Annotated in this window: 42 protein-coding genes and 5 tRNA genes (1 of these 47 cut by a window edge); 24 read left to right on the top strand and 23 right to left on the bottom strand. The window is 44.7% G+C overall.

What is annotated here, in order from left to right; genetic code table 11:
- Positions 1–163: 163 nt before the first annotated feature.
- The gene (locus FNC98_RS11485; protein WP_143581367.1) at positions 164–1,513 is read right to left on the bottom strand and encodes a glycosyltransferase; all 1,350 of its coding nucleotides are present in this window, start codon (positions 1,511–1,513) and stop codon (positions 164–166) included.
- A 306-nt stretch (positions 1,514–1,819) separates the two neighbouring features.
- On the bottom strand, positions 1,820–2,278 hold the full coding sequence (locus FNC98_RS11480) for an Hsp20 family protein (RefSeq protein ID WP_143581366.1): 459 nt from the start codon (positions 2,276–2,278) through the stop codon (positions 1,820–1,822).
- 185 nt (positions 2,279–2,463) lie between these two features.
- On the opposite strand from FNC98_RS11480, the gene FNC98_RS11475 reads away from it, so the two are divergent.
- Positions 2,464–3,066, top strand: a complete 603-nt coding sequence (locus FNC98_RS11475; RefSeq protein WP_143581365.1) for a DUF924 family protein — start codon at positions 2,464–2,466, stop codon at positions 3,064–3,066.
- 247 nt (positions 3,067–3,313) lie between these two features.
- Here FNC98_RS11475 and tpx read toward each other — a convergent pair whose 3' ends face one another.
- The 8 genes from tpx to FNC98_RS11435 all read right to left on the bottom strand — a co-directional run bounded on the left by tpx (position 3,314) and on the right by FNC98_RS11435 (position 12,231).
- Positions 3,314–3,916, bottom strand: a complete 603-nt coding sequence (gene tpx / locus FNC98_RS11470) for a thiol peroxidase (protein WP_143581364.1) — start codon at positions 3,914–3,916, stop codon at positions 3,314–3,316.
- A 68-nt stretch (positions 3,917–3,984) separates the two neighbouring features.
- Complete coding sequence (locus tag FNC98_RS11465; protein ID WP_143581363.1) at positions 3,985–5,643, bottom strand: amidohydrolase; 1,659 nt, start codon at positions 5,641–5,643, stop codon at positions 3,985–3,987.
- A gap of 150 nt (positions 5,644–5,793) precedes the next feature.
- Complete coding sequence (lnt, locus tag FNC98_RS11460) at positions 5,794–7,353, bottom strand: apolipoprotein N-acyltransferase (protein ID WP_143581362.1); 1,560 nt, start codon at positions 7,351–7,353, stop codon at positions 5,794–5,796.
- A 103-nt stretch (positions 7,354–7,456) separates the two neighbouring features.
- On the bottom strand, positions 7,457–8,338 hold the full coding sequence (locus tag FNC98_RS11455; protein WP_143581361.1) for an HlyC/CorC family transporter: 882 nt from the start codon (positions 8,336–8,338) through the stop codon (positions 7,457–7,459).
- A 54-nt stretch (positions 8,339–8,392) separates the two neighbouring features.
- The gene (gene ybeY / locus FNC98_RS11450; protein WP_143581360.1) at positions 8,393–8,860 is read right to left on the bottom strand and encodes an rRNA maturation RNase YbeY; all 468 of its coding nucleotides are present in this window, start codon (positions 8,858–8,860) and stop codon (positions 8,393–8,395) included.
- A 179-nt stretch (positions 8,861–9,039) separates the two neighbouring features.
- On the bottom strand, positions 9,040–10,089 hold the full coding sequence (locus FNC98_RS11445; protein WP_143581359.1) for a PhoH family protein: 1,050 nt from the start codon (positions 10,087–10,089) through the stop codon (positions 9,040–9,042).
- A gap of 26 nt (positions 10,090–10,115) precedes the next feature.
- A complete protein-coding gene (miaB, locus tag FNC98_RS11440; RefSeq protein ID WP_143581358.1) occupies positions 10,116–11,561 on the bottom strand; it encodes a tRNA (N6-isopentenyl adenosine(37)-C2)-methylthiotransferase MiaB in 1,446 nt (481 codons plus the stop codon).
- 361 nt (positions 11,562–11,922) lie between these two features.
- The gene (locus FNC98_RS11435) at positions 11,923–12,231 is read right to left on the bottom strand and encodes a hypothetical protein (RefSeq protein WP_143581357.1); all 309 of its coding nucleotides are present in this window, start codon (positions 12,229–12,231) and stop codon (positions 11,923–11,925) included.
- Positions 12,232–12,547: 316 nt separating this feature from the next.
- On the opposite strand from FNC98_RS11435, the gene FNC98_RS11430 reads away from it, so the two are divergent.
- Positions 12,548–13,738 (top strand): FAD-dependent monooxygenase, encoded by a 1,191-nt coding sequence (locus tag FNC98_RS11430; protein WP_143581356.1) that lies wholly within the window; start codon positions 12,548–12,550, stop codon positions 13,736–13,738.
- Between the two features lie 126 nt (positions 13,739–13,864).
- Here the strand turns inward: FNC98_RS11430 and FNC98_RS11425 are convergent.
- The 8 genes from FNC98_RS11425 to FNC98_RS11390 form a co-directional block, all read right to left on the bottom strand.
- Positions 13,865–13,950, bottom strand: a tRNA-Leu gene (locus FNC98_RS11425).
- 389 nt (positions 13,951–14,339) lie between these two features.
- Entirely contained in the window at positions 14,340–14,561 is a 222-nt protein-coding gene (locus FNC98_RS11420; protein WP_143581355.1) for a hypothetical protein, read from the bottom strand.
- 543 nt (positions 14,562–15,104) lie between these two features.
- Positions 15,105–15,179: transfer RNA gene (locus FNC98_RS11415), tRNA-Gln, on the bottom strand.
- A 51-nt stretch (positions 15,180–15,230) separates the two neighbouring features.
- Positions 15,231–15,305, bottom strand: a tRNA-Gln gene (locus tag FNC98_RS11410).
- Between the two features lie 10 nt (positions 15,306–15,315).
- Positions 15,316–15,401, bottom strand: a tRNA-Leu gene (locus tag FNC98_RS11405).
- 5 nt (positions 15,402–15,406) lie between these two features.
- Positions 15,407–15,483: transfer RNA gene (locus FNC98_RS11400), tRNA-Met, on the bottom strand.
- A 217-nt stretch (positions 15,484–15,700) separates the two neighbouring features.
- On the bottom strand, positions 15,701–18,784 hold the full coding sequence (locus FNC98_RS11395) for an efflux RND transporter permease subunit (RefSeq protein ID WP_143581354.1): 3,084 nt from the start codon (positions 18,782–18,784) through the stop codon (positions 15,701–15,703).
- Positions 18,781–19,875: an efflux RND transporter periplasmic adaptor subunit gene (locus tag FNC98_RS11390; protein ID WP_221932882.1), complete on the bottom strand. Its 1,095-nt coding sequence runs from the start codon at positions 19,873–19,875 to the stop codon at positions 18,781–18,783. The genes FNC98_RS11395 and FNC98_RS11390 overlap by 4 nt, the downstream gene beginning before the upstream one ends.
- A gap of 270 nt (positions 19,876–20,145) precedes the next feature.
- Here FNC98_RS11390 and FNC98_RS11385 point away from each other — a divergent pair, with 270 nt between their 5' ends.
- Positions 20,146–20,769: a TetR/AcrR family transcriptional regulator gene (locus FNC98_RS11385; RefSeq protein ID WP_185967944.1), complete on the top strand. Its 624-nt coding sequence runs from the start codon at positions 20,146–20,148 to the stop codon at positions 20,767–20,769.
- Between the two features lie 25 nt (positions 20,770–20,794).
- Here the strand turns inward: FNC98_RS11385 and FNC98_RS11380 are convergent, their stop codons facing one another.
- A complete protein-coding gene (locus FNC98_RS11380; protein ID WP_143581351.1) occupies positions 20,795–21,814 on the bottom strand; it encodes a LacI family DNA-binding transcriptional regulator in 1,020 nt (339 codons plus the stop codon).
- A 453-nt stretch (positions 21,815–22,267) separates the two neighbouring features.
- Between FNC98_RS11380 and FNC98_RS11375 the strand changes: the two genes are divergently transcribed.
- From FNC98_RS11375 to FNC98_RS11325, 11 genes are all read left to right on the top strand, one after another.
- The gene (locus tag FNC98_RS11375; RefSeq protein WP_143581350.1) at positions 22,268–24,841 is read left to right on the top strand and encodes a TonB-dependent receptor; all 2,574 of its coding nucleotides are present in this window, start codon (positions 22,268–22,270) and stop codon (positions 24,839–24,841) included.
- 140 nt (positions 24,842–24,981) lie between these two features.
- The gene (locus FNC98_RS11370; RefSeq protein ID WP_143581349.1) at positions 24,982–25,704 is read left to right on the top strand and encodes a SapC family protein; all 723 of its coding nucleotides are present in this window, start codon (positions 24,982–24,984) and stop codon (positions 25,702–25,704) included.
- A gap of 42 nt (positions 25,705–25,746) precedes the next feature.
- On the top strand, positions 25,747–27,297 hold the full coding sequence (locus FNC98_RS11365; RefSeq protein WP_143581348.1) for a tryptophan halogenase family protein: 1,551 nt from the start codon (positions 25,747–25,749) through the stop codon (positions 27,295–27,297).
- A gap of 12 nt (positions 27,298–27,309) precedes the next feature.
- Positions 27,310–28,905 carry a tryptophan halogenase family protein gene (locus FNC98_RS11360; RefSeq protein ID WP_260680349.1) on the top strand — a complete coding sequence of 532 codons (1,596 nt, stop codon included), beginning with the start codon at positions 27,310–27,312 and terminating at the stop codon, positions 28,903–28,905.
- A gap of 68 nt (positions 28,906–28,973) precedes the next feature.
- Positions 28,974–31,655 (top strand): family 20 glycosylhydrolase, encoded by a 2,682-nt coding sequence (locus tag FNC98_RS11355; protein ID WP_143581346.1) that lies wholly within the window; start codon positions 28,974–28,976, stop codon positions 31,653–31,655.
- A 150-nt stretch (positions 31,656–31,805) separates the two neighbouring features.
- Positions 31,806–32,687, top strand: a complete 882-nt coding sequence (gene nagK, locus FNC98_RS11350) for an N-acetylglucosamine kinase (protein WP_143581345.1) — start codon at positions 31,806–31,808, stop codon at positions 32,685–32,687.
- 26 nt (positions 32,688–32,713) lie between these two features.
- Positions 32,714–33,712, top strand: a complete 999-nt coding sequence (gene nagB-II / locus FNC98_RS11345) for a glucosamine-6-phosphate deaminase NagB-II (protein WP_143581344.1) — start codon at positions 32,714–32,716, stop codon at positions 33,710–33,712.
- A gap of 1 nt (position 33,713) precedes the next feature.
- Positions 33,714–34,844 carry an N-acetylglucosamine-6-phosphate deacetylase gene (gene nagA / locus FNC98_RS11340; protein ID WP_143581343.1) on the top strand — a complete coding sequence of 377 codons (1,131 nt, stop codon included), beginning with the start codon at positions 33,714–33,716 and terminating at the stop codon, positions 34,842–34,844.
- Positions 34,845–34,905: 61 nt separating this feature from the next.
- Complete coding sequence (gene nagP / locus FNC98_RS11335) at positions 34,906–36,228, top strand: N-acetylglucosamine MFS transporter NagP (RefSeq protein ID WP_409574553.1); 1,323 nt, start codon at positions 34,906–34,908, stop codon at positions 36,226–36,228.
- A gap of 221 nt (positions 36,229–36,449) precedes the next feature.
- The gene (locus FNC98_RS11330; RefSeq protein ID WP_185967943.1) at positions 36,450–37,604 is read left to right on the top strand and encodes an efflux RND transporter periplasmic adaptor subunit; all 1,155 of its coding nucleotides are present in this window, start codon (positions 36,450–36,452) and stop codon (positions 37,602–37,604) included.
- 2 nt (positions 37,605–37,606) lie between these two features.
- Entirely contained in the window at positions 37,607–40,729 is a 3,123-nt protein-coding gene (locus FNC98_RS11325) for an efflux RND transporter permease subunit (RefSeq protein ID WP_143581341.1), read from the top strand.
- A gap of 125 nt (positions 40,730–40,854) precedes the next feature.
- On the opposite strand, the gene FNC98_RS11320 is transcribed toward FNC98_RS11325, so the two are convergent.
- Positions 40,855–41,295, bottom strand: coding sequence for a hypothetical protein (locus tag FNC98_RS11320; protein ID WP_143581340.1), 441 nt, complete (start codon positions 41,293–41,295; stop codon positions 40,855–40,857).
- Positions 41,296–41,580: 285 nt separating this feature from the next.
- On the opposite strand from FNC98_RS11320, the gene FNC98_RS11315 reads away from it, so the two are divergent.
- The 5 genes from FNC98_RS11315 to FNC98_RS11295 all read left to right on the top strand — a co-directional run bounded on the left by FNC98_RS11315 (position 41,581) and on the right by FNC98_RS11295 (position 47,801).
- Complete coding sequence (locus FNC98_RS11315; protein WP_143581339.1) at positions 41,581–43,116, top strand: Re/Si-specific NAD(P)(+) transhydrogenase subunit alpha; 1,536 nt, start codon at positions 41,581–41,583, stop codon at positions 43,114–43,116.
- Positions 43,117–43,125: 9 nt separating this feature from the next.
- Entirely contained in the window at positions 43,126–44,502 is a 1,377-nt protein-coding gene (pntB, locus tag FNC98_RS11310; protein WP_144035541.1) for a Re/Si-specific NAD(P)(+) transhydrogenase subunit beta, read from the top strand.
- Positions 44,503–44,585: 83 nt separating this feature from the next.
- On the top strand, positions 44,586–45,068 hold the full coding sequence (locus FNC98_RS11305; protein WP_143581338.1) for a peptidylprolyl isomerase: 483 nt from the start codon (positions 44,586–44,588) through the stop codon (positions 45,066–45,068).
- A gap of 185 nt (positions 45,069–45,253) precedes the next feature.
- Positions 45,254–46,573, top strand: coding sequence for an amidohydrolase family protein (locus tag FNC98_RS11300; RefSeq protein ID WP_409574552.1), 1,320 nt, complete (start codon positions 45,254–45,256; stop codon positions 46,571–46,573).
- 76 nt (positions 46,574–46,649) lie between these two features.
- Complete coding sequence (locus tag FNC98_RS11295) at positions 46,650–47,801, top strand: GNAT family N-acetyltransferase (protein WP_143581337.1); 1,152 nt, start codon at positions 46,650–46,652, stop codon at positions 47,799–47,801.
- Between the two features lie 15 nt (positions 47,802–47,816).
- Here the strand turns inward: FNC98_RS11295 and FNC98_RS11290 are convergent, their stop codons facing one another.
- Entirely contained in the window at positions 47,817–48,704 is an 888-nt protein-coding gene (locus FNC98_RS11290; protein WP_143581336.1) for a DMT family transporter, read from the bottom strand.
- A gap of 144 nt (positions 48,705–48,848) precedes the next feature.
- On the opposite strand from FNC98_RS11290, the gene FNC98_RS11285 reads away from it, so the two are divergent.
- From FNC98_RS11285 to FNC98_RS11270, 4 genes are all read left to right on the top strand, one after another.
- Positions 48,849–49,685: an ion transporter gene (locus FNC98_RS11285; protein WP_143581335.1), complete on the top strand. Its 837-nt coding sequence runs from the start codon at positions 48,849–48,851 to the stop codon at positions 49,683–49,685.
- Positions 49,686–49,784: 99 nt separating this feature from the next.
- Positions 49,785–51,185, top strand: a complete 1,401-nt coding sequence (locus FNC98_RS11280; RefSeq protein WP_221932881.1) for an alanine/glycine:cation symporter family protein — start codon at positions 49,785–49,787, stop codon at positions 51,183–51,185.
- Between the two features lie 101 nt (positions 51,186–51,286).
- Positions 51,287–52,582, top strand: a complete 1,296-nt coding sequence (locus FNC98_RS11275) for a DEAD/DEAH box helicase (protein ID WP_143581334.1) — start codon at positions 51,287–51,289, stop codon at positions 52,580–52,582.
- A gap of 25 nt (positions 52,583–52,607) precedes the next feature.
- On the top strand, positions 52,608–53,402 hold the full coding sequence (locus tag FNC98_RS11270; RefSeq protein WP_143581333.1) for a hypothetical protein: 795 nt from the start codon (positions 52,608–52,610) through the stop codon (positions 53,400–53,402).
- Here the strand turns inward: FNC98_RS11270 and FNC98_RS11265 are convergent.
- Together FNC98_RS11265 and FNC98_RS11260 are read right to left on the bottom strand one after the other, a co-directional pair.
- Positions 53,389–53,907 carry a hypothetical protein gene (locus FNC98_RS11265; RefSeq protein WP_143581332.1) on the bottom strand — a complete coding sequence of 173 codons (519 nt, stop codon included), beginning with the start codon at positions 53,905–53,907 and terminating at the stop codon, positions 53,389–53,391. The genes FNC98_RS11270 and FNC98_RS11265 overlap by 14 nt on opposite strands.
- A gap of 80 nt (positions 53,908–53,987) precedes the next feature.
- Positions 53,988–56,420 (bottom strand): winged helix-turn-helix domain-containing tetratricopeptide repeat protein, encoded by a 2,433-nt coding sequence (locus tag FNC98_RS11260; RefSeq protein WP_143581331.1) that lies wholly within the window; start codon positions 56,418–56,420, stop codon positions 53,988–53,990.
- 418 nt (positions 56,421–56,838) lie between these two features.
- On the opposite strand from FNC98_RS11260, the gene FNC98_RS11255 reads away from it, so the two are divergent.
- On the top strand, positions 56,839–57,671 hold the 5' end (the start) of the coding sequence (locus tag FNC98_RS11255) for a monovalent cation:proton antiporter family protein (RefSeq protein WP_143581330.1). Its footprint extends 1,135 nt past the window's final position; only the first 833 of its 1,968 coding nucleotides appear in the window; it begins with the start codon at positions 56,839–56,841; its stop codon lies beyond the right edge, outside the window.

The raw sequence follows: 57,671 nt of genomic DNA, 5'->3' as shown, positions 1-57,671 counted from the left end.
AAAGAATACGCATGGCAGGTAGGGTTTGATCACAAACTTATTGGCATAAAAGGATATGTGTACTGTAACAGCAGAGCTGAACCTTGCTGTGCATGAATGAACTGCATTTTATCCAGCTACGCTATTTACCTCTGCAACAGTATCGAGGCGAAAGCCTCGATACTTAACTGTTGACCCCTTCACGAACCCAACGCTGCCATTGCAAACCTTTGCCTTGCAGAAGACGTTTTAAGCTGCGATAAAGTGCCTGAAACTCGATAACATCAACCAGATAATACAAAATCCAGGCTATTGGTGCGAAAAGCCACAAATTAAGGAAGTGCTTGCGATCGTGGTGGCAAAGCAGCTGGATATAGGTCATAAAGGTGATCAGGCCAATAAGGAGCATCAGCGGCGCATAATTGTCGCTGTATATGCTGTAACCGAAAAAAGCGGTGATAAGAAACGCTTCAATCAACAGAATGAATTCACCATACACAGCGATTGGTAATGTAAGTAATGTCAGATATTTATGGTGCTTTTTGCTATTGCTAAAAAACATATCACGATATCTCATCAAGGTTTGAAAGCGGCCAAATTTCCATCTTAGTCTTTGATTACACCAGCCTTTAAAATCCGATGGCGCTTCCGTGTAGGTCAATGCATCGGCTGCATATCGCGTTTGGAAACCAAGTGACAAAATTCGCAATGAAATTTCGATATCTTCGGTAATGATATCTGTGTCGAAACCGCCAAGGCGAGTAAGAATATCACGACGGTAGCTGGCCGCCGCACCGCCGATAATAAATACAGAATTGAATACCGAGTCGGCACGGCGGAAGAAGAAACCGCATAGGTATTCGAGCTGTTGAACCATGCTAATGAGTTTACGTTTGTTGCCGATAACCACATTGCCTGCAACCGCGCCAACTTTCGGAGAATTAAATTGTTTGACGGTATTTTTAATCGCATCTGGTGCCATTAAACAATCGCCATCAATGGTCATTACGATGTCTTTTGTTGCCAGCCTTAAACCTTTATTTAAAGCTCGTGCCTTACCTCCATTAGTCAGAGATAAATATTTGATTTCAGGTTTAAATTGAGATTTTAAAAATCGTCTTGAAGAAAACTTTGTCAGGTAATTTTCAACTAATTCTTCGGTTTCGTCTGTTGAACCATCGTTAATAACGATGATTTGTAAATCTGGGTATTGGTTGCTGACCACGGACTCTATTGTGCCAATGATGCCTTTGGCTTCGTTATATGCGGGGATCAGAACCGATACACCCAATGGATTAGCGCTTTTGGCTTCTTTATCGATTTTTAATTGACGGAAGAAATACAGTGGTAATGCAAACAATTGGATTAAGTACTTTACCAATATTGGTAAAAGTAGCAGGAAAATGCCAATTCTTGTGGCTTCCAAATCAGCGTAAAATTGTGGATCTGAATGAAGGTGGAGCCAGATAAAGCCGCCTGTTAACAGGTAGCCGAAACAGATAAGAGCTAACTTGCCCCAGATCGAAGAAGACATAATACAATCGCTTTATTATTGTTAATGATTCTCAGTTTAAGAGTTTATTTTTAATCGAACTCGTAAGCTAATGGGGGGCATTACTGTGGATAGTATGTCAGCAATAAAGGCAGGATAAAATGATTATTTTGTAATTTAACGTAATCGCCTTCACTCTAACTATCTAATTAATATAGGTCTTTTTACTGGTAAATTGCAATCGTTATATTTGATCTTGTTATTCAGGGGATAACGAAAAAGAAAAGACCCGCATTGCGGGCCTTTTCAACGACAGAAACTTAAGGGAGAAAATTCGTCGTTTTTGAGTTAGCTGGTTTTACCTTCTAACAAGCTTTTGCCGTTAATGGCAATCTTGCGAGGTTTCAGCGCTTCCGGAATTTCACGTTCCAGGTCAATGTGCAACAGGCCATTTTCCATGTGCGCAGAAACGACTTTAACGTGATCTGCTAACTGGAATTTACGCTCGAAATTGCGCTCAGCAATGCCCTGATATAAAAAATTTCGCTTGGCATCGTCTTCATTGGCTTGTTTGGTACCAGTGATCGTTAATGAGTTTTCTTTGGATTCAATATCCAACTCAGATTCAACAAAACCGGCAACGGCCATTGAGATGCGGTATTTATCATCGGCGATAGATTCGATGTTGTATGGTGGATAAGCAGGCTGTTTTTCAGCTCGAGTAGCTTTGTCCATTAAGGAGGCTAAGTGCTCAGCACCGATGAAAGAACGATATAGTGGAGCAAAATCTGTAGAAATAGTACGCATAGTCATATCCTATTTATAGCAATATGTTAATTTGATGTGCCTTTCATAAAGAACAGGCGGTTTATATGTAGACCCATTATGGCGACTACAGTTATTTATATGGGGCAGAGAAAAATCGATTCAAGGGATTCATTGAATTTTTTTAAATTTTTTTATCGAGAAATCACAAAAGAGGTTGTTGAGAATTGCAAGGTATTGAATCTGTTCTAAATTTTTGGTTTGGTAAAATTAAAGACGAATTGGCCTCAGGTGACCAGGGAAAACTTTGGTATGCGGCAACGCCTGAGCAGGACAAAGAGATAAAGGTTAAATTTGAAACCTTGCTTGAACAGGCAGCATCTGGTCAATTTGATGAATGGCAACTACAACCAAGAGGCTCTTTGGCGTTAATCATTTTACTCGATCAAATGTCTCGCAATATATACCGAGGAACCGCGAAAGCATTTGCTTTCGATAATCTTGCCCTTAACTATTGTCTGGAAGGAATAGACAGAGGCTATGACCAGTCGCTGTGTCTGATTGAGAAATGCTTTTATTATCATCCGCTGGAGCACTGTGAATCATTGGCGATGCAAAACCTTTGTCTCATCAAGTTCAATGAATTAGAAGACGAGTATTTTCAGCCTCAGCATCTGGATGTTATTCAAAACGCGTTAGATTTTGCCAAACAACATGCGGATATTATCGAGAAATTTGGCCGCTTTCCCCATCGCAATACCGTACTTAACCGGGTGTCGTCCTCAGAAGAACTGGATTATCTGCAGACCGCAAAACGATTTGGGCAATAACAAGGCAAAGACTACAGTGCACAGAGGGCAGAATTCAGAAAGAGCATACTTGCCAAGATATCCGTAGTCTGCCATCTGTCGTCCCGAGATTTTGATTCTCGGTCAAAATCTTGAAGTGCACAGTGCACAGACAGCAGAAATCAGAAAAAGCAAACTTGTCAAGATAACCGCAGTCTTCCGTCTAAATTAAAGCCTACTTGCCAAGATGTCCGCTGTCTGCCATCTGCATTCTGTTCACTTCTTGGTGTTACTTCACCATCATTAACGCGGTATCGTAGTCTGGCTCTTTTGAGATATCTTTGACCAGCTCTTTATAAGCGACTTTACCATTCTTATCGATGATCAAAATGGCGCGTGTAAGAAGCCCCATATCTTTGATAAGTAGCCCGTATTTATTACCAAAATCACGCCATACGGAATCGGATAACACCATGATTTTGTTCACTTTCTCTTGAGTGCAAAAGCGTTTTTGCGCAAATGGTAAATCATTGGAAATGGTCAATAGAACCACATCGCTTGGTAAACCACCTACCTCATTATTGAATCGTTTAGTCTGAGTTGAACAAACGCCAGTATCTAAACTTGGAACCACGGAAATCATTACCGTTTTGTCGGCAAAATCGCTTAACGAAACTTTCTCAAATCTCTCGTTAACCACGGAGAATTGCGGTGCATCATCGCCGACATTGATTGGTTCACCCAGTAAGGTGATAGGCTTGCCACTGGCGGTGACCACATTGGTGGTTGCAGTGCCCGGCATTGTCGTTGCGGTTGAACCAGCAGACGGAGCTGTATTTGCCGTGACAGTGAAGGACGTGACAAGTCCTAATGTTATTAATAAATGTTTCATTGCTAGGGGCTATTCCTTATCTAACCTTTGTTATTGTTATGTTAACGTTTTTACGCTGGGGCTAGAAGTTAAAATTCGACTTTTTTACCCGCCACCCAGGTCTCATTAACCTTGGTTTTCCAGATTTTTTGTTTGGAAATGGCAAAGATATCCTGATCGACCAAAATGAAATCGGCTTGTTTTTCTGGTTCCAGTGAGCCCAGGTAGGTTTCCTGATGTCCCGCATAAGCCGCATCTAAGGTGAAGCTTTTGAAAGCCTGTGACATCGTCATCGCCTGTTCTGGATACCAGCCGCCTTTGGGCATATTTTCCTTATCCTGACGGGTTAATGATGCATGCAAGCCAAAGAATGGGTTCGGAGATTCTACCGGAAAATCAGAACCGGCGGCGATAATGACCTCTTTATCGAGCAAGGTTTTCCAGGCATAGGCGCCTTTAATACGCTCAGAACCGAGGCGATCTTCCGCCATGTTTTTGTCAGAGGTGGCATGGGTCGCCTGCATCGAAGCAATGATATTCATTTCGGCGAAACGGTCAAAATCACTCATCTGCAGCACCTGAGCATGCTCGATACGATGGCGCAGTTTTTCGGTTTTGGTTTGTTTGATTGAGGTTTGGTAATTATCCAGAACTATCTTGTTAGCATTATCACCGATGGCATGGATATTAACCTGAAATCCAGATTGCATGGCATGGTTGATGATGTCATTTAACGCCTTGTTTTCATGTAACAATAAGCCACGATGATTAGGCATATCCGAATAGTCTTCTATCAAAGCTGCACCGCGACTTCCCAGGGCACCATCAGCAGAAATTTTAACGCTGTTAATTTGCAACATTTTGTCGTCACTTAATTGATTACCCTGCGCCAGAATGTCTTTCCAACCTGGATCGGTGACATCGACCATAGCGTTAACACGAATTGGCATCGCCTGCTTTTTTACCAGGCTTTGATAGGCGGTGATGTTGTCAGCACGAATACCTGCGTCATGGACCGAAGTAAGGCCTTGAGAGGCGAGATCTTTCATGCTTTTGATCAGCGCGGTTTCCATATCTTCCTGAGTAAGAGCCGGGATTTTTTCAAACACCAAATCCATGGCATTATCGACCAATACTCCAGTTGGTTGATTGTTTTCGCCGCGGATAATTTGGCCGCCATCGATTTCTTTGGTTTCACTGTTGATACCGGCGAGTTCCAGAGCTTTTGAGTTTACCCAAAGCGCATGGCCATCTACACGAGACAATACTACCGGCGTATCCGGGAAAGCTTTATCAAGACTACTTGCGGTAGGGAATTCATTACTCGGCCATTGCACCTGATTCCAACCACGGCCCTGAATCCATTTGCTATCCGGATTTTTCTTAGCAAAATCGATAACCCGTTGCACCGAATCCTGTTCCGATGGCGAACCCATTAAATCAACTCGCATCAAGCTGAGACCATAACCAAGCACGTGGCCGTGGGCATCGATAAGTCCTGGCAACATCACCTGACCTTCACCGTCGATGATGGTTACGTCAGCTTTTGCTTCGATGGTGTCGGTAAGTTTGTAGATACGATCTACCTTGTCATTGGTAAATTGCAAAGCTTTGAAGGTCATCAATTCACCATCGGTGAAGGTGTAACCTTTTACATTGTTAATAAGGGTGGTCTGTGCCAGCACTGGTAGCGAGGTTAGCGCCGATAGTGTCATCGCGGCAACAAAGGGACGTAAAGAATAAGTCATAGCGTTTCTTATGGTTGTTAATGTGATGTTATCTTAGCAACGAATTTTGCCATGAGCCAGAGGTTAGGAATGGGAGACGACCGTTTGCATTGCGCGTAATACCAATTCCATTGAGTGGGAATACACATAGAGGAATTAGTATTACAACATTCAAGCCCTGTTCAATCTATCTCGCAGTTTTGTAAAAAAAACGGTAATGAGCAAAAACGCGAAGATTAGACTGACGAGGATGCGTTCAATCAAATAGCCCCACTGGCTAAATGGCGTTTCACCCTGAGTAAGAAATACGTCTGTGCTCAGCGTGGTTTGTACAAATTGCGGAATCGAAGCGGCGATATCACCATTGTGATCAATAACCGCGGTAATTCCATTATTGGTTGCACGAAGCATCGGGCGACCGAACTCAATGGCACGCATTCTGGCGATATCCAGGTGTTGATGAGGACCATGGGAGTCGCCAAACCAGGCGTCATTACTTACCGTTAATAGCAGGTCAGTTGAGTTATCGACATTGGCTGCCGTTTGTTGCGCAAACGCCACTTCAAAACAAATTAGCGGCGCGATGTTAAAGCCATCGGCAACCAGGTTGGTTTGCACATAATCGCCACGCTGAAAGGAAGACATGGGTAAATCAAATAATGGCGCAATTTTCTTCATCACCGCCTGAAACGGCACGAATTCTCCTATCGGCAATAAGTGATGTTTGTTATAGCGATTAGCGTTGCGGAAATAGTAATCCCCCTGTCCGGAATCTCCATTTTTGTTACCTAGAACTATCAGGGAGTTAAAGAAACTCCTGGTATCAACTTCAAAACTAATAATACCGGTTATTAAAGCGGCATTGTGTTCGCCGGCTAAGGCATCAACTTGTTGCAGGTAAGGCTGGGCTAATGGCTCCACCCTGGGGATCGCCGCTTCCGGCCAGATAATGATATCGTGGTTCTGGTATAACTCTTTTGTATCTGCGATGTATTGCTTGATAATGATGTCTTCTCTGTCTTTATCCCATCGCAATGATTGCTCAATATTACCTTGCACCATAGCAATGGCGACAGGTTTATCCGATACGGTTACCCAGGTTGGAATTGTTGCCAACAGCGTTGCAATAATCAGCCCTGCTAATAAGGAAGCGTTGAGTATTCGTTTTTGACCGACAATCAAATAGAAAAGCGCAACACATCCGAGCAGGAGGAGGGAGGAGAGCAGCGTTTCTCCGACCACTGGGACTAAGCTGATAAACGGTGAATCAATTTGACTGTAACCCAAAGATAACCAGGGGAATCCCGTTAATAATCTTGCTCTTAAGAACTCTGTGGCGAACCAGATTAACGGGAGTAACAGCAGATAATGGTTGTTAAAAAGCGATAGGTTTCTAAAACCAACGGTTATCCGGGCAGCAAGCCCGGGGAAGATTGCCAGGTAAGCACAAAGCAATAGCATTAACAGCAAAGAGGCGACAAGTGGCATACCGCCAAATTGCTCAATGCTGACATGAACCCAGGAAATGCCGGCTGCGAACCAACCCAAACCAAAACTGAATCCACGCCACCAGGCTTGATTACCTGTTGCGGTGTGAATTTGTCGGATGAATATCAGTAAACAGAGCCAGGCAACGGGCCATAGGGAAAACGGTGCATAGGAGAGCACCATGAGTAATCCAGCGATAAAACTGATTGCCAGATTATATTTAGGAGATTGAAATAAACTCAAGCTAGTGTTCCATCATTTCGCTTTATGAAAATTGGGGGCAGATCTTGAATTTTGCATTTTATGCAGGTTTAACAACCGGCCCCCCAATTCATAGGAGAAAGTTCTATCGCTCGTCAACCAAACGACCGTTAATTTCATGGTCTTTTGGAATGGTAACCTGAAGTTGCTGAATACGCCGTTTGTCTGCAGAGACAACTTTAAAGTCAAAGCCATTGATGTCGATGCTTTCGCCGCGCAGTGGCATATGGCCAAAACGATGCATCACCGTACCGCCTATGGTATCGGCTTCTTCTTCATCGAAATCACAATTAAAGTATTCGTTGAAGTCATCCAAATCGGTGAGCGCTTTTACGTGGTAAACATTACCCGCCAAACGTCGAATTTCGCGCTCTAGCATATCGTCATGCTCATCTTCGATTTCGCCAACAATTAGCTCAAGGATATCTTCAATGGTTACCAGGCCAGAAACACCACCGTATTCGTCAACCACAACCGCCATATGATAGCGTTGCTGGCGAAATTCTTTTAATAGTGGCTCTACGCGTTTACTTTCCGGAATAATAATTGCCGGACGAATGATGTCTTTTAAGGCGCAGCTACTTGCGTCTTTAGTGAATCCATAGGCCAGCAAATCCTTAGCCAGTAACACACCTTCGATGTGATCGATATCGTCATTGATAACAGGAAAGCGAGAGTGTGCAGACTCTAGCACGATTGGCAGGAATTCCTCTACCGATTGCTGGATATCGACGGTTACCATGTGAGAGCGCGGGATCATAATGTCTCGAACGCGCATATCGGATACTTCCAATACGCCTTCCAGCATTTGTTTGGTAGCGGGTTTGATCAACTCACGGTCTTGAGCATCTTGTAATACTTCGACTAATTCTTCTTTATTTTGCGGCTCTCCGGTAAATGCTTGAACAATTTTTTCCATAAAGGACTTCGAAGAGCCGTGGCTAGAGTGCGGGTTGTCGTCGCTCATAGAGCAGTATTTTCACCTTAGTTATTTAATCTTTTGACCAATCGTCTGTCACGTTTAGTCGGTTATATAGGGGTTATTAATATTTAACGATGCCAATAGCTTAACCTCCAAAGCTTCCATTTCTTCGGCATCAACCTCTCTTATATGATCATAACCTAATAAATGCAAGCATCCGTGGATGATCATATGGGCCCAATGGGCGGTAAGTGGTTTGTTCTGTTCACTGGCTTCGGCTTTGACAACATCGGCACAAATTACCAAATCTCCAAGTAAGCTCAGTTCAACGCCGTCTGGGGCCTCAAACGGAAATGACAGGACATTGGTTGGTTTGTTTTTGTCTCGATATTGGTGATTTAGCTGTTGAGATTCATCGCTATCAACGATGCGAATCGTTAATTCCGCATCTTTTGAGTAAATACTTAATGCGGTATCCACCCAAAGTTGCATATTTTCAGCGGAAGGTAACCCGGATTCATCGCTACAGGCTATCTGAATATCCAATGTATTAATTGATGTAGTCAAAGTGTTCGCTTCTGTGATTTTAAGGAACTTAATTCGGCGGGAGAAATCGTGCCTAGGGTAGCGACGCCTTCAGATACAACCAGGCTTCGCACCCAGGACATATAAGTAGATTCAGTATTGCCGAAAAAGTTCCAGACTTTAGCCATTAAATTTTTTCTATCTCAGAATTAACGCCCGAATTAATCGGCGCCGTTATCTTCTGGCGCTTTTTTAGTGTTATTCGCGCTTGTTGCTTGATTCGCCCCTTGCTGCTTTCGCATGTCATGTCTTTCATAAGCTTCGACAATGCGAGCAACGACGGCATGACGGACAACGTCTTTAGACTGGAAAAAGTTAAAGCTTACGCCTTTGATGTTGTCCAGCACCTCGATAGCATGACGTAACCCTGATCGTTGTCCGCGCGGCAAATCCACCTGAGTAATATCGCCGGTGATAACTGCTTTAGAATTAAAACCGATACGGGTCAGGAACATTTTCATCTGTTCAACCGTGGTGTTTTGACTCTCATCAAGAATAATAAAGGCATCATTTAAGGTACGGCCGCGCATGTAGGCTAGCGGTGCTACTTCAATCACATTGCGTTCGATGAGCTTTTCAACCTTTTCAAAGCCAAGCATCTCGAACAGGGCGTCATATAAAGGACGTAAATAAGGGTCAACTTTCTGTGACAAATCGCCAGGCAGGAACCCCAGCTTTTCACCGGCTTCTACCGCAGGGCGAGTCAACAGAATGCGGCGTACTTCCTGACGCTCAAGAGCATCAACGGCACAGGCAACAGCAAGGTAGGTTTTACCGGTACCGGCAACACCAACACCAAAACTGATATCATTAGTCAGGACGTTTTGAACATAGGTTTTTTGATTCTCGTTACGTGGCTTGATTAATCCGCGCTTGGTTTTAATCGTCACCATTTTGTCGTAATCGGCATCGACATCGGTACCTTGCTCGAGAATATTCACCTCATGGATAGCCAGGTGCAGCATTTCCGGGGTGATGTTCCCGGTCTTACCTTTGACTTCGGCGGTTTCTATGTATAGATCCTTTAATAATTTAGCCACAGCATTGCTATGTGCGTCATTGCCGTGGATCTTAAACGAGTTACCGCGATAACCAATCTCTACCCCTAACAAGCGCTCAATTTTGCGCAGGTTTTCATCCAGAGGACCGCAAAGGTTTGCGATTCTGGTGTTATCCATGGGATCCAATGTTACTTCTAAACTGGTTTTCATTATCGTTAAACCATTTATCCTTTTGCCTATGGAGTATAGGTTTCAACACCTAAACTGTCAGCCGAATTGTCCGGGGCAACCTGATGGTGCTGGTTAGCCAGGATATCAGCCGGTGAATGGGCAATACGAAGACCCATTTCATCCTCGGTACGGACTAATTTGCCACGCAACGAGTTGCTGTATACGTCGGTGATTTCCACATCAACGAACTGGCCAATGACGGTGTGAGGCGCTTCGAAGTTAACGATACGGTTGTTTTCGGTGCGACCACGTAGCTCCATTGGGTTCTTTTTAGAAGGGCCTTCAACCAGGATACGTTGTTCGGTGCCCAGCATTTTGCGAGCAATAGACAGAGCCTGAGTATTGATACGATCTTGCAAAATCTGTAGACGTTGCTTCTTGGTTTGTTCAGTCACATCATCAACCGCATCCGCGGCCGGTGTTCCCGGGCGAGCACTGTAAATAAAACTGAAACTGATATCGAAATCGATGGCTTTGATAAGGTTCATCGTAGCTTCAAAATCATCGTTGGTTTCACCTGGGTAGCCAATGATAAAATCTGATGACATGCAGATATCCGGGCGAACTTTACGCAAGCGACGGATTTTACTTTTGTACTCAATGGCGGTGTGACCACGTTTCATCATGTTCAGAATACGGTCGCTACCGCTTTGCACTGGCAGGTGCAAATGGCTAACCAGCTCAGGAACATCGGCATAGGCATCGATAATATCATCGGTGAATTCAACCGGGTGCGATGTGGTGTAACGAATACGATCGATACCATCAATGGTTGCCACTAGACGCAATAAATCAGAGAAACGGCAAATGCTGCCATCGTGGGTTTCACCACGGTAAGCATTTACGTTTTGACCAAGTAGGTTAACTTCGCGAACGCCTTGTTCCGCAAGTTGAGCGATTTCATAAAGTACGTCATCGAGTGGACGGGAAACTTCTTCACCACGGGTATACGGCACAACACAGAACGTACAATATTTACTGCAACCTTCCATGATTGAAACGAATGCCGTTGGGCCTTCAGCTTTTGGTTCTGGTAGGCGATCGAATTTTTCGATTTCCGGGAAACTGACATCAACAACGTGATTGTGCTCACCGGTAACCTGTTGGATCATTTCTGGTAAACGATGCAAAGTTTGTGGACCAAATACAATATCAACAAATGGCGCACGTTGACGGATAGCATCACCTTCCTGAGACGCTACACAACCACCAACACCGATGATTAAATCAGGGTTGTCCGCTTTTAAGTTTTTCCAACGACCTAATTGGTGGAATACTTTTTCCTGAGCTTTCTCACGAATCGAGCAGGTGTTTAGTAGTAATACATCTGCCTCTTCCGCTTCTTTTGCTTCAACAAAACCATGGGTTGAATCTAACAGGTCAGCCATTTTTTGCGAGTCGTACTCGTTCATCTGGCAGCCCCAGGTTTTAATAAACAGCTTTTTGGTCATGTACGTTTGCCTAAATATCGTTAACACTCAAAGTATACTCGGGTTGGGGTCAGATCTTGAATTTTGCACAATTCATGCTCTGCCCCCCAATCTGTACACCCTGTTTCTGCGGGTGAGGGCTTATTTATACTGGCGTTCATGGAATCTATTTGTAACGCCAATCGCCCTTGAGTGTGGTCAAAATAAAAAAGGAGCATATTTTACTCTTTCTTGTGACGCCACGCCACTGTCTGGCTGTTATTAATTTGTAAAGTTGAGGGCCTGGAAGTCAGGAGATAGGCAGATAGAAAAAAGGCAAGAAACAGTGAGCTGTTATTCTTGCCTTAATTTATTGCTGGTTATTGGAGCGATAAACTCACAATTATTCAGCGGCATTGTCAGAATCTTTCCAGGTTTCACCACGGGCTAATTGCTGATCAAACTGGCTTGTTTCCTGACCAATGTCGGCAATAGTCTTGCGAGCCTGCTCATAGATGTCCAGCCGCCCCTGATAATTTAGATATTGCAGGGTGTGCTGTGTTTTCTGGGCGATCAAATCGGCTTTTTGCGTATACATTACGGTATAAACGTCAGTAACCGAAACTGCATTTTCAGGTTTTTCGTCATTGGCTTGTGAAGGAAGCGATACCATCAGGGCCGTCGATAACAAAGTCATAGCTAAAGTTTTCATCATTTTTTCCTAAAAGTTTTTAAATTTGTCAGCTCTTAAGATAGATAATGTTAAAAAAAGGTTGCGCGACGCTTGTAAGCATTTGTGTCGAAAACCGCGTTATTAATTACTTTGTTACATACTCTCTAAGATCAGTATTTTATCGTGCATTTCTGGTGGTTTATCGTACAGCTTGTTAACGCTATGATTCTTAGACATAAATCGCAATTTACTGGGATATTTGTTTTCCCAGAAAATGCGCTGGTATCAAGCTAGTGTTGTCCATTACAATCAATATTAGAATTGCAAAAAACGTGTTAAAAGGGTTAAAGGCTCGATGGAAAAGTTTGACTGTCTGGTTATTGGTGGCGGTATGGTTGGCGCAACAACCGCGGTTGCGCTTGCTGACCTTGGGCTGAAAATTGCTCTTGTGGACACCCATAGACCAGATAGTAATTTGCTGGATAACCCCGGGGATTATGATCAACAGCAAGATTACAACTTGCGAGTCTCCGCCGTTTCACTTGGCTCAGAGCAGCTATTACGCAGTTTACGCATCTGGCAACAAGTGCAGTTATGGCGGGTGACGCCATATCGTCGCCTCGCGGTTTGGGAGCAGGGGCTAAGCTATGCGGAATTTCACTGTGATCAGATTAAACAATCTCACCTTGGCCACATGGTGGAAAATCACCTGATACAAGCGGCGGCCTGGCTGCAAATCAAAGCAAGAAGCAACATTAAAGTATTCGCCCCGCAAAAATTATCCAAGATTGAAAACCGTGAGGATGGGATAACTGCGACTTTGGGTGATATCACCATTGAAAGCGAAATACTGGTTGGCGCAGATGGTGGAAATTCCATGGTCAGAAATTTGGCCAAGATAGGTACCAGCGGTTGGGATTACCAGCATTCTGCAATGCTGATTAATGTAAAAACCGAACAGGATCAGCAAGACATTACCTGGCAACATTTTGTAAACGGTGCGCCGGTAGCGTTCCTGCCTTTAAGTGGAAATCGAGCCTCTTTGGTTTGGTACGACAAACCACAAACCATCAACGAATTGGTCAACTTATCGAGTAGCCAATTACAACAGCGGATTATCGAACACTTTCCAAAGCGCTTGGGAAATATTGAAGTGATTGATAAAGGCGCATTCCCATTGATTCGTCGCCACGCCAATCAATATGTGAAAAATCGAGTGGTACTGGTTGGTGATGCCGCCCATTCAATTAATCCGTTGGCGGGGCAGGGGGTGAACATGGGGTTTAAAGATGTGCACGCATTGCAGGAAGTTATTGCCAAAGCCATTGGCTCTGGCGAACATTATGCGGATGCCTCGGTATTAAGGCGATACGAGAAGCAACGTCGCAACGATAACCTTTTGATGATGACGACGATGGATTTGATTTACCGGGGATTTAAACAACCTGCAGGACCAATCAAACTATTGCGTAACCTGGGTTTGTTCGGTGCACAGCGAATGGGTCCTATTAAGGACAAAGTTCTGGCATACGCCTGCGGTTTATAGATCTTGGTAGATCATGGGGGCAGAATTGTTGAACGTCATTCAACGATTCTGGCCTAAAGATTTAAAGCCTGAAACGAAAAAACCTCCGAAGTTAATCTCGTTAGAAATTACCTTCGGAGGTTTTAATGGTGCGGGAGGAGAGACTTGAACTCTCACATCCTGAGGATACTGGAACCTAAATCCAGCGCGTCTACCAATTCCGCCACTCCCGCGAACGATGTGCATTATAGGGAAGGCAGTTTAAAGCGCAAGCGTTTTTTTCAGAAAATTTAAAAAAATAGTTTGTTTGCTTATTTTGTAGACGGATTGTGTTTTTTAACGGCGATTAGCCCTGATTCTTAATAGCTCTCGAATTTTTCGCACGCCCAGATTAACTCATCTCGGTTCTATCTGTTAAGCTTTTGGTTTTTATAAATGCGAAGATTGCAGTGGTGTTTACCTCTACGCTGATATGTGAATAGCTAATGCGTAGAATTTTTGCGTAAGGTTTAGTTGGGTTTGGTTGGGTTTGGTTGGAGGATGAATCCAGGAAAGTAAGACCGGGCACAATCAAACAGCATATAAAGACCACCCGGTATTGGTATTAGTTAGCTCGGAAGAATTACGACTCTTCTTTTAATTCTTCCTGCGTTTCCTGTTCCGGTGCTTCCTTGATGGCAAAGAACATTAGTGCACCGACAACAATCGCTCCAAGGCGAATTGCCCAACCTGTTGTATCACCCCAGTTATCAACCCACATCAGGATTTTTAACTCGTAACCAACCAGGTTCAATAATAGCGATGCAATACCTGCAATCATCAAGTACAAACCGACTTGCTTCATAACTTTTTCCTTATTCTATTTATTATTTTTTGTTTTTATTTTTTATAACTATCTGATTAAAACCAGATAATCTAATAATACCAATCCCATTAAATTATTGCTCACTCAGTGAGAATTTAAAGGCTTTTAGACAAGGCTTTGATTGCAGAGAATGGTTATTCCATTGTCAAAATCAGTAACGCAGGATAAACGCCTTTAAAACTCACCCGTAGGGAGTTAGTGAGAGGCCCATTTCCTGCCCTATATTTCATTAATATAGAATGACTATATCAATAAAATCTATGTTGTAAATGAACCTCGGCCCTAACTCTGAGTTGTGCACAAACTTAGTGGGATTGGTATAACCATACAGGAAATGAGGGATAGAAATAAAGCAGCGTTAGCTTGATGCAGACAGATGTGATTGGATGCTAACCTGCCCTAACCGAGAGAAAATCTAGGATACGAAACAATTTTATAGCGTAAAAAAATTTAAATTTTCTTAAACGAAAATGAAGAATTACGGACAAATTAATAAGATATTTTTAAGAGGAGAGAAAAAGTTGGCTGGGGTACGAGGATTTGAACCTCGGAATGACGGGATCAAAACCCGCTGCCTTACCGCTTGGCTATACCCCAACTCAGGGACTTTCTACATTGATTGCTTTGATACGCACCACTTAGGAAAAGTGGCTGGGGTACGAGGATTTGAACCTCGGAATGACGGGATCAAAACCCGCTGCCTTACCGCTTGGCTATACCCCAACAATGTAAATGGTGCGGGAGGAGAGACTTGAACTCTCACATCCTGAGGATACTGGAACCTAAATCCAGCGCGTCTACCAATTCCGCCACTCCCGCGAGGATGGTGGCTACGGCGGGACTCGAACCTGCGACCCCATCATTATGAGTGATGTGCTCTAACCAGCTGAGCTACGTAGCCTTCCAAACACTTGTCTGAGTTGCCTCAAGCAAGTGCGGCGTATTATGCAAATCTGCCTTGAGGTCGTCAACTGTTTTTTCGAAAAAATTGCGACTTTTTGTTTGTTTGCTCAAAGTCTCGCCAAATCGTTGCAATTCTGTCCGGAACTTAATAAAAAAGCCCGTAAAAAGGGCTTTTTTATTATAACGGTCTATTAACACCTAAGCTTCATATCGGGTTATTTAGCAATACTCGCAGTTAAATCAAATGAGCGTTTTCGGCTCATTAAATAAAATGCCGCGGGTACAAAATAAAATGATAACAGGGTTGTTAGTACCGTTCCGCCGGCAATGGCAATAGCAAATGGTGGCCAGAAACCGCCGCCAGCCAATATTAACGGCAGGAATCCACCAACGGTTGTTATCGTTGTCGAGCTGATATGGCGGGTACAGCTTAATACTCCATGAATAATCGCGTCTTCTTCGCCAACAATTGCATTCTCATCGGCTTTTAGCTCGGCAAGAATAACAATGGCTGAGTTGATTGCTAAGCCCATCAGGCCTAATAAGCCGATAATTACCGTAAAGCCGAACGGATAGTTAAAGACAAACACACTCAGTAAACCCAGACCCATCGACATAAAAGCTGAGATAAATATGATCGACGACACCCGAAATGAATTGAAAGACAGCACGACAACGGTAATCAACAGCGTTAATATAATGCCAACACTACCGAGTAACTTACCTACGGCTTTATCACGGGCATCTGATTCACCACCAATTTCCAGGGTGTAGCCGGTAGGCACTGTTATTTCATCAGCATCAATTTTGGCTCTGACTTTATCAAGCACCACTGAAGGCAATATTCCTGCTCTTAAATATCCTTCGATAACATTAACTCGTTTACCATCGCGATGTGGGATCGCTCCACGAGACGGTTTAATATCCACCTCGGATATCGCCGCTAGTGGAATGAACTCGCCGGTCGTCGCATTAATGATTGGGAAGTTGGCGAGGTTATTGACGCCCTGACGGTATTCGTCGCCTGCTCGCACTCGCACGCCAATCGATTCGGTGGCTTCAATAATCGAGCCTTGAGTGCGGCCCTGCAATCCAACTTCTAACTGGCTCGCTAAAGAGCTTAATGTCAGTTGCAAGGTACTTACCGAATCTTCATCGGCTTTTAACCAGGCCTTTGGTGTACCGGCTAATAAGGTAGAACGGGTGTGGATCACATCTTCGGTTTCTGAAAATATGCGTCGCAGATCATTACCCAGCACCTGCAGGGTGTCGAGATTTGGCCCATAAATACGAATTTCGATAGGGGCATTAAATGGTGGGCCTTGTTCAAGCTTGCGCACTAATATCTGCGCCTGTGGAAATTCATCATCGAGTTGGCGCTGCAATTGCGGTATCAATCGATTGGCGGCTTTAAAGTCTTTGGCGGTGATCATCGCCTGAGCATAATTTTGCATGCCATCTTTGGCGGCGATCAGATTGTAATAAAACGCCGGAGCACTTTTACCGATAAACCAACGGACCTCATCGATATCCTGTTCGGCCTGCAAAGACTCAGAAATCTTTTGAGTTAACGACTGAGTTGCATAGATACTGTTTTGCGGCGGCAGGAATACTTCAATATGGAACATATCCCGATCAGAAGGTGGGAAGAATTGTTCCGACAAACTGCCAGCAGCAATAAACCCGGCAATGGGTAAACTAAACACCAGCGCAATAATGGTTTTTGGATACTGTAAGGTTAGTTTCAAACTGTTGGTAAAGGATTGCTCAAGCGCGGGCAGACCCAGGCCTTGATTGTACCAATGATTCGATTGCTTACCTTTTACAAAACGCCCAGACAATCCCGATACTATGGTGTGAGAAATCAGGTAAGAGCCAATCAGAGAGAAAATAACGCTTAAGGCAATACCACTAATAAACTCACCGGCATCACCTGGCATCAGTACTATCGGCATAAAGGCAAGAATCGTGGTTAAGGTAGAACCTAATAAAGGTAACCAAAGATGACGAACCGATTGCAATACCGCTTGCAGGCCATTAATGCCCCGTTGTTTGCGTTGCTGGATGCTGTCGGTCATCACGATAGCATTATCTACCATGATACCCAGGGCAACCACCAGGCCGGTAACCGACATCTGGTGAATCGGCAGGCCATAGAAGTTCATAACCGTTAAAGTGAATAACACGGTTAATGGTAGGGATATCACCACAATGATTGCCGAGCGCCAACCCAGGGTAATAAACAAGACGACGGCAATAATAATAAAGCCGAGGAAAATGTTATCAACAAGGTCACTAAGTCTGGCTTCGGTGTAGGTGTTTTGATCAAACAGGACTTGCAAAGACATACTGGCAGGCAGTATTTGTGAGAACTGCTCGACGCGTTCGTCAACCCGTTTACTCCAGTGATCGACACGAATACCACGGATCATGCGAGTTGCGACAACCAAAGCTGGTTTGCCATTAACAATAGCAATTTCGCTCAGAGGTTGTTTTAACTGCCTGGAAACGCGAGCAACATCGGACACACGCATTATCTGGTTGTTGTCACTGCGCAGCGGAATATTTCTTACCCGCTGCAGGTTATCCAGAGCCCCGACAACCTCGATTTGTAATTGGTTGTTGTCATTAAACAACTTACCTGCCGGGATTTTTACATCAGCAGCGACAATTGCCTGAGCCACTTGCTCGGCGGAAATGTTGGCTAAGGCGGCTTTTTGCTGATCGAGCTCGACCAAAATCTCTTCATCATTAATACCATGAATGTCGACGATATCGGTACCTGACACTAACCTGAGCTGACTTTGTAATTCTTTGGCATAGCGCCCCATGCTGATGAGATCTGGCTCGGCGTTGGCGTCATCTATTTGCCAGTTTAAGGCTAGTAAACGGGTATAAGCGAAACTGCGCTCCTCATCGAAACGGGGAGGCATGGCATCAGCGGGCAATTGCGGTTCGATATCGGCGAGCAAATCACGAATTCGTGAAAAAATCGGGGTTGAATCTGTGACATATCCTTCCAGTTTTACCTGAATAACGGAAATTTCAGGACGTGATGTCGAGGCCAGATATTCAATCTCCGAAAGAATCTGTAATTTTTGCTCAATTTTTTCAGTGACCAGGGCTTCAACGCGTTCGGCGCTGGCACCGGGAAACTGGGTGATCACCAGACCAAAACGGTTTTCCATTGCCGGATCTTCAGAGCGGGGAAGGGCTGATAAGGATGCCAGACCGGCAACGATCAATAAGATAATCAGCAAGGCCATTAATCGGCCATTGCGAACAAACATTTCTATCATGGCGCTGTCACCGAACTCGCTTCGTTTTCAACACGGACGATTTGCCCGGCAACCAGACGTTGCAAACCGTTTTTGACGATTTTGGTATCGTCATTAAGGGACGAGCGAATAAAAGCACCGTCTTTATTTACATAGAGGATTTCTACTGTGTGGGTTTGTAAGGTATACAGCTTTGCTTGTTCAGTTGGCTCAAGGGTGTATACGTTCCATACGCCGCGCACACCATCAGTGATCGCAGATAACGGTACCCAAAACCCATCGGCTTTAATATATTCTTTGTAATCCAGATAGCCTAACTGGTTGTTATAAACACGGATGTCATCAGGTAATAAAAAGCGCAACTGCACGGTTCGGCTAAATGGGCTGATATCGGAGTTGGCAGACACATTATCGACAGTAATGATTTGCTCATTGATTAATAATTGGTGCTCTGTTTGATTCTCGATATTACGAGCCAAATCCTGCGGTACGCCGACTTTAAGCTCATTCTGGTCACCTTGTTGCAATTCAAAGGCCATCACCTGAGGCGAGACAAGTTCACCTTTATTAATCAGGCGCTTGTTAATCGTGCCGGCGAAAGGTGCGGTAATTGCTGTGCGGTTTAACTGATAGTTTTTAGCATCAATGTTGGCCTGGATCTGACGTTGGCTAGCGTTTAAAACCTGTTGTTCGGCCAGTAATTCGTCGCGACTCTGATCAGATGTGTATCCTTGTTCGATCAGCGCATTGATACGATTAAGGTTTGCTTCATTTAATACCTGTTGTGCCTGGACCTGAGATAGCTGGGCGGTCAGTTGCGACAATTCTATGTTTAATAATTCCTGATCTAAGGTGGCTAGCGTTTGTCCTTGTTCAACTTTATTACCCTCGAAGGCGAGAATTTGATCGACCCTACCGGAAACCTCGAACATCAGCTTTGCTGACTGCTTCGAGCGTATGGTACCGGCAAATTTTCGCTCTACATGATAGCCGTCCTGAGCAGACAGGGTCACCGTCTCTACTTTGTGATGATAAGCTTGTTTACTGGCACTGGCGTCTGGTATATCCAGTTCATTGCAAGCACTGAGTGCGATCAGGGTGGGCGAGATCATCAATAAAGTCGCTAATCTTTTTGTTGAAAGCTGCTTGCTCAAGTTAACGGCGACGTGATGAGCAATTTTAAAGGTGTTGGCAATCATAATGGTTAAAGTACGGCAAGTAATACTAGACGGTTCAGTCTAGTTTAGATATTTTAAACTGGACTGTCTAGTCTGATTTGTTACAATTTATAAGTAACTAATCACAAAAATTTAAAACATGATCACAAAGTATCGACCTTAGGTTACAGTGTGATTGCTGTTTTTTTAAGATGGGAGAGAGTAGTGGCAATTCCTAAAGTCAGAAGCAAAAGTGAAGAAAAACGTCAGCAAATCTATGATGCCGCGTCGAAATTGTTTTGTGATAATGGTTTTGCAGCTACCAGCATGGATCTTGTTGCCAAGAATGCCGGCGTATCCAAGCAAACGGTATACAGTCATTTTGGTAGTAAAGATGAATTGTTTGTCGCTACTATTACCGCCCGTTGTGAAGAGTTTCTATCCACGTCAACCGCAAGTCCAAAAGATAGCGATCCGTATACCACACTGTGCCAGTATGCAGAACATTTCCTGGCATTATTGTTATCGCCGGAAGCACTTGCCATTCACCGTATTTGCATCAATGAATCAACTAGTTACCCGCATGTATCAAGATTGTTCTATAAAGCCGGCCCGGAGCGGGTTATCGCTGAGGTTCGCGACATATTAGCGGAGTATAAGCAACAAAATATCCTTGCAATCGACGATATCCACACCGCCGCTACTCAGTTTCTTTCGGTGATTAAAGGTGAGATCTGGATGCACAAAGAATACAACATTGAAAAACCTATCAGCATGGATAAGGTGACCTTGTATATCCAAAATACAGTTAGGCATTTTCTTGTCGGTTACGGCTATCATCCAGCCTGATAATCGGAAACGGACTCGAAATTTTCTACTTGGTGGCTTCTGCGGTTGAGTCGCGAACTAGCAAGGTTGGCGTGAACTGCTGACAAATATCCGGTGCTTTTTGCTTGCGAATTTCACTGATTAACAAGGTTGTGGCGTTTTGCGCGATGGTTTGGTTCGGCTGATCGGCGGTGGTGATTTTTGGCCAGGTCTGACGGGAGAATGGACTGTTCTCAAAACCAACAATGGATAAATCCTGCGGAATCGCCACATTGGCCAGTCTTGATGCGAATAACGCGCCCGCAGCTATCTCGTCGTTACAGGAAAATATCGCTGTCGGTTTGGTTGTTCGTTTCAGTAATTCTGTCGCTCCAGCAACACCAGAATCAAAAGAATACTCACCATCGATAATCAAACTCTCATCAATGTCGATTTGATGTTTGCTTAAAGCTTCTTTGTAACCTTCGATACGTTCAAACGTCGATTTATGCTCTTTGCCACCGCTGATAAAACCAATTTCACTGTGGCCCAATGCAATCAAATGCTCGGTGATTGAAAATGCCGCATCAAAGTCATTAACCATAATGCAGGGAGAGATACCGTCTGGGGCATCATGACCAGAAAAGATTCTGACAAAATTTACGCCAAGTTCTTTTAAGCGTTCGATGACCGAAGGCATTTCCGAAAATGGTGGTGTTAGCACAACACCAGAGATCCTCGAATGACGGATCATATCGGTGATTTCATCGAGAATATGCTCGGCTTTGGAATTACATGGGTGGATCACCAACTCAAAATTTTGTTTTCGACATTCCTGCAAAATACCATTTTGCATGTCGATCACATAATAAGCGTTTGGGTTGTCATAAATGAAAGCGATACTAAATGACTTACTACCAGCAAGATTTCGGGCGGCAGCATTTGGTTGATAGTTTAACTCGCGAACGGCGGCTTCAACTTTTTCCTTAGTAGCGGCGCGGACCGAAGGTTCTTTATTAATTACTCGCGACACGGTTTTAATGGAAACCCCGGCGTGGCGGGCAACATCATTAATGGTTACCTTCATGGTCACTTTTCCTTGCTATTTAATCAATGCCTTTACAATCAGGACGAGTATATTGCCTGATTGTGATTGCCGTCACTATAAGCCATTTTTAATGAGAATCAAAACCTTGTATTTGCCATATTGAAACCAGAACCATTGTTGAATTCTGTGTACAAAAACGAAAGTGAGATTGAACCCTTTCATCAGTCACAACAAAGTTAATAAAATTTAAGTAACTGATATTGTAGTTTTTTTGTTTTTTAAGTGGGTTTTACTGACGATAATCCCGCCACTTTTATTACATTTAAAAAAAATCTTTTCAAAATTGTAATTTCCGTGTATGGTTTTACTAAGCCTTATGACAGCGTTGTCATTTGTAAGGAGCGAATGTGGGGAATAGGGATGAACCATATCGATTCAAAAAAGTGCCGATCCATAGGGTGAAAAAATAAAAAATATATAAGGAACAAGAAGATGTCGTCATTCAAATTCCAAAAGCGTCTGCTCGCCAGCAGTATCGCTATGGTCCTTACTGGTGCTAGCGCATCAGCTGTGGCTGCCGAAGAAATCGCAGATAACCAGGATATGGAGGTTATCGAGGTAACAGGTATCCGGGGAAGCCAACAGAAAAACTTAAACGCCAAGCGTTTTTCTAATGCAATCGTTGATGTTATTACCGCTGAAGATATCGGTAAATTTCCAGACAAAAACGTTGCAGAATCCTTACAACGTATCCCAGGTGTAACTATTCAGCGTCAGTTCGGTGAGGGTGCTGCGGTATCTATCCGTGGTGCTGGCCAGGATTTGACGTTGACCACTTTAAACGGTCAAAACGTTGCATCAACGGGTTGGTTCGTTCTTGAGCCGGCTAAACGTAGTTTCAACTATGAATTACTTCCTTCTGAATTGGTTGGTGACTTAGAAGTTTATAAATCTTCTCGCGCTGATTTAGCTGAAGGTGGTGTCGGTGGTACGGTTGTTGTTAATACGCGTAAGCCATTAGACCTTGACCCGCTATCAGTATACGGTTCTGTAGAAGCGTCTTATCAGACAGATTCCGAAGAAACAGACCCACAGTTTTCAGGCTTAGTAAGCTGGAAAAACGAGAGCGAGACTTTCGGTGCTTTGGTGTCTGCCGTTGCTCAAGATCGCTCTTTACAACGTCAGGGTAACGAAGCGTTCTGGGAATGGGGTGCAGGTCCAGTTGCTTTTGAACAAGAGCGTCAGCGCTCTGCCTTAAACGCAACGTTCCAATTTGCGCCAAGCGATAGCTGGGATATTGTTGTTAACTACATCGACATGAAGATGGAAGCGGACAACACCAACTATGCATTGTGGTTGACTCAGGCGGATACGTCATGGGGCGATAGTAGCAATACGACCTGGTTAGGTCAGACAGCTGACAATCAGGGTACGCAAATCGCAGGTCCATTGAACGTAGCTTTCTATCAGATGCGTCCACGTGAAGCGACGATGAACTCAGATGTTCTAGATTTAACCGTTAACTACAGCGGCGATGGCTACAGCTTCAAACTTCAGCTTGGTGATACCAATTCGACCGGTGGTACCGATTTCGAGATGGTTCTAGATGATGGTTTAGTACCTTCAATCGCTAGTGGTACTTATGACTTTACTGGTGGTAACCAGACCTGGAACCTACCTGCTGGTTTCGATATGGCAACCTACGATCCAGGCGTACTTAACATGGGTACGGGTCCAAACTTTAACCGCACGCCGAAAACTGACGAAGAGAGCTATATTCAGGGCGATCTGACGTTTGATGTTGAGTGGGGTGTAATCGGTTCAGTTAAGACGGGTCTTAAGTATGCTGAACATCAAACGACATCACGTCGTTTCGAATACGTTCAAAGTGATGACTTCGTAAACGGTTTTGATACGGCAAGCCTTCAGGCCGGTACTATCGATGTTGGCGCTGGCAACTACCAAATCAAAAAATTCGATGCCAATGAGTTAAAGCGTCTTGCCAAAGCAAGCATTGTTGGTGAGAACGAAGATCTTGGCGCATACAGTGAAATTGAAGAAGAAAACTTCGCCGCTTATGTAATGGCTGAGTTTGCTGGTGATAACTTCAGTGGTGACTTCGGTGTTCGTTATGTGACAACCGATGCAAAATCTATTTACTTCTTAGAAGGCGAGCAAACCAGCTCAAGTTCTGATTATTCTGAAGTACTACCTAGCTTCAACCTTAAGTATGACCTATCGAACGAGTTAATCCTTCGTGCATCTGCTTCACGTGCTATGGCTCGTCCACAGTATGTTGATATGTATGTTAACCCGAATGTTGTCGGTACTAACGATGATACACCAAACAACCAGTTCTGGATTGTTGGTAACATCGGCCTTAAGCCGTTTACTTCAAACGCGTTTGACTTAGGTTTAGAGTACTACTTCAACGATTCTTCACTTGTTGCAGCCACTATTTTCTACAAGCAGGTTGATAACTTCGTAACCTTCACTAACCGTTCTGCAAGTGCCGATGAAATCCCATTCCCACTGCCGCCGGAAGAGGCTGCTGTTGGTTGGACGGTGCAAGAAAAGTCTAACGGTAAGGACGCTACCCTTCAGGGTATCGAACTTCAGTATCAACAGGACTTTGGCAATGGTTTTGGTGCATTAGTTAACTATACCTACACCGATTCTGATACTGACGAAGATACATTTACCGATATGAACCCGTTCCTGAGCGACAGCTCTGAGCACGCGTACAACGCCACGGGTTATTTCGAAAATGATTTAGTATCGGTTCGTTTGGCTTACAACTGGCGTAGTTCGTACATGCTGCGTGAGTCTGGTTCATACGGTAACCGTTTGCACGATGACTTCGGTACGCTTGATTTGAGTGCAGTATGGCATGTAACGGATTATCTTGACCTTAAGTTGGATGTTAACAACATTACCGAAGAAGGCTCTAAGCAATTCGGTAATAACAACTACCCAACTTCATACAGTGGTTTTGCTAATGGCTTCCCTCTGTATGAGTATGAGATGGCCAGACGTATCAACTTGGGCGCAAGTTTCCGCTTCTAAGTTGTTAATAGCTTGATAAAAAGGGGAGGTTTCTCCCCTTTTTTATCAAAAAAAGTGTTTTTTCGCTTGTCTTGGCTTTTATTCCCGGTTTAGTCTATGACCCTAATAAAAAGTAAGGCCTACATTTAGGGAGAAGTTAAATGAGCCAGCAAAACGTACAGCCGTTAAACAAGAACGTACACGGCAAAACAAAACTTAAAGCACAAAAGAATTTCAAACAGGTTGAAGCACAACATTTAGTTCCTCTGGTAGTTCATGAATTTTCCCGCGCGAGCGCCGAGTTCCCGGTAGTATTTGTTAAGAACTCTGATAATGGCACATTTCAGCCTGTAGCACTTTTCGGTCTTAAGCCAGGTGAAAACCTGTTTACTGCCGGCGAATACTGGGGTGGTACTTATGTACCGGCTGCAGTGACACACTTTCCATTAGCATTAGTTCCAGAGTCACAAGACTCCGATAACTACATGGTAATCATTGCTACTGACAATGAGGTAGTAAATGAAGAAGAAGGTCAGGCACTATTCGAAGAGAATGGTGATGAGACCGAATACTTAGCTAAGCGCAAAGAGGCGATGGCTTCGTATCTTGAACATTCGCACATTACTCGTATGTTCACTAAGGAATTAGCCGATAAAGATTTGCTGGTACAGCAAAACCTTGAAATCGATTTAAATGGCGAGAAAATCGCAATTAACGGTTTATATCTGGTTAATGAGAAAAAACTAAATGAATTAAGCGATGAAGAATACCTGGAACTTCGTAAGCGCGGATTCTTAGGGCCAGTTTTTGCGCACCTAAACTCCATGCACCAGGTTCACCGTTTGGTTCAGAAGAAAGCTCAATTGGCCGCTGAGACTGCGTAAACCTCAGCGCTCGAGCTTTCCTGAACAGGTTAGTCGAGCCCTATGAATCAAAATGCAGTTCGATCCATCACTATCGTTGGTGGTGGATCATCTGGTTGGATGACCGCGTTATATTTAAACCGGTTATACAACCACCAACAATCGCACGTGGCGATTCGCCTGATCGAAAGTAAAGATGTCGGAATTCTCGGCGTCGGCGAAGCTACCGTCCATTCTATTCGTTTCTTTTTCGCAGCAATGGGACTCGATGAGTCGGAACTGTTACGAGAAACCAATGCTACCTTGAAAACTGGCATTATGTTTAACAACTGGATGCAACCAGTTGATGGGCAAATACATCAGTATTACCACCCGTTTGAGCACCAGGCTCTGGGTAATATTTTAGATATCTCTACTAGCTGGTTATTACGTTCCAGGCACCTGTTTGAGCGCTATGACCAAGGGGTATCGTTATCCGCACATCTGATGCAGGAAAATCATTGTCCGAAAATGCCGGACTCAAAACCCTTTGAAGGTATTACCCCTTATGGTTATCACCTAGATGCCTCTGAAATGGCGAGATTTCTGCGCCGAAAAGCCGTTCAAGCCGGTGTTGAGCATGTTGAAGCTCTTGTTAATGAGGTGAAAGTTGAACAGGGCAATGTCAAAGCGGTAGTTACCGATAAAGGTGAATTTAGCAGTGATTTGTTTATTGATTGTAGCGGCTTTAAGGGCTTGCTGATTGAAGCATTAAAGCAGGACAATTGGCAGTCATTTACCGATGAATTGCCATGCGATAAAGCTGTTGCCATGCAGGTCGCATACAAAGACGGGCAGACTCCGAGAAGCTATACCACGGCAACGGCGCTTAGTAATGGCTGGGCCTGGGAAATCGATCTGACCAGCCGACGTGGCAGCGGTTATGTGTATGATTCCAGGTACCTTGATAAAGCGGAGGCAGAGCACGAACTTCGTGAGCATTTAGGCAGTGATGTCGAAGTGTTGAAGACTCTACATCTTGATATGAAAGTGGGTTGTCGCAAAGAGTTCTGGGTTGGCAATTGTATCGCTATCGGCTTAAGTGGTGGCTTTATTGAACCGCTGGAATCTACCGGTCTGCATCTGATTAACATTGGCGCCAAGTTATTATCGACGCATATCAGCTCGACGCAAACGGCGCAGGCAACCCGGGATTCTTATAATCGCTTGATGAATGGCGTCTATGACGACCTCAAGCGCTTTATCGTGCTGCATTATTGCCTGACCGATAGAGACGATACCGAGTTTTGGCAAAATGCCCAGCGAAGCGTTGATTACTGTCCGTTGTTAAAACAACAACTGCAAGCCTGGCAGCATAAAACCTGTGAGTACATGGACTTGGCTGGTGGTTATGCAACGACGTTCACTGACGAGAATTATCGATTCATTCTTTATGGTATGGGCCATTATCCGGATCTTCACATACCTTATGATGAAGCAAGCTGTGATCAGATTTTCCAGCGCCTTAATTTTATGAGTCAGCGGGCGTTACAGGTCACCATGTCGCACCAGGATTTTCTTGAGTCCGTGCAGGGTGCAGTGCAGGACATTAGCACTCCTGAGCAAGCGGTATAGATGGTGAATAGCTTGAAACATTCATCTTCGACAACAGCGCAAGAACAGTCGCATGCAACCATTGACAAGATAGTCATTGTCGGTGGTGGCACTGCAGGCTGGCTTGCGGCAAATCATCTTGCCAGTCAGCTTAAACCCGCACCTGAACAGGGAATGGATATCACCGTTATCGACTCTGATGACATTCCTGGTATTGGTGTCGGCGAGGGCACGGTTCCGATGATCCGACAGAGTCTGCAAGCGTTTGGCATTGATGAGGCCAAATTTATTCGCGAATGCGATGTTACCTTCAAACAAGGCATAAAGTTTATTGATTGGTTGGACACTCCCCGTACCGGCCAGTCATCCTATTATCACCATTTGTTCGATTATCCATTGGTGAGTGAAATTCCGGATTTAACCGCGTATTGGTTAAATATCCCGGTTGAACAACGCCCTTCATACACGGATTTTGTCGCCTTCCAGGGTAAGGTCTGTGATTTGGGGCTGGCACCAAAGCAAATTACTTCACCGCAATATCAAGGTAACTGTCAGTATGCCTATCACCTTGATGCGGCGAAATTTACCCGGTTGCTGCAATCCCATGCGATGGAGCATTTCGGGGTAAAACTGATTAAAGCCAATGTTATTGATGTCGACATTAACGACAGTGGTGAAATCAATGGATTAAAAACCGATCATGCCGGTATGGTGAAAGCGGATTTCTTCGTGGATTGCTCCGGTTTTCATTCTATTTTATTGGGCAAAGCACTGGGCGTCGATTTTGTTGACAAGCAGCAAACCTTGTTTGCCGATAAAGCATTAGCGGTGCAGGTGCCATATACCCAAACCAACGAGCCGATTCCAAGTTTTACTAAAGCAACGGCTAAGACCGCTGGTTGGATTTGGGATATAGGCCTGACAGCTCGTCGCGGATGCGGCTATGTCTATTCCAGTGCGCATACTAATGAGGCGGATGCTGAAAATACGTTTCGGGAATATCTTGGCGCTGAGCATAAAAATGCCGAGCTGCGCCAGATTGATATGAAAGTCGGATACCGCGACAAATTCTGGCATAAAAACTGTGTTGCTATTGGCTTGTCCCAGGGTTTCGTGGAACCTCTTGAAGCAACAGGGCTGTTGGTATTTGATGTTACCGCGAAAATGCTCGCTCAACAGTTTCCAGCCAATAAAGCGTTAATGCCTTTGGTGGCTGAACAGTTTAATCGCAACGTTCAACAAAGCTGGGAGCGGGTAATTGATTTTATCAAGTTACATTATTTCCTTTCCCGCCGCGACGACAGTGAATTTTGGTTGGATAACCGCAACTTCGAAAGCCTGAGCAGCACCCTGCAAGAACGAATACAACGCTGGCGATGGCAGTTACCGAGCGCCTACGATTTCAGCAGTGGCTACGAAATTTTTAATCTCGAAAATTATCTGTATGTCCTTTATGGCATGGAGTTCGAAACCGACCTGCGCCAGAGCCAGTATCGGTATCATCAGCAAGATAGGGTGCAACAACTCCAGCAACAGCTCCTTCAACACTCTCAGCAATTGGCAAACCTTTTACCCGAGCACCGCCAGCTGCTTGACAAGATCCAGCAATTTGGCCTGCAGCGCCAATAACAAAACAATTATTAGGGCAGTGGCGACATTGCCTTATAAAGAATAACCAGGAAACAGGAACCATAACAATGAAAAATCCTTTGGTGATTTCCCTCTTAAGCATGGCTTTATTAAGCGCATGTAATAGTGAACCTGAGCAGTCAAATAAAGACGCTGAGGTATCGATGGCGACATTGAATCAATCCGCACTGGATGGCTTTGCCAAGTCGTTAAAAGTAGAATTTGAACTGGTAACGAATGTCGCTGACGATAAGTGTGATAAAGCCAAACATGACGGTTTGTGTTATCAGGGGCGTATACATTTTACTGCTCAACAAGACTTTCCTTATCGTGACTGGGCGATATATTTTTCTTTGATAAATCCGGTGCAAACTCACTCAGAAGGTGAGTTTGCTATTACTCATGTAAATGGTGACTTACACAAAATATCTTTGTCCGATACTTTTAAGGGCTTTAAGGCTGGAGAAACCAAATCTTTAGATTTTCGCGCCGATTTCTGGAGTCTGGCGGAAACGGATTTGATCCCGAACTATATCCTCACCGTCGATGAAACCAGCGAACTTTTACAAAGCGCTAACTGGCAGCCGCGGGTTATTGAAAGCACCCGTACTCAGATTGATCCGGAAACGGGATTAGAGATTGCTCCATTTGTCCAGGAATATACGAAAGTCCGCGAACAGTTTAAACGCACTGATACCGATGAGACGGTATGGGCTACCGCCAACGTACTATTCGAGCGCAATGCTAATAAGCCGAAAAGCGATACGGATCTAAGCTCAGCGATTATTCCAACCCCGCACACGGTAATTGTCGATGATAGTGGTAATAGCATTGATCTAAGTGCAGGCATCAAAGTTGTTTTTAACAATGTTAGTGAAGAGTCGGTCGCAACTGCGCTTTCGCGCCTGGCTAGCCTGGGGGTAGCGCAATCAGATTCAGGCATCAATGTTGAATTGCAGATCGCTGGAGATACTGATCAGTTTGCTGGTGGCTATCAACTGGATATCGCGAAGAACGAGATCCGTATTAAAGCGGCGGATGAAATTGGTGTGTTTTATGGCCTGCAATCCATTGCCGCGCTCATTGGTGTCGACGACTTAACGGTACCTGAAATGCAGGTTATCGATAAACCCCATTATGACTTTCGCGGTATGTTTGTCGATGTGTCTCGTAATTTCCATTCCCAGCAGTTTCTTTTTGACTTAATCGATCAAATGGCTGCCTACAAACTTAACAAGCTGCATCTTCACCTTGCCGACGATGAAGGCTGGCGCCTGGAGATCCCAGGTCTTGAAGAGTTGACAGAAATTGGTTCAAAGCGCTGTTTCGACTTATCAGAGAAAACTTGTTTATTGCCGCAGTTAGGCGCTGGCGTAGATGTTAATAGTCCAGTTAATGGTTTCTTCAGCGTTGAGCAATATCAGCAGATTCTGAAATACGCTGGCGAGCGTCATATTCAGGTGATCCCGTCATTGGATATGCCGGGTCATTCGCGCGCGGCTATTGTTTCGATGAAACGTCGCTATGACAAATATATGCAGGCCGGTGAGCTGGAAAAAGCGCATCAGTACATGCTACATGATCCTGAAGATACCACTGTGTATTCATCCGTGCAGTACTATAACGATAATACCATCAATGCCTGTATGGATTCTTCCTATGCCTTTATTGGTAAGGTTATGGATGAAGTAAAAGCCATGCATAGCGATGCTGGATATCCGCTAACCCGTTACCATATCGGTGCAGATGAGACTGCGGGTGCCTGGGTTGAATCGCCAAAGTGTAAAAGCTTTATCGAGCAACATGATGATTTGCAAAAAGCCGAAGATTTAGTGGGTTACTTCATTGAACGAGTGGCGAAAATTCTTGCTGAGCGTGATATTGAAGTTGCCGGCTGGAGCGATGGTATGAGCCATACTCAGGTCGAGAATATGCCGCAGGTGGTTCAAGCTAATGCCTGGGGCGTGTTGTTCTGGCAAGGTCATCAGGCTGCACATAACCTGGTTAATCAAGGCTGGGAAGTTGTGGTTTCCAGTCCGGATGTAATGTACTTTGATTTTCCATATGAGCCGGACCCGAAAGAGCACGGCTATTACTGGGCATCGCGCCATATTAATACTGAAAAAATCTTCAGCTTTATGCCGGACAACCTGCCAGCTCATGCCGAGTATTGGTTGGATCGCGAAGACAAACCTTATCAATCTGACGATACCTTAACCAAAGACGAGCAGGGTAATATTCAGCATGGTCCACTACACAAGGATAAAAATTTTGTTGGTATCCAAGGACAATTGTGGAGCGAAAACACCCGCAATGACGACTTGGCTGAATATAAGATTTTCCCAAGATTGTTAGCTCTCGCTGAGCGTGCCTGGCATTCGCCGCAATGGGCTTTGCCTTATGACCACGAGGGACAGGTATATGATCAAAGCAGCAATAAGATCAGCGCTGAGAAACATCAGCAGCGTCAGCAAGCATGGGCGAGTTTTGCCGATACCGTTGCCAATAAAGAGTTTGCCAAATTGGACCTTGCCAATATCCACTATCGTATTCCGACGGTAGGCGCGAAAGTGGAAGATGGTAAACTTTATATCAATTCTGCCTACCCAGGATTGCCTTTGCAGTACCGACAGGGAAATTCAAATTGGCTGGACTATACTGCCCCGGTAGACGTGGCATCGGATGAAATCTGGGTACGTGCGAAGGCACCAACGTCAGAGCGAGCTGGTCGGGCGTTAAAGGTGCGATAATCCTCCTAACTACATGATTTAATTGAGATGTCAAAAAACTTGAAATAAATAATGACAGCGTTGTCATTTGTCGGTAGACTTATTTTAATTTGATAAATTATTAACAGGCAGCTCTGGATTAGGCTGCCCTGGTTGTAAGCAGAGGCTGAGATGCACATAGGTCATCAACAACTCTATTTAGGTATCGACGGCGGCGGTAGTAAATGCAAAGCCGTGATAGTCGATGCTGAAATGCAATGCCTGGGAGAAGGTATTGCTGGAGCAGCAAACCCATTTCATAGTGTTGATAACGCGCAACAATCGATTGTCGATGCAGCGTTATTGGCGCTTGCTGATGCAGGTTTAGAACAATCCCAAATTAACCAGTTAATCGCTGGTGTTGGTTTGGCGGGGGTTAACATTCCCAAATATTTTGATTTGATGAATGCCTGGCAGCATCCGTTTAAGGAAATGCACCTGGCAACCGATCTGCATATTGCCTGTCTCGGCGCTCACAATGGCGATAATGGCGCCATTATGATTTGTGGTACAGGTTCTGTAGGGTATGTCAGTTGTAATGGTGACTCGCTCATTGTTGGCGGCCATGGATTTCCGCAGGGCGATACCTGTTCCGGTGCCTGGTTGGGATTACAAGCCGTACAAAAAGTGTTACTCGCTGCCGATGATTTAGGAGCGCAGACAACCCTGACCAAAAGGATCTACCGAGCCCTTGGGTGCTTAGATTCTAATGATTTAGTCAGTTGCCTGTCAGGGCAGGGCGCCACCTACTATGCTCGTTTGGCGATTCATGTTTTCGATGCGGCAGATGAAGGCGATTTAGTCGCTCAGCAGATACTGGCCCAAGCCAGCAACTATTTTACCGCCGTTTTTAATAAACTCATGGCCAAAGAACCGGCCCGGATCTCCCTGATCGGTGGCTTGCAAGTTCGGTTAAAGGACTGGCTTGCCACCGACATCTTTAGTCAATTTAGCGAACCAATGCAGGCACCTGAAATCGGTGCGGTATTGTTCGCCAGACAACAGTCTAAATAAGTTTATGTGTTAGCAGGATTATATCGATTATGACAACCTTAATGGAAAAAGAAGCTCGTCAGGCACCAAAAGTTATTGCTGAGCAGTTGCAGGTTAATGCAAAAGTCGCCGCCAGAATTGGTGAAAAGCTTAATCAGTTTGACCCTAAGATGGTGATGATTATCGGACGTGGCTCTTCCGATCATGCTGGCGTGTTTGGTAAGTATTTGTTTGAAATCGAAGTGGGAATACCAACGTTTGCGGCAGCACCTTCTGTTGCCAGTGTTTATGGCAAAACGCTGAAACTCGATAAAGCCCTAGCGATTGTTATTTCACAATCTGGTCGCAGCCCTGACATCTTGTCTCAGGCACAAATGGCGAAAGATGCTGGCGCATACACGATTGCTCTGGTTAATGATGAAAGCTCACCACTCGCTGAGCTTGTCGATGATGTTCTGCCATTGAAAGCTGGCCCGGAAAATTCGGTTGCGGCGACAAAAAGTTATCTGGCAACATTATCTGCGTTATTGCAGTTGGCAGCTAATTGGGGTAAAAACGAAGAATTAATCAATGCCTTGCAAACATTGCCTGAGGGTTTACAACAAGCGGTAGACAGTGATGTACAGCTAACCGCTCAATCTCTAACCGACACTCGCAACCTGGTGGTTCTTGGTCGTGGGTTAGGATTCGCGGTTAGTAAAGAAATCGCGCTGAAACTTAAAGAGGTTTGCTCTATTCACGCTGAAGCCTTTTCCAGTGCAGAATTTCTTCACGGCCCAGTAACACTGGTTGCTCAGCAACTCGATATTATCGATTGCCATGTGAACGATGAATCCGCCCAGGCCCACAAAGAGCAGGTTGTTGAAGTAACCAATCGTGGCGCTGATATGATCCACCTAAATCAGGTGGTTAACGATATTCATCCACGACTAGCACCACTGTTAGTTCTCCAGAGATTTTATCTCGATGTTGAAAAAGTGGCGTTGGCTAAAGGTTTTAATCCTGATGAACCGCAAGGACTTAAGAAAGTAACACGGACTCTATAATATGCAGCAACTACTTCAGGTCAGCTCGTTTTTTGATGGCGAAACACTACATAAAAATTGTGTAGTTGAATTGCTTGACGGGCGGGTTATCCATGCTGAAGCGATTTCTGGTCATCACCCTCATGCCGAACAAATTCAGGGGCTGATGGCGCCTGGTCTTATCGATGTTCAGGTTAACGGTGGTGGTGGCGTGCTGTTAAATGTTGCGCCAAGCACGCAAACGCTCGATGTAATGTTTAAAGCCCATGCCCAATATGGCACCACGGCGATGTTACCAACACTGATCACCGATGACGTTGCAGTGATGGAGAAAACCGCCGACGTCATTAGTGAGGCGATTGCCAATAAACAAGCCGGCATTATCGGTGTACATTTTGAAGGGCCGCATTTATCGGTACCTAAAAAAGGTGTTCACAATGCTAGTTTTATTCGTCCGGTTAGCGAGCGTGAAATGGCAGTGTTCTGTCGTCAGGATTTAGGCCGTGTGGTTGTAACCCTGGCGCCCGAGAATGTTGCCGTTGAAGATATTAAGCGCCTGGTTGATGCGGGTGTTCATGTTTGTTTAGGACACTCAAATGCAGATTATGAAACCGTAGCTAAGGCATTGGCAGCAGGAGCCTCCGGATTCACACATTTGTTCAATGCGATGTCGGCGTTTCAATCACGAGAGCCGGGCATGGTTGGTGCTGCGCTATTAGATGATAACAGTTGGTGTGGGTTAATTGTTGATGGGCACCACGTCCACTATGACTCGGCAAAGCTTGCTATCAAAGCCAAGCAACAGGGCAAAATTATGCTAGTTACTGACGCCATGTCACCGGTTGGCAGTAACGAAGACAGTTTTGAATTGCTCGGGGCAACCGTTATCCGCGATGGCGACAGATTGAATGCTACAACCGGCGAATTAGCCGGTTCATGTCTGGATATGGCGATGGCGGTGAAAAATACCGTTGAAAAACTGCAACAGCCGCTGGAAGAAGCCCTTAGAATGGCGTCATTGTATCCGGCGCAGTTTTTGAAAATCGATAAGGCTTATGGCCATTTAAAAACCGGTGCGGTCGCAGATTTTGTCATCTTCGATGATGAGCTTAATGTCAGACAAACCTGGGTTAATGGGGCGCGTATCGTTTAACGCGCCTTTGTTTTATCACCAATAACAAAAACAACATCAACAAAACAATAGTTGGGGAATTATGCAACAAACAGAAGGTGCTAATATGGCTTCGACCATAACACAACAATCAAAAAGTAGTTTCGTGCCCATGGCTATCGTCGCCGGGCTGTTTTTCATTTTAGGCTTTGCGACCTGGTTAAATGGTTCCTTGATGCCATACCTGAAGCAAATCCTGCAATTAACGCCCTTTCAAGCGTCATTGATCCTGTTTTCTTTTTATATCGCGGTAACGTTTACTGCGTTGCCATCGGCCTGGGTGATCCGTAAGGTCGGATACAAGACCGGTATGGCACTTGGTATGGTAGGTATGATGATTGCCGGCCTGCTGTTCATTCCCGCAGCGAAAACTCAAATCTTCGGTTTGTTCTTATTTGCACAACTGGTAATGGGGGCAGGGCAAACCTTACTGCAGACTGCGGTTAACCCTTATGTCGTTCGCATTGGTCCAGAGGAATCAGCGGCTGCTCGCGTAAGTGTTATGGGAATTTTAAACAAGAGTGCCGGGGTGGTGGCGCCGATGGTGTTCACAGCGCTGATATTAGATAGCTTTAAAGACAGAGTTGGTACTGATCTTACGCAAATTCAAATTGAAGAAATGGCCAACGGTTTAGTATTACCTTATTTGGGTATGGCCCTATTCATTGGTTTCCTGGCGTTGCTTGTTAAGAAATCTCCTTTACCGGAATTAGACAAAGAAGACGATGTTGATACTGGGGATACCAATCGTTTAAAAGACGTCGTTGCTCATCCGAATCTGGTTTTAGGTGTTGCCGCACTATTTTTCTATGTAGCCGTTGAAGTTATCGCCGGAGATACAATTGGTACTTATGCGTTGTCGCTAGGTATAGAAAACTATGCGGTAATGACGTCATACACCATGGCTTGTATGGTCCTGGGTTACATTATCGGTATTATCACCATCCCAAGGTTTTTATCGCAACCAACGGCACTCATGATTTCCGCTATATTAGGTGTGATCTTAACGGTGTTAATTGTTGTTGCCGATAATGATTCATTTGTTTTGGCAAATGCGTTACTTGTACCGTTTGGTGGTGCAATGTTGCCCGATAGTCTGCTGCTTATCGCGTTACTAGGTCTTGCCAACGCCATTGTATGGCCAGCGGTTTGGCCGTTGGCATTGTCAGGCTTAGGTAAGCTTACCAGTATCGGCTCTGCGCTTTTGGTGATGGGGATCGCCGGTGGTGCTTTTGGTCCGCTATTCTGGGGACTGGCAAGCTCCTCGGACGCAGGTCAGCAAGGCGCGTATCTGGTGATGCTTCCTTGTTATCTCTTCATTCTATTTTATGCAGTAAAAGGCTATAAAATTAAAAGCTGGAAATAGTTCCATTAATTCAATTCCTTACAAAACCCCGAAGTAATGCTTCGGGGTTTTTCTTTTTTGTGCCATATCTCGGCAAATTTCATAATTTTTCTATACTTATACTTACATTTAGACTTACGTAAAGTCCGCTTTTCAGCGCTAAATTCGCTGGAATCGGGCTCTTGTTGACTGTTTTTCGAAAAGATGAACGGAATATAACAATAATCGACAGGATGCAAACCATGTCAAAATCGAGTATTTCCATAATAAGTTTATTGAGCCTGTTTGGCCTTGGCTTAGTTGCCTGCAAACCGGCACCACAACAAGCCCCCGATGTGGAGGTTATTGTTCAAGAGGTAAAATCGTTTCCTTATCGGGGAAGTGCGATTTTTGTTGGCCGATTAAATGCGTCAAGTGATGTCAAAATTCAGGCCCGGGTGAAGGCCAAGATTGAATCGATAAACTTTTCCGAAGGTAAGGAAATCAAGTCAGGTAGCGTGTTATTCAAGCTCAATGATGACGAATTGCAGGCGCAACGGGCGCAAAGTGAAGCTGAAGTTTCACGCGCGCGGTCAGCGTTGAGCGCCGCTGACAAAAACTATCGTCGCGGTCAGGAGCTAGCGCCTGATGGTTATATTTCCAGTTCAGAGCTTGATGCCCTGGAGGCAAAATTCCAGGAAGCGCAGTCGGCTTTGGCTGCCGCAGAAGCAAAACTGGATAATGCTAAAGTAGATTTAAGTTATGCAACTATCGAGGCGCCCATATCCGGTAAGATCGGACGCAGTATATACAGTGTCGGTGATATCGTCAGTCCGGAATCCGGAGAGTTGACGACAATTGTGGCTACCAATGTCATGGAAGTGCCATTTTTTGTCAGTGAAAAAGTTTATTGGCGTATGGCGAAAAAATTTAACGAAGCCAAAGCGCAGATGCCGCGTGCCCAGCGTCGCGATGAGGCGATTGTAAAAATTGCTCTGGAAAAGGACGATATTTATCCCCACGAAGGCAAAATCACCTTTGTCTCTAATCGTGTCGACCCGAAAACAGGAACCATGGAAGTTCGCGCCACCATTCCCAACCCCGATGGAATTTTAAAACCCGGTCAGTATGTGAATGTCATTGTTGAAGAACCCAAGCAAACACCAACCGTGATGATTCCGCAAAGTGCAGTACAGTCTGACCAGCAGGGGGATTTTGTGATGGTGGTTGACGAAAAGCAGGAAGTTAGCCGGCAAAATGTCAGTCTGGGCGAACGGGTTGACGTTATGGTCATTGTCAATCAAGGGGTGAAAGATGGTGATACCGTGGTGATTCAAGGTATACAGAGGATTCGCAGTGGTCAGAAAGTGAAGCCGGTCCAGGCTGATGCTCCGACCACCCCTGAGCAAGAGGGCTGATTATGTTTAGCCAAACCTTTATCAGGCGCCCTAAACTTGCTCTGGTAATCGCCATCGTCATGAGTTTGGTTGGTATTATTTCCGCTGCGATTCTGCCCATTGCCGAATACCCATCTGTCGCTCCGCCCCAGGTAGTCGTTAGTGCTTTTTATACCGGTGCCTCGGCATCGGTTGTTAAGGAAAAAGTTGCCCAGCCGATTGAAGAGGTAGTAAATGGGGTTGAGGGGATGATTTACATGTCATCCAAAAGTGCCAATGACGGCAGTTACCGCCTTACCGTGACATTTGCCATCGGTATTGACCCCGATTTGGCGCTCGTGCGGGTGCAAAACCAGGTAGCCATGGCCGAGCCAAAGCTTCCTCAGGATATCCGCCTGGTTGGCGTGACCGTTAAAAAACAATCTCCGGATATGTTGTTTCTGGTTAATGTCTTTTCTGAAACTGAGGATTTCGACCGGGTATTTATTTCCAACTACGTGAAAATTAATCTTCTGAATCAACTGAAGCGGGTCGATGGTGTTTCCGAAGCTATGATCATGGGCGAGGCGAACTACTCGATGCGGATCTGGCTCGACCCACAGAAAATGGCATCACTTCGAGTAACCGCCAATGATATTCGTAGTGCGTTAAATGAACAGAACATTCAGGTAGCTGCCGGTAAAGTTGGTGCCCCGCCGTATAACACAGACATTCAAACTCAATATACCCTGCAAGCCAAAGGTACATTGACTGAGGTCGAAGAATTTTCCAACATCGTCATTCGTTCCCGAGCCGATGGCTCATTTGTGTATCTTAAAGATGTGGCGGAAATCGAGCTTGGACAAGAAGATTATTCCGTCGTGACGCAGGTGGACGGTAAATCAGCGAGCACGGTCGCTCTTTACCTGTTACCCGGGGCAAACGCAATAGCCACCGGGGATAGCGTGAAGGCTATGATGGAAGATATTTCAAAAGACTTTCCTGAGGGCATCAAATATTCCATCGGTTACGACACAACTCGTTATATCAGTACTTCAATTGCTAAAGTTCAGGTTTCTTTGTATCAGGCGGTTGGTCTGGTGATCATTATCACCTTTATATTTTTGGGAAACTGGCGCTCTGCTATCGTCCCTTCTATCGCCATCCCGGTATCTCTGATCGCCTCATTTGGGGTCTTGCTGTTGATGAATATGTCGATAAATACCATTACCTTGTTCGGGTTAATACTGGCAATCGGGGTTGTGGTCGATGATGCCATTCTCGTGGTGGAAAATACCCAGCGACATCTAACCGATTCCGATATGACGCCTGAAGAAGCGGTTACGTTAACCATGAAAGAAGTAACGGGGCCGATATTGGCGACTACACTGGTATTGTTGGCAGTATTTGTCCCTGTTGCGCTGTTACCGGGATTAACCGGTATTATGTATCGACAATTTGCGGTAACTATCTGTGTTGCAGTATTGTTCAGTTCACTCAATGCTCTTACCCTAAGTCCTGCATTGTGTCGATTATTATTGAAGAGCAATACCAAAGAGGCTGGCTGGTATAAAAAATTCAACCATTGGTTTGACGGTATTCGCAATCGCTATTCCGCCTCAGTAGCATTTCTGATCCGCAAAGCGGTTGCCGTATCTCTGGGTATGCTGGTTTTATTTGCAGTTCTGGGGTGGGGATTTTTGCGTACGCCAACAGGCTTTGTTCCATCCGAGGACAAGGGGATATTTATCGTCGCGGTGCAACTACCAGATGCTAGCTCATTGGGGCGCACCCAAAAGGTTCTTGATAGGTTAACCAAGGATTTGCTCCAGGATACCCGAATCGAAAGCGTTACTTCGGTGGCAGGATATTCAATTCTGAACGCGGCTGCGCAAAGTAATGCCGGCTCGCTATTTATCGTATTAAAGCCCTGGGAGCAAAGGGTACAGGAAGAAGATGTGGTATTTGCCGTCACTCAGAGCGTCAATGCATTGGCGTTTGAAACCATTCCCGAAGCGCAGGTGGTTGCAATCGCGCCGCCTTCGGTTCCAGGAATGGGCGCCGTCGGTGGCCTTGAATTTATTATTCAGGATACATTGGCAAGACCATCCAGCGACTTTGCGCAGGTTATTAATGACTTTGTTGTCGAGGGGAATCAGATTCCCGCACTGACAAACGTTTACAGTACCTTCCGAGCCAACGTGCCTCAATACCTGATCGATGTTGATCGAATCAAAGCCAAGGCGCTTGGTATTGATATCGACAGTATTTTTTCCACACTGCAGGCTCAGCTTGGATCGCAATATGTTAATGATTTCACAAAGTTTGGTCAGACATATAAAGTAATCATGCAAGCGAAACCCGAGTATCGAGGAACCATTTCTGACATTCAACTTTTGTTCGTTCGCAACAACGATGGTGAGATGATACCGCTCAACACTTTTTCACAGATTGATCCCATCCACGGCCCTGACATCAGCGACCGGTACAATTTATATAATTCCGTGACTGTACGGGCGGAAGCCAGCCCCGGTTTTAGTTCTGGCGATGGTATCAAAGCGATGGAGCAACTGGCTCTGGACGTCTTGCCTTCGGGTTATCAGTCGGAATGGACTGGGATGACGTATCAGGAAATAGAAGCAGGTAACATGGCTATCTATGCTTATGCACTGGCATTGGTGTTTATTTACCTCTTTCTGGTTGGTCAGTATGAAAGCTGGTCAATTCCTACCGCTATTATTCTGGTTGTGCCTATGGCGATTGCCGGCGCTCTGTTGGCGCTTAACGTAACCGGAATTGCGCTGAACCTTTTCGCACAGGTTGGTTTGATACTGTTGATAGGGATGGCAGCGAAAAATGCAATTTTGATTGTCGAGTTTGCCCGTCATCAGCGTGAAGAAGAAGGTAAATCCATTACTGAAGCTGCTGGTATTGCTGCCAACCTGCGTTTTCGAGCTGTGTGTATGACCGGTGTGTCATTTATTGTTGGTATTTTGCCTTTGGTAGTTGCAACGGGAGCCGGGATGTTCAGTCAGCGTTCGCTCGGGGTCACCGTATTCGGTGGTATGTTTGTAGCCCTGGTGTTCGGTACTATGGTGATTCCAGTGTGTTACGTGATCGTTCAAAGCTTACGGGAAAAAGTAAAAGGTAAATTGGCCGCTGAATAAAAAAAGGCTTAATGCAACGAAAGTTGTATTAAGCCAAAGGAAGGAGTAATTAGCAATGGTTGGAAAAGACGTTATTTATGTGTCGGCTTTTCCATCGACACATTACGGGGTGGAACAGATTCGTATTAGGTATATTCTTCGATATGGGTAATCTTGATATCGTTACCGACCATAGCAACAATACCTTCCACCCACACATATTTGTCTAACTCTTTCGAGCGATATCGAACAATAAATTTGGCTTCACGATTCCCCAAAAACTCTGAGGAAACATAGGATACATCGGTACCGATTCTGAATTTGCTCTTATGACCTTTGCGCAGGTAATCGATGTATTCTTCACGGTTGTAATTCAGTACAAAACCATAACCATTCGAGCCCTGAGTGACTTTTACGTTGAGCTGTGGCGCTAATATTTTTTGCAATAGTTCAACGGCTTCGGTTTTGTGAAATTCGACGAACTGCTGAGCTACGTTAGCAATTTTGTCTTCGGTTAGAGAAGTCGCCGCATTGGCAGAAAGTGGTAAGCCTAAAAGAAGGAGTGTGGTGAAAAATAATTTTTTCATGGCTGTTTAACCTTTCCATATTTAACGTGCAAAATTTCGATTCCAGATTCACATTTGGTAAATCCATTTCTGCACTGATTTAACATGGGGGCTAATCAGCTATGAATTTAACATACCTCAAAATTTCCTTGGCGCAAACACTTTTTTTGCATTTAAGTTAATTTTTTAACCTAATTTTTACAAAATACCATGTCCTTGGTTTAAATTTAGCCAGTTAAGTGATACTAATAATTTCAAGCATTTATAAAAAAATCATCATGCCTTCATGAGATTCAAGGAGCCCCCATGCAAATTGGTGTACCCAGTGAAACGTTAGCTGGTGAAAATCGTGTTGCGGTTTCGCCAAAATCCATTCAATCAATAACCAAGCTTGGTTACCAGGTCGTTGTCGAAACAGGCGCGGGAGACAAATCCAGCTTTAATGATAAAGGTTATATTGAGGCGGGCGCGACAATTGGTTCCAGGAAAGACGTTTTGGCAAGTGATTTGGTACTTAAGGTAAACGCCCCTGATCTCAAAGAGGTTGGCGAATTTAAACCTGAAAGTCATTTGATTAGTTTCATATCACCGGCGCAACAAACGGAATTGGTAGAAGCGCTGGCGGCGCAAAAAGTCAATACTCTGGCCATGGATATGGTACCGAGAATGACTCGTTCTCAGTCTCTGGATGCGTTAAGTTCGATGGCAAATATTGCCGGTTATCGTGCCATTGTTGAGGCCACCAATGAATTTGGCCGATTTTTAACGGGGCAAATTACTGCCGCAGGTAATATAGAACCTGCAAAAGTGCTGGTAATTGGTGCTGGTGTTGCCGGACTGGCGGCGATTGGCACGGCTGGCAGTTTAGGGGCAATTGTTCGTGCTTTTGATACTCGAGAAGAAGTAAAGGAACAGATTGTCAGTATGGGCGCCGAATTTCTGGAATTGGATTTTGAGGAAGATTCCGATTCCTCCGATGGATATGCCAAGGAAATGAGTCAGGCGTTTATCGATGCGGAAATGGCGTTATTCGCCGAACAAGCAAAAGATGTTGATATTATTGTTACTACGGCAATGATACCCGGTAAAAAGGCTCCGATATTGTTGACCAAAGATATGGTGGAATCCATGAAGCCTGGTAGTGTCATCGTCGATTTGGCGGCGCCAGGTGGTGGTAATTGTGAATTAACCAAACCAGGTAAACTAATTGAACATCAACAGGTTAAAGTTATCGGTTATACCGATTTAGTGTCCAGGCTTCCTAATCAGTCGAGTCAGTTATATGCCAACAATGTGGCAAATCTATTGACTCTGTTGACGCCGAACAAGGATGGCGAATTAGCGTTGGATTTTGAAGATGTGGTGATTCGCAATATGACCGTCGTTAAAGATGGCGAGATCACCTTTCCGCCACCACCGATAAAAGTCTCTGCAGCGCCACAACCTAAAGAGAAAGAGCCGGAGCCTCAGGTTGAAACTGAAGAGCCGGACAAAGCCTCAAACAAAGCCAACAAAATACTTATGTTGGGATTGTCTGCATTAGTGTTTTTATGGATTGCTGATGTCGCTCCACCAGATTTCTTGTCTCACTTTACTGTCTTTGTATTGTCCTGTGTAGTTGGTTATCACTTGGTTTGGAACGTAACCCATGCACTGCACACACCTTTAATGAGTGTTACCAATGCCATTTCCGGCATCATCATCGTGGGTGCCCTGTTGCAAATAGGCTCAGGCTCATTGCTAATAGATGTACTGGCGGGTTTCGCCATTTTAATCGCCACCATCAATATCGTCGGTGGGTTCTTTGTAACCCAGCGAATGTTAAAAATGTTTCGCAAGTAGGAGAGTATGATGTCTGAAGGAATGATTGGAGCAGCTTATATTCTTGCCGCCTTGTGTTTTATTATGAGCCTGGCCGGGCTGAGTAAGCAGGAATCCGCGCAGTCTGGTAACTGGTTTGGTATCGTTGGCATGGCGATAGCTTTGATAGCAACGCTTGCCGCCGCAAACGTTTCGGCGCTATGGGTGATCCTTGTCTGTATGTTTATCGGTGCCATGATAGGTTTGCACCTGGCGAAAAAGGTTGAGATGACAGAAATGCCAGAGCTCGTGGCCATCTTGCATAGCTTTGTTGGCCTGGCTGCGGTACTTGTCGGTTATAACAGCTTTTTCGAACACACCTCACATTTAAGAGGGGTAGAGCTAAATATCCATCTGGTTGAAGTATTTTTAGGGGTATTTATTGGGGCGGTAACCTTTACCGGATCCGTTGTTGCGTTTGCGAAATTACGCGGGTTAATCAATAGTGCAGCATTGATGCTACCGCATCGCCATAAAATGAATCTGGTAGCGGGAATTATCTGTTTTGTATTGATGGTTTATTTTGTCAGCGCCGAAGGTGCATTTGGACCATTATGGCTAATGACCATCATCGCCCTGGTATTTGGTTGGCACCTGGTCGCTTCAATTGGCGGCGCGGATATGCCAGTTGTGGTTTCGATGCTCAACTCCTATTCAGGATGGGCCGCGGCAGCCGCAGGTTTCATGTTAGGTAACGATCTGTTGATAATCACTGGTGCGCTTGTTGGCTCGTCAGGTGCGATCCTTTCCTACATCATGTGCAAAGCGATGAATCGCTCTTTTATTAGCGTTATTGCCGGTGGCTTTGGTACTGAAGTGATTGTTGATGCCGATACCGATTATGGGGATTATATTGAAACCAATGCCCAGGCGGTGGCCGACAGTTTAAGTGCGGCAAAATCTGTGATTATTACCCCGGGCTATGGCATGGCGGTAGCCCAGGCACAGTATCCGGTGTATGAAATGACTCAGGCATTGAAAAACAAAGGTGTGAATGTCCGCTTCGCGATTCATCCGGTAGCAGGGCGCCTGCCAGGGCACATGAATGTACTCTTAGCAGAAGCAAAAGTTCCATATGACATCGTTTTGGGCATGGAAGAAATTAATGACGATTTTGCAGATACCGATGTGGTATTGGTAATTGGTGCGAACGATACGGTAAACCCGGCAGCGAGCGAAGATCCGAATAGTCCGATCGCTGGTATGCCAGTATTAGAAGTCTGGCACGCGAAACAGGTCATCGTCTTTAAACGCTCAATGAACACCGGTTATGCCGGGGTACAAAATCCATTGTTCTTTAAAGATAATACGCAAATGTTATTTGGCGATGCAAAAGCCAGCGTTGATGCGATAAACCAAGCGCTCTAAACCTTAATTTTATGATGATAAAGGCTGATGCCCAAAGTGGTATTATACTTTCGGCAAATAGAGATTTAAAAAAGGATTAATCCATGCAAATTGCGAAAAATACAGTCGTTCAGTTTCATTATGTTCTTAAAAATGAAGATGGCACGGTAATGGAAGATTCAAATGGCGGTGATCCTGTCGCCTTGCTTGTTGGCCACAATAATATGATCAAAGGCGTAGAAGATGCGCTGATCGACAAACAGCAAGGGGATACGTTTGCAGTGACCGTAGAACCGGAAAATGGATACGGTGAATATTTGCAGGATGCAGTACAACGCATTCCTGCCAAGCATTTACAAGGTGCGAGTACCTGGAAACCGGGAATGGTTGGGGTGGTGAATACCGAGCACGGACAGCGTCAGGTAACTGTAGTGAAAGTAGGTAAGTTTATGATCACGGTTGATACCAATCACCCACTTGCTGGTCAGACACTACAATTCGATATTGAAATTGTTGGCGTTCGTGAAGCCGAAGAAGAAGAAATTTCTCATGGCCATGCCCACGGTGTTGGTGGTCATCAGCATTAATGACTCCCAGTGAATTTGACGGTTGGCAAGTGCTTACCGCGATCTCACAAATTCGTTGAATTGAAAAAATCTAAGGCTATATGGTCTTAGATTTTTTTTTGGTTTGTGATATTAATAGGTTAATTATCCCGAACTCAATGCAGAATTGTATAAATTAGGTGTTGAGTCAGAAGTAAGGAAAATCAATGACTAATAACAATAAATATAAATCCTTAGCACTTCCAGCTATCGCTCTTACCTTCTTATCGCAAGCCATGTTCAGTAGCTTGGCCTGGGCTGAAAACATTAAAGTTATTCATGCCGGTGAGCTATTGGCAGTGCCAGGGAAAACGGTACAAAAACGTCAGTCGGTTGTCATTAAGGATAATAAGATCGTTGAAGTCGTATCCGGTTATGTTTCCGGTAAAGATTATGGTGCCGATGTCGAAGTGATAGACTTAAAAAATGAGTTTGTGATGCCAGGTATGATGGATATGCATGTCCACATTCAGGGGGAGTTAGGACCAAATAGTGCCAAAGAGACACTACAGATGTCATCTGAACTGGCGGGAATGCGCAGCGTTCATTTTGCCAATAAAACCCTGCATGCCGGTTTCACCACGGTTCGCGATTTAGGTGCCGATCCGCAGCAGTTATACGCGTTACGTGATGCGATTGCGAATGGCTGGGTAGATGGCCCTCGCATCATTGCTTCTGGTGGCGTCTCCGTAACCGGCGGTCATGGTGATGTTGACGGAATGCGTCATGACCTGATGGATAAATATACGTCGAAAACCATCTGTGACGGTCCTTATGATTGTCGCCGCGCGACACGCCGCGCGATTAAGTTTGGCGCTGATGTGATAAAGATTACGTCAACCGGCGGCGTACTTTCTGACACCAATACCGGTACCGGTCAGCAGATGGCAGATGACGAGCTTAAAGAGGTTGTTGAAGCTGCCCACGCCCTTGGCCGCAAAGTTGCCAGCCACGCCCATGCTGCTGAAGGTATTAACGCGGCATTGCGAGCTGGAGTCGATAGCATTGAGCACGGTAGTTATGCCGATGAAGACAGTATTGAACTGTTTTTAGATAATGATGCGTATCTGGTTCCAACCTTACTTGCCGGTGATACGGTTCTGAAAATGGCGCAAAACAGTGACTTTATGTCGCCAGCAATTAAGGCGAAAGCAGAACGTGTAGGCGCTGATATGCTGAAAAACTTCACTAATGCTTATGAGGAAGGCGTAAAGATTGCGTTTGGTACCGACTCTGGTGTTTCAAAGCATGGTAATAATGCTCAGGAAGCGGTATTGATGCATGAAGCAGGGATGACGCCAATGGACATCATTATTTCCGCGACCGTTAATGCTGCAGATTTGATTGATGCCAACGAAACCTTAGGTACACTGGAAAGCGGTAAATATGCCGATATCATAGCCCTGGATGACAACCCTTTACAGGATATTAATCAGTTGCTTTCTGTAAAGTTTGTAATGAAAGACGGTGTCGTTCACAAGCAATAATTTGTCGCTCAAATCATCTTGATATAGAGGTGTTATCATATTGGTAACACCTCTATGTATTTAACAAACGATTATTATGAACTTATCAGCCAGGTTTTTTACTTCGATCAGCGATATTCCAAGAGACCACTGGCAACAGCTTTTCAAAAACCATTCCCTTTTTATTCAATATCAATATCTACTGAGCCTTGAGCAAAGCCAGTGTGTCAGCGCTGACACCGGGTGGATTGCTAACCATTTAATTATTTACGATCAAGAAACGCCAATAGCAGGTTTGCCTCTTTATGTGAAAATGCATTCCTACGGCGAGTATATGTTTGATTGGAATTGGGCGGCAGCATACCAGCAAAGACAAATGGAATATTATCCGAAACTGTTATCGGCCATCCCATTTACACCGGTATCCGGAACGCGCCTGGCTTTCGCTGAAAATACCAAACTTAGTCGGAATCTGATTATCGAAACTTTGATTGAAGTGCTAAAGCAGCGACTTGATGCTTTTGACGCCAGCAACTTTCAATGTTTGTTTATCGACAAAGATAGCAGCGATGAGTTAGAGCAGTATCAGGTAGTTCAGCGAAATGATGTTTTATTTCAATGGTTTAATCAAGATTATAAAACCTTTGATGACTTTCTCGGAAAATTAACAGCGCGCAAGCGTAAGAGCATTAAGAAAGAGCGTAAAGTGCTGTCTCAGCAACAGCTAAAATATCAGTGGATTGAAAACGCCGAGATAACACCAACTCACTGGCAGTTATTCTACCAGTGTTATCGTCAAACCTACCTAAAGCGCTCTGGTCATCAAGGGTATTTGAATCTACAGTTTTTTCAGTCTTTGTCGGAGAATTTAGCCGAAAACTGTCGCCTTTTGATGGTAAGCAAAGACGGTCAGACTATTGCCAGCGCGTTATTCTTTGAACATGCCGGCACTTTATATGGACGTTATTGGGGAGCGTTAGCACAGATCCCCGGGCTCCATTTCGAGGTCTGCTATTATCAGGGAATCGAATATTGCATTGAGCACGGATTGCAAAAATTTGACGCTGGTGTGCAGGGAGAGCATAAGTTGAATCGCGGTTTCGTCCCTGTGCTCAGTTATGGCAACTACTTGCTTGCCGAATCCCCTTTTAAAGCGGCGATAGAAGATGTTATCAAGCGAGAAAATAACCACTATCGCCATCTTCTGGATTCAGGAGCATTAGATACTGCCTATCGAAAAGAGGATTAGCCAGAACTCCGGTGACTAACTTTTGCCGATGCTCTGCGATTTTTTATTGGTTAAACCAACACCGGTAAGAATGAGTCCTGCTCCCAATACCATCCACAGAGTCAATTGCTCATCCAGTAACAACATACCCCAGAAAATACCAAATACCGGGATTAAATAGGTTACCGAGATGGCTTTAGCCGGTCCCAATTGTTCTAGCAAGCGGAAATAGAGAATATATGCCAGAGCGGTACAGACCACACCCAGAATGATGGTTGCAATCCAGGTTTGGTTGCTGATTTCCTGATAAGGCCCCATTTCCAGCCAAAGCGGGATCGCTAATGGGATCAACACCAAAGCGGCAAATAATTGACTGCCGGCAGCGATGGCGATTGCCGATACACCCTTTAAGTAACGTTTGGTAAAACAGGCTGCGTACCCATAGAGTAAGGTGGCTCCTAAGGCGGCGAAAAGTGCCAACGCCGTGCTATCAAAGGATAAACTTCCTTTGCTGGCGAATAGCACAAGTACCCCGATGAAACCGAGTAACAAGCCTAATGCCTGGTACCAGTTGAGCTTTTCCTTAAGCCATAGATAAGCGATGATGGCGGTGAATATTGGTGCTGTGGAATTTAATACCGAGGTAAGGCCCGCGCTTAGCGTTAAGGTGGCAAAGGCAAACAATACAAAGGGAATGGCAGTATTGGTCATCCCGACAACAAATATCGGCCAGCCATGTTGACGAACCTGACGTTGCTTATTCATATGAATCAAGAAGGGTAAAAGCGTGATAAAGCCAATTACTGTGCGCAAGGTGATCAAAACTACCGGACCTAATTCCGGCGCCGAAACCCGCATCAATAGAAAAGAGCCACCCCAAATTGCGGCCAGTAATATCAATTCTAATAAGTGTCTTGGGTTCATAGGTTGTGCTTGCTGTGGCGACGATATCGAAAATTAGGGTCTATTTAGCCCAGAATTAGGGAGAAAAACCAAGTTTTTCTTGATTTTAAACCATACAATTTTTATAACCCCTCTATCTTTTGTATTCACAACCCAGTTTTCGACATGTCCATTACCATAGATACTCTGCAACGTACGCTGAAAGTTATCGATTCCAGTAAGTTATTTCAGGGCGTTGTAATTGCGGTGATTGTTATATCCGCTTTATTAATCGGTGCCAAAACCCATGATTTACCGAAACATTTGGTAGATTTAATTGGTATCCTAGACGTCAGTATTACGGTATTTTTTGCCATAGAAATTGTCATTCGCTTTCTCGCCACAGAGCAAAAATCTCAGTTTTTCAAAAAGGGCTGGAACATATTCGATACCATTATCGTCATCGGCTCCCTGATCCCGGATGGTGGTTCCGGTGTACTACTGGCGCGTTTACTTCGTGTTTTCCGAGTATTACGACTGGTATCCATGGTACCGGAGCTGCGCATGCTGATAAATGCGCTGCTTAAAGCGATTCCACAAATGGGTTACATCGCCCTGCTAATGTTTGTTATTTTCTATATATATGCCGCCATTGGCAGCATTATCTTCCATGATATCAATGAGTTTTTATGGGGAGATGTTTCAGTATCATTACTGACGCTGTTCCGGGTTGCGACCTTTGAAGACTGGACCGATGTAATGTATGAAACCATGGCAGTTTACCCGTTAAGCTGGATTTATTACCTGACGTTTATTTTCCTGACGGCGTTTATTTTCCTCAATATGATGGTAGGAACCGTACTGGAAGTGATGAGTGCCGAGCATGAGCAGCAACGTGCCTCAAGCCATGGTGAAAGTGCTGAAGAGGGGGAGCCCGCGTCCCGTGCTCAGGTGGATGCTTTGCAAGAGCAGATAGCTCAATTACAACAAATGCTCGAGCGCCAGCAAAAAAACAGTGGCTAAGATATAACCCGTCTATGCTTTAGGCGGGGTAACAAATTGAAATAGTGAAACACAAATAATAATAAAAACTAACCGTTGAATGAAAACTAAGGAAGTATTGTGATACATGACGTAGTCGCTTTTTTGAATAATATTGTCTGGGGCTATGTCCTCATTTATATGCTGGTGCTGGCGGGTATCTGGTTTACGGTGCGCTTGAAAGCGATTCAGTTTCGTCATTTCTTCCATATGTTTTCGGTAATGCGCCATAGCCGCACGGGCGACAATACCAGTATTTCCTCATTTCAGGCCCTGTGTACCACACTGGCAGCGCGAGTGGGTACCGGTAACTTGATGGGGGTAGCGGTGGCTATCTCATTGGGGGGGGCTGGCGCCGTGTTCTGGATGTGGGTTATCGCTCTTGTCGGCATGGCAACCTCATTTGCTGAAAGTACTCTGGCGCAACTTTATAAAGAAAAAGACAGCCTGGGCAGCTTTCGCGGTGGGCCGGCTTATTACATGCGCAAAGGCCTTAAAAGCCCAGCAATGGCGCTGATCTTTTCAATTTGTCTGTTCTTTGGTTATGGATTTGTATTTGGCGCCGTTCAGGCCAATTCAATCAGTGACGCCTTTAATGGCTCTTACGGCATTGACCCTGTTTATACGGGCATCGTTATCACCATATTAACCGCGGTAATTGTTGTTGGTGGTTTGAAGAATATTGCTCGTTTTGCAGAGTTGGCTGTACCTTTCATGGGTGTTGCCTATGTAATCGTTGCCCTTATTGTAATTGGCATGAACCTCAGTATTGTTCCTGGCATTTTTGCCGATATTGTCGGTTCGGCATTTGGCCTAAGGGAAGCGGGTTCTGGATTGGTTGGCGCCGCGATTATGCAAGGGGTAAAACGTGGACTTTACTCCAACGAAGCCGGTATGGGTAGTGCGCCAAATGCGGCCGCTGCGGCAACGCCTTATCCACCGCATCCGGTCTCCCAAGGCTATGTGCAGATGCTCGGCGTATTTATGGATACCATAGTGTTGTGTACCTGTACTGCGTTAATTATCCTGATGTCCGGCATACCTCTTGGACAAGAATTCGGCATTCAGTTAACGCAGCAGGCACTGGTTAATCAGGTGGGAAGCTGGGGCAGTGATTTTATCTCCATTGCTATTTTATTCTTCGGTTTTACGTCTATCGTTGCCAACTATGCCTACGCAGAGAATAGCCTTAGCTTTATTGGCCTTAATAACAAACTCGGTAAGTTGTTTTTCAACATCGTGTTTTTAATAATGATATTTTATGGTTCAGTTGCGACGCTCGGGGAAGTTATTGCGATGGCGGATCTTGGCGTTGGCTTGATGACCATTGTTAACGTCACGGCGATCGTGCTGCTGACCAAATCTCTGGTGTTTGTGGCTAAAGATTATAATCAGCAATTGGATTCGGGTAAGGTTCCCGAGTTTAAAGTGAAGGAAGAGCAGGAGCAGGAAATGCGCCTGACTCAGAAAATCTGGCGTTAGTTATACCAACCCACATATTTGAGTAGATTGGTATTATCATTAGGGGGTTGGCCCTGATTTTTGCTATTATCGCCGGCACATTTTAGCACTAAGGTAAATTCATGAGTTTTGATGCTATCGGTCTGCCGGAACCATTGCTGCAGGCCGTAAAATCAGCAGGTTATAAAAACCTCACGCCGATTCAACAAAAAGGTATTTCTGCGATACGTTCGGGTCAGGACGTATTGGCTAGTGCGCAAACCGGTACCGGTAAGACTGCCGCGTTTTCGATTCCAATTATTGAGTCGTTGATCAAATCAGGAGCATCCCGGGGAAGTGGCGTTAAAGCCTTAATACTGGCGCCAACTCGCGAGCTGGCGAAACAGGTTAAAGAAAATATTGAGCAGTATTGCCAATTTACCCAGCTAACCACCACTTTGGTTTATGGTGGCGTTGGTAATAGTGAACAACAAAAACGACTTGAACAGGGCTGTGATATTGTAGTCGCAACCCCGGGGCGGGTATTAGAACACATTCAAAATCGTTCGCTGAGATTGAATCAACTTAAGTTTGTTGTGCTTGATGAGGCAGACAGAATGCTGGATATGGGCTTTTTGAAACCGATTGAAGAAATTTTGTCTGGCATTAAGCAACCGCATCAAACCTTGCTATTTTCTGCAACATTTTCCAATAAAGTTAAAAACCTGGCAAAACAAATTCTGCAAAATCCAAGGATCATTGAAACCGCCAGGCAAAACGCGACGGCTAAGAAAGTCCGTCAGTTTGTTTACCCGGTTCAGGAGAGTCGCAAGCGGGAAATGTTGTCTGAGTTAATTGGCCGCAATAACTGGCATCAGGTTATGGTGTTTGCTGGTACGCGAGACAGCGCCAATGAATTGGCAAAAGAGCTAAAGTTAGATGGTATCAAAGCCGTGTTATGTCACGGTGAAAAATCACAAGGTGCCCGAAACAAGGCATTGCAAGAATTCACCGAAGGTAAAGCTCGGGTTATGGTTGCCACCGATGTTGCCGCTCGTGGCATCGATATACCGGATTTAGAATATGTGGTGAATTATCACTTGCCGTTCCTGGCTGAAGATTATGTGCATCGCATCGGCCGCACCGGGCGTGCTGGTAAATCTGGCACGGCGATTTCTCTGGTATCGCCAAAAGACCACCGATTCCTCGGCGATATCGAAGCGCTTATCGAGCAGAAGATCGAACGTGTTGCACTTCCCGGTTATGAATTTGACTTAAATCCCGAGCTAGAGAAACAGCAGGCTACGAAAGAGAAAAAGGCGGTAGCAAAAAATCGTTATCAACAAATCCGGGATAAAAATCGCTCCCTCGAGAAAAAGCGCGCAGGTTCTGCCAATAAAGGTAAAGCTAAGCGCAAAAGCCGTCATTCCAGTCGCTGATTGAATACATTGATAGATTGTAACGATGAATAATGATAATCGCCGCCGGGCAAAAACCACTTTACTTTCTCATATAGACAGCGATGAGTTCTATCATGGTGAAAAGCATTCTTGCGATCGCGACCAAGAGCTATCAAGCCCTGCGGTAAATAATCCTGGGGTTTTGCCTATTGAGGTGCCTTTTGAGTATCGCCATTGCTGCTGGTTTTGCAAAGAACCAGCAGGGCGAGTGTTTAACCATAAGCCTGAATCAAACGCTGATAGCAACACTAACTCTGAGGGTATGGCTATTCCAACGTGTCATGAGTGTGCAACTCTGGCGGCCAAACATCGGAAACTAGCAATCGCTAAAGTTCGCGAAAAAGTTAAAAGTGGGTTGCGGAAGATTTATCGCAAAGATTTAGCGATTGGCGTTAACTGGACCAAAGAAGAACTGGAAAACAGTGGCTTTGAGGGCGGCAATTTTGAAGGGTTCGCTCGTAGCGCCTGGTTTATGTTTGAGATTGCCCGCGACCGGGTAAACTTCAAGGGCTGGCCGTTACAGGTAAGCGGTTGTGAAGTGTCTTTGGACGAACAGGTATCGTTTCATTTTGACGGCACCGACTTTACCGATGTTTCAGAAGCGATTGAGTTTTATTCAAAAACCTATCGCTTGGATTCCGTTTTTTTGAGCAAGTCGGTTTACAGCCTGACCCCAGAGCGTTTTGGTGATGCTCTGCGTCTTGCTCGTATCTGCGAGGATTTTAGCGCTTCAGAGAAAAACGAAGCGCTATCAAGGCTAATCGAAAGTCTTGGTAATGCCAACGCTATTGGTGAATAACGATTCGCGGATCAAATCCTTCCGCACACCCTTCGACTTTGACGTCATAATCCCAGGTGCCTTTATTTTTTACTTTGCAATCAATCACCCCTTCATCAGAAGTTACCAGGGTGCTTGAGCAACCATCGTCTTTGTTTTTTTCTTTAAATGGGGTTAATTCCAACTCGAAATCATCGTTTGGATTAACCGGTAAATCCGCAGCTGACGTTACTGGATGGAAGTGCAAGGTGTATTTGTATTTACTATCCGCTTTCCAGATAATCTTTTTATCTTTCACTGAACAAATACAGTCCTTCACATTTTTGCAGGGGTTCTTATCCAACTTGTTACAGTTGTTATCTTCCGGGTCTGCTAGGGTGACGGTTAACGCGCAACTGGTTACCGGATCGATATCAATAACCAATGTTTGATCATTTTGTTTCGCTTGAGCAATGCTCATCGGTAAAAGTATGACGGACAGTGCGACAATAAATGTTTTTCGAGCTACTTGTACAAGGGTGTTCATAGTAGGTTCCTGGGGTTAAATTTAATGTTCCAGAAGCAAGGCTCCGGTTCAGGTCATTCCCCAGAATAACTGCAGTGATATTAGGTCCCTGTGATGGGGGGAGCGTCATTGTTAAATAACCTGATAAGTTCTTCTTTATAGTCTAAAAATTGCGGATCCGCTAATATCATTTTCGGGTCTACTCCCATCGACACTGCCTTGTTTAGCATGCTTTTCATTTGCACATTGGAGAGGCAGTTTTTTGCGACGATGGCCATATCATAAAAAACCTGAGGATCCTGATGCTCAGTTTGCAGTACCGAATTTTGATAATCCGCGGCCATTTGACATTGGTTTAATTCCGAATGATATCGGGAGATCTGCGCTTTCAGGTTTATATCATTAGGGTTTATCTTTTCATTTTGTTTCGCTAAGTTCAGGGCTTTGTTATAAGCATTCTGGGCTTTTGGAATGTCAGAGCCCTGATATCGAATTGCATCGGCAAGATTGCCCCAATAAGTGTAGTTATCCGGCGCATGATGTAGCGCTTTTTCATAGTTTGTTGCAGCCACGTCGAACTCTTGCAGATAGAAATAATTGGTCGCCAAATTCGAGAATGCCAGAGCGCTTGGTTCTAATTCAATAGCCTTATTTAGTGCCACCACCGCTTCGTCCAACTGCCATAACATCATGTGCGAAGCCCCTAAAGCGTTGTAAGAACTAACCATATCATCTTTAAGTAAATTGACCTTTTTAAACTGGATAATGGCTTCTTTAAAATTGCCGGTAGTAAACAAAAATGCGCCGTACTCATAATAGTTGTACCAAAAGCCTGGTTCCGACTGGATAGCTTTGCGGTAAAACTGCCGGGCTTTTACAGGTTCTTCCAAATGCTTGTATGTAGTCGCTAAATCGCACATGGCTTCGGAATTGTTTTCGTCAACATGCAGCGCTTCTTCAAACTGTTCCTTGGCATGATGATATTCGCCATTTGTCAGATAAAGCTTTCCCAGAGCCAGATGCAATTCGCTGCTCACTTGTTTGTAATTAGCCGTCAGCTCACAGGATTGCTTGGCTTTTTGGTATTCACTGATGGTTTGACTAAAGGTGTACATTTTCAGGTTAGTTTTACATAGCGCAGCCGCGGCGAGTACAAACTGATTGTCGAGAGATAAGGCTTTAGTGAAGTGTTTTTCCGCGGTTTTTAAACTGGATATGCTGCTATCGTCCTGGTAGGCAGCTTTACCCTGCAGATAGGCATCATAGGCGGCGAAATTCTCTGTAGGTCGGTTTAGCGATTCGTTTTCCTGAGAGCTACCGGTAATTAATAACAATAAAGCATTCTGGACTTTCCTGAATAGCTCCTCATTAAGCGCCAGTAGTTGGTTTTTGTTGCCTGACAGTTTATCTTGCCAGAGTTGAAATCCGGTTTCGGTATCAATTAATCGACTGGTGATTTCCAGGGTTTCCTGATCATAGGAAATGGTTCCTTCTATCAAATACCTGGCTTTTAGTTGCAGTTTTATCGCATTGATATCACTATTTTGCGGCATCGAATTGGTTGAGCGCAGCGAGGTTACTTTGATTTGAGGTGACGAAGACAGATAGCTGATCAGCTCTTCCTGAATGGTTGCCGGGTAGTATGATGTTTCGTCTGAATGTTGTGAATCTGAAAATGGAAAAACCGCGACAGCATTACTATTTACGCCTGAGGAACCGTCCATTGTTGTTCCGGGGTTCGATACCTGTTCATCAATCTTTTCTACCAGGTGACTGGAAATCAAAAAAATCACTCCTAAAGCACCAAACACGAAAATTGAATCAAAGATGAATTGTTTTATCAGGGTTACTTTTGTTGCCTTGGCTTTTGCTAATCGTTTACGTGCATCAATTTCACTAAACCAATAATAAATAATGACGATGATAAAGCCGATAACGAGTCCCAGAGTGGCGACCTTTAACCCCCAGTCGGGAAATTCGAAAATCGGAAAAATAATGGCGAAGGCTTGCAGCATGATCCACGAAAACAGGATGTAAGCAGCGCTGACTTTAAATAGTCTGCTGCTTTTTATCATCGCCCATGAGAGCTTGAAAGGACCAGGGGAAGGTAACCCTAAATGGTCAGCATCGCTGTTTTCAAGCAGGGTTGGTGTAACTTTTAGTCGGTAACCTTTGCGCGGAATGGTCTGGATCATGATTGGGCATTCTTTCGGATCCCCTAATACCTGCCGGATTTCACTGATGGTATGAGATACCGTGCTTTTTGATGCCTTACTGCTGGCCCAGACAACCCCAAGTATTTGTTCGTATGTTACGACGATATCTGGCCGGGAAGCCAGCAACACTAATACCTCCATAGCTTTAGGGGCCAGGTGAAATCGTTCTGTTTCCCGAATGACGATGCCAAGATCGGGTTTAACTAACACTTCATGAAGGAAGAATCCCTGATGTAACTGCTTGTCTAACTCCGAATCAATCTCTAAGATGGAAGTCTTTCTATTTGAAATGTCGATGTTTTTTTCGTGTTTGTCCATAGGTTGTGGGACGAACCAGGAAAAATCTCGCCGTATAAAATTAACAATGTTTCGATTTACATAGATACTTATACCAAATCCATTAAATTTTTGCACAACTCAGAGTTAGGGCAAAGGTTCATTTACAACATAGATTTCATTGATATAGTCATTCTATATTACTGAAATCTAGGGCCTTAAATGGGCCTTTGATAAACTCCCTACGGGTGAGTTTTAAAGGCGTTTATCCTTCGTTACTGATTTTGACAATGGAATAACCATTTTCTGCAATCAAAGCCTTGTCTAAAAGCCTTTAAATTCTCACTGAGTGAGAAAACACTTAGTGGACTTGGTATTAGTATGGAATGGGATCGTTACCTTCGCTAGCTATGTGACAGGATTATTGTCAGGCATGGCCTTCAATTCAAAAGGGTTCTAAGTGGGCAACTTTTATCAGGTTCTTGCAATCTTAGTGGCGGCAGTCGTTGTCGTCTGGTTATTCAGGCGGTGGCGTTTGCCCGCGATCCTGGCCTATCTGGTTGCTGGTACTTTAATTGGTGAACATGGTCTGAATATTACCGGTGATGAATCAGACTATGAGCATATTGCTGAACTCGGCATTGTATTTTTGTTGTTTACTCTTGGACTTGAATTTTCACTTCCAAAACTTTTAGCAATGCGCCACCTGGTAACCGATGTCGGTTGCAAGCAGGTTGGTTTAACTTTGCTTATCGTCATTGTGCTGGCGTTACTCTTTGGATTCTCCCTGCCAACCGCATTTGTCATTGGTGGTGTGGTGGCATTATCTTCGACAGCAATCGTGATTCGTCAACTGTCTGAATCCGGCTCGATTAAACGCCGTTCTGGGCAGATATCCGTTGCCGTTTTGCTCTGTCAGGATATTGCCGTTGTCCCTTTTTTAATTTTAATTCCGTTGCTGGGCGAGGGCGCCGACTGGGGTGTGCTTAGTGCGTTATTTCTGGCACTGGTAAAGGGCTTATTTGTCGTCGCTGTGTTGTTGTTTGCAGGTCGTTGGTTATTGCCTCGTATCTTCAACGTCGTGGCTCAGGTTCGCACCGATGAGCTTTTTGTATTAACAACCTTGCTGGTAACCTTGCTGGCTGCAGCGCTGACGCAGTTTTTCGGGTTATCGATGGCCCTCGGGGCTTTTCTTGCGGGAATGATGCTTGGTGAAAGCCAATATAAATATCAGCTTGAAGCCGATATTCGCCCATTTAGGGATATTCTACTTGGATTATTTTTCGTCACCGT

Origin of the sequence: Thalassotalea sp. PS06 (assembly GCF_007197775.1) — a bacterium.
Lineage (GTDB): Bacteria > Pseudomonadota > Gammaproteobacteria > Enterobacterales > Alteromonadaceae > Thalassotalea_A.
The sequence above is the reverse complement of the archived record's forward strand: the minus strand, read 5'-3'. Positions and strand labels throughout refer to the sequence as shown.

Bases quoted from the DNA above. Each gene is read 5' to 3' on its own strand.
- nagP (WP_409574553.1), top strand. From the start codon at position 34,906: ATGCAACAAACAGAAGGTGCTAATATGGCTTCGACCATAACACAACAA.
- FNC98_RS11295 (WP_143581337.1), top strand. From the start codon at position 46,650: ATGAACTTATCAGCCAGGTTTTTTACTTCGATCAGCGATATTCCAAGA.
- pntB (WP_144035541.1), top strand. From the start codon at position 43,126: ATGTCTGAAGGAATGATTGGAGCAGCTTATATTCTTGCCGCCTTGTGT.
- FNC98_RS11370 (WP_143581349.1), top strand. From the start codon at position 24,982: ATGAGCCAGCAAAACGTACAGCCGTTAAACAAGAACGTACACGGCAAA.
- FNC98_RS11325 (WP_143581341.1), top strand. From the start codon at position 37,607: ATGTTTAGCCAAACCTTTATCAGGCGCCCTAAACTTGCTCTGGTAATC.
- FNC98_RS11395 (WP_143581354.1), bottom strand. From the start codon at position 18,784: ATGATAGAAATGTTTGTTCGCAATGGCCGATTAATGGCCTTGCTGATT.
- FNC98_RS11455 (WP_143581361.1), bottom strand. From the start codon at position 8,338: ATGAGCGACGACAACCCGCACTCTAGCCACGGCTCTTCGAAGTCCTTT.
- FNC98_RS11270 (WP_143581333.1), top strand. From the start codon at position 52,608: ATGAATAATGATAATCGCCGCCGGGCAAAAACCACTTTACTTTCTCAT.
- FNC98_RS11285 (WP_143581335.1), top strand. From the start codon at position 48,849: ATGTCCATTACCATAGATACTCTGCAACGTACGCTGAAAGTTATCGAT.
- FNC98_RS11375 (WP_143581350.1), top strand. From the start codon at position 22,268: ATGTCGTCATTCAAATTCCAAAAGCGTCTGCTCGCCAGCAGTATCGCT.
- FNC98_RS11480 (WP_143581366.1), bottom strand. From the start codon at position 2,278: ATGCGTACTATTTCTACAGATTTTGCTCCACTATATCGTTCTTTCATC.
- FNC98_RS11300 (WP_409574552.1), top strand. From the start codon at position 45,254: ATGACTAATAACAATAAATATAAATCCTTAGCACTTCCAGCTATCGCT.
- FNC98_RS11420 (WP_143581355.1), bottom strand. From the start codon at position 14,561: ATGAAGCAAGTCGGTTTGTACTTGATGATTGCAGGTATTGCATCGCTA.
- FNC98_RS11485 (WP_143581367.1), bottom strand. From the start codon at position 1,513: ATGTCTTCTTCGATCTGGGGCAAGTTAGCTCTTATCTGTTTCGGCTAC.
- FNC98_RS11435 (WP_143581357.1), bottom strand. From the start codon at position 12,231: ATGAAAACTTTAGCTATGACTTTGTTATCGACGGCCCTGATGGTATCG.
- FNC98_RS11265 (WP_143581332.1), bottom strand. From the start codon at position 53,907: ATGAACACCCTTGTACAAGTAGCTCGAAAAACATTTATTGTCGCACTG.
- FNC98_RS11260 (WP_143581331.1), bottom strand. From the start codon at position 56,420: ATGGACAAACACGAAAAAAACATCGACATTTCAAATAGAAAGACTTCC.
- FNC98_RS11320 (WP_143581340.1), bottom strand. From the start codon at position 41,295: ATGAAAAAATTATTTTTCACCACACTCCTTCTTTTAGGCTTACCACTT.
- FNC98_RS11430 (WP_143581356.1), top strand. From the start codon at position 12,548: ATGGAAAAGTTTGACTGTCTGGTTATTGGTGGCGGTATGGTTGGCGCA.
- FNC98_RS11390 (WP_221932882.1), bottom strand. From the start codon at position 19,875: ATGATCTCGCCCACCCTGATCGCACTCAGTGCTTGCAATGAACTGGAT.
- FNC98_RS11305 (WP_143581338.1), top strand. From the start codon at position 44,586: ATGCAAATTGCGAAAAATACAGTCGTTCAGTTTCATTATGTTCTTAAA.
- FNC98_RS11330 (WP_185967943.1), top strand. From the start codon at position 36,450: ATGTCAAAATCGAGTATTTCCATAATAAGTTTATTGAGCCTGTTTGGC.
- FNC98_RS11380 (WP_143581351.1), bottom strand. From the start codon at position 21,814: ATGAAGGTAACCATTAATGATGTTGCCCGCCACGCCGGGGTTTCCATT.
- FNC98_RS11445 (WP_143581359.1), bottom strand. From the start codon at position 10,089: ATGAAAACCAGTTTAGAAGTAACATTGGATCCCATGGATAACACCAGA.
- FNC98_RS11355 (WP_143581346.1), top strand. From the start codon at position 28,974: ATGAAAAATCCTTTGGTGATTTCCCTCTTAAGCATGGCTTTATTAAGC.
- tpx (WP_143581364.1), bottom strand. From the start codon at position 3,916: ATGAAACATTTATTAATAACATTAGGACTTGTCACGTCCTTCACTGTC.
- FNC98_RS11365 (WP_143581348.1), top strand. From the start codon at position 25,747: ATGAATCAAAATGCAGTTCGATCCATCACTATCGTTGGTGGTGGATCA.
- FNC98_RS11315 (WP_143581339.1), top strand. From the start codon at position 41,581: ATGCAAATTGGTGTACCCAGTGAAACGTTAGCTGGTGAAAATCGTGTT.
- FNC98_RS11290 (WP_143581336.1), bottom strand. From the start codon at position 48,704: ATGAACCCAAGACACTTATTAGAATTGATATTACTGGCCGCAATTTGG.
- nagA (WP_143581343.1), top strand. From the start codon at position 33,714: ATGCAGCAACTACTTCAGGTCAGCTCGTTTTTTGATGGCGAAACACTA.
- miaB (WP_143581358.1), bottom strand. From the start codon at position 11,561: ATGACCAAAAAGCTGTTTATTAAAACCTGGGGCTGCCAGATGAACGAG.
- FNC98_RS11465 (WP_143581363.1), bottom strand. From the start codon at position 5,643: ATGACTTATTCTTTACGTCCCTTTGTTGCCGCGATGACACTATCGGCG.
- FNC98_RS11275 (WP_143581334.1), top strand. From the start codon at position 51,287: ATGAGTTTTGATGCTATCGGTCTGCCGGAACCATTGCTGCAGGCCGTA.
- nagK (WP_143581345.1), top strand. From the start codon at position 31,806: ATGCACATAGGTCATCAACAACTCTATTTAGGTATCGACGGCGGCGGT.